Genomic DNA, 54,696 nt, shown 5'->3' on the forward strand with positions numbered 1-54,696 from the left:
GCGGTCGAAGCCCAGCGACACCCCTCCACCGGCCGGCTGCGGGTGTCCGCCCTGGCCGGGCGGCGGCCCGTAGCCCGGCTGCCCGTACCCGGGCTGACCGGGAGGCGGGGCGCCCCATCCCGGCTGCTGCCCGTAGCCGGGCTGCTGGGGCTGGCCGTAGCCGGGCTGCTGGGGCTGGCCGTAGCCGGGCGGCTGCCCGTAGCCGGGCTGTTGCGGCTGACCGTAGCCCGACGGCTGCCCGTAGCCCGGCTGCTGGGGCTGGCCGTAGCCCGACGGCTGCTGGCCGTAGCCCGACTGCTGGGGCTGGCCGTAGCCCGACGGCTGCTGGCCGTAGCCCGGCTGCTGGCCGTAGCCGGGCTGTTGGGGCCGGCCGTGGCCGGACTGGCCGGGCGGCCCGGCCTGCTCCGGCTGCTCGCCGTACCGCGGGTGCCCGGACCCGCCCGGCGGCTGCGGCGGCTGACTGGTCATCGCGGGGCACTCCTCGGTGGTGGCGTGATCACTGCGCGCATCCTGGGCAGCGGCCGGAGGGCAGGGCAACCGCGGCGCGCCTGCTCTCCCCCGTCCGTGACGGTATCGAGTTCCGGGAACGCCGCTGCCCGGCGACCTCGACGAGGTCACCGGGCAGCGGTGGCAGATCGACCCTCCCAGCAGGAGGAAGGGCCCGTCTCAGGCGCCCACGAGCTCGCGCATGAGGCGGGCGGTCTCCGACGGGGTCTTCCCCACGCGGACACCGGCGGCCTCGAGGGCCTCCTGCTTCGCCTGGGCGGTGCCGGCCGAACCCGAGACGATCGCCCCGGCGTGGCCCATGGTCTTGCCCTCGGGGGCGGTGAACCCGGCGACGTAGCCGACCACCGGCTTGGTGACGTTGGCCTCGATGAAGTCGGCGGCGCGCTCCTCGGCGTCCCCGCCGATCTCGCCGATCATCACGATGGCCTCGGTCTCCGGGTCGTCCTGGAAGGCCTGGAGGCAGTCGATGTGGGTCGTGCCGATGACCGGGTCGCCGCCGATGCCGACGCAGGTGGAGAACCCGATGTCGCGCAGCTCGTACATCATCTGGTAGGTCAGCGTCCCGGACTTGCTGACCAGCCCGATCCGGCCCTGCTTGGTGATGTTGGCCGGGATGATGCCGGCGTTGGACCGCCCGGGGCTGATCAGGCCCGGGCAGTTCGGGCCGATGATCCGGGTGGCCCCGCCCTGCGCGTGCGCCCAGAAGCTGGTCGAGTCGTGCACCGGGATGCCCTCGGTGATGACGACGGCGAGCCCGATCTGGGCGTCGACGGCCTCGATGACGGCGTTCTTCGCACCGGCCGGCGGGACGAAGATGACGCTGACGTCGGCGCCGGTCTCCTTCATCGCCTCGGCGACCGAGCCGAACACCGGCACGCTCGCGCCGTCGAAGTCGACGCTCTGGCCGGCCTTCTTCGGGTTGACGCCGCCGACGATGGCCGTGCCCGAGGCGAGCATGCGCTGGGTGTGCTTGCGCCCCTCGGAGCCGGTCATGCCCTGGACGATGACCTTGCTGTTCTCGTTGAGGAAGATCGACATCTCTCTGGTGTCCTGTCCGGTCTCGGTGGTTCAGGCGGCGGCGAGCTCGGCGGCCCGGCGCGCGGCGCCGTCCATCGTGTCCACCAGGGTGACCAGGGGGTGGTTGGCCTCGGCGAGGATCCGCCGGCCCTCCTCGACGTTGTTGCCGTCGAGCCGGACGACCAGCGGCTTGGTCGCCTCGTCGCCGAGGAGCTGCAGCGCGTGCACGATGCCGTTGGCGACGGCGTCGCAGGCAGTGATGCCGCCGAAGACGTTGACGAACACGCTCTTCACGGCCGGGTCGGACAGGATGATGTGCAGCCCGTTGGCCATCACCTCGGCCGAGGCGCCGCCACCGATGTCGAGGAAGTTGGCCGGGCGGACGCCGCCGAACTCCTCACCGGCGTAGGCGACGACGTCGAGCGTGCTCATGACGAGCCCGGCGCCGTTGCCGATGATCCCGACCTCGCCGTCGAGCTTGACGTAGTTGAGGTCCTTCTCCTTGGCCGCGGCCTCCAGCGGGTCCGCCGCGGCGGTGTCCTCGAGGGCGGCGTGGCCCTCGTGCCGGAAGCGGGCGTTCTCGTCGAGGGTGACCTTGGCGTCCAGCGCGAGGACGGTGCCGTCCGGCGCCTTGGCCAGCGGGTTGACCTCGACCAGCGTCGCGTCCTCCGCGCTGAAGGTCTCCCACAGCTGGACGGCGATGGCGATGACCTGGTCGCGGACCTCGGCGGGGAACCCGGCCGCGTCGACGATCTCCGCCGCCTTGGCGGTGTCCACGCCGACCGTGGCGTCGACGGGGATGCGGGCCAGCGCCTCGGGGCGCTCGACGGCGAGCTGCTCGATGTCCATGCCGCCCTCGACGCTGGCCATGGCCAGGAAGGTGCGGTTGGAGCGGTCGAGCAGGTAGGAGAAGTAGTACTCCTCGGCGATGTCGCTGGCCTGGGCGACCATCACGCGGTGGGTGATGTGGCCCTTGATGTCGAGGCCGAGGATGTCCTGGGCGCGGGCGCGCGCCTCGTCGGCGTCGCCGGCCAGCTTGACGCCGCCGGCCTTGCCACGGCCACCGGTCTTCACCTGCGCCTTGACGACGACGGTCGTCCCGATCTCGCGGGCGATCGCCTCCGCCTGCTCCGGGGTCTCGGCGACGCCGCCGGGCAGCACGGGCACACCATGGGAGGCCAGCAGGTCACGGGCCTGGTACTCGAAGAGATCCACGAACAGGCACCGTAACCCTCGCCGGGCGCCGTCGTTCCACCGGCACCACGGGCCATGACGGGCATCACAGCCCCCCGCCACCGGTGTTCCGCAGGCCGGAAGGCGAGCCGTGACCGACGACTCAGCGGGCGGCGGACGCCGGCCGGCGGACCCGCCAGGCCAGCACGGTGAGGACCCCGTAGGCCAGGCCGGCCACGAGCAGCCCGGCGCCGGGCAGCGTCCACACCAGCTCGTCGGAGACGGCGGCGTCGCGCAGGCCGGTCAGCCCCAGCGACAGGACGACGACCCCGATCGCCAGCAACCCGCCGACGGCGGCCAGCCGCGGCCGCAGCGACGGCGCCACCACCGAGCAGAGGACGACGGCGCCCGCGAGCAGCAAGCCGCCCAGCAGGGCCAGGCCGGGGCGTTCGAGCAGCCCCTGCGCCCCCGCCTGCTCCACGACCTCCTGGAGCCCGGTCGTCGGATCGGTGATCAGCCGGTCGGGGACGTCGGCGGCCGGCAGCACCAGGCAGAGCACCGTCCCCACGCCGAGCAGCACCGCGGCACCGGCCAGCGCCGGACGGGCCGGGTCGAGCGACCCGCCGTCCTCCATGACCGTCCGCCCCCACGACGCCGCCGCCAGGGCGCCGGCCAGCACGGTGAGCCCCAGGGCGAGGGCTCCCAGCACCCAGCCGGCACCGATCTCCACCGTGCTGGTGAGCACCCGCCGGCCCACGAGGACCTCCAGGCCCGGGCGCACGGTCGAGGCGCTGGCGCGGTACAGCTCGATGAGCAGCAGGCCGAGCGAGAGCGCTCCGGACACGGCCGCGTAGGCCAGCCCGAAGCGCGGCACCCGGCCGGCCGCGAGGACGGCGCCGACGGCGACGGTGACTCCGGGCGCGAGCAGACCGGCCAGGACGCTGCCCGCACCGAGGGCCTGGGTCAGCTCCTGGCCGCCCACCACGAGGTAGGTCGGGACGAGCGCGGCCACCCCCGCCAGGCCCGCCAGGACGAGGAGCACCCCGGCCAGGCGCGCGCCTCCCGGGGTCGGCCCGAGCACCAGCCCGTCGGCCCGGCCGGGAGCCTTGGCGGGGCCCACCGCCGGCGGACGGACGGGGGTCCCGCGGGCCCCCGCCGGGCGCGGGCGGGCGGGGCCGCCTCCGGCGGTGTCCCGCCTCCGCGTGGAGCCATCCCGGGTGGCCACGGTTCCCCCTTCGTCCGGTTGGTCACGAACCGGCCTCGATCGGTGCCCGGGCGGCGACGCTCGTGTGACGGGCGCCACACCAAGGCATTACCGTCGCGTGAACAGGGCACCCGAGAGGTGCTCCCGCCGCCAGGCGGGTCCGTCGATCCCGGGCACTCCCGGAGACAGCAACGGGGAGGACCGGCGATGTACCCGACCAGCGACCCGGGCTCGGGCCCAGAGTCGCACACCGACGGTCCGGTACCCGGAGCGCCACGGGGCGGGCTGCGGACGCTGGTCACCCGCGCGGCGCTGACCGGGGGCATCACCGAGCTCGCCCTCGTCGGCGCGCACCTGCTCATGTACCCGCTGGGCACCCGGACCGACCGGCTGCGGCCCGATCCGCGCTGCCGGCCCGGGGAGCAGCCGCCCGCCGTCCGGGCGCTGTTCGCCGCCGACCCGCTGGCCGCGCGCATCCCGGTCGTCCTCGTGCACGGCCTGGTCGACAACCAGTCGGTGTTCGCGGTGATGCGCCGCAGCCTCCGCCGCCGCGGCTTCGCCCACGTCTGCTCGTGGAACTACAGCCCGCTGCTGACCGACGTCGCGCGGGGCGCGACCGCGCTCGGGGAGCACCTCGAGCGTATCTGCGAGCAGACCGGGCACGAGCGGGTGCACGTCGTCGGGCACAGCCTCGGCGGGCTCATCGCCCGCTACCACGTGCAGCGGCAGGGCGGGGACCAGCGGGTCGAGTCGCTGGTGACCCTCGGGACGCCGCACCAGGGCACGGTGCTGGCCCACCTCTGCCCCACCCCGCTGGTCCGCCAGCTGCGACCCGGCTCCCCGGTGCTGCGCGAGCTCGCCCAGCCGGCGCCGGGTGTCCGGACGCCGGTGACCGCGGTCTACAGCGACCTCGACCAGGTCGTGCTGCCCACCACCGCCGGCCGCTGTGACCACCCCGACCTCCGGGCGCGCAACGTGCTCGTCCGCGGCGTCGGCCACATGTCGCTGCCCTTCCACCGCACCGTCCTGGACGAGGTCGCGGTCACCCTGGCCGGTCACCGGCGGGCCGAGCCGTCGCCGGCCGCGCCGGCCGCCGTCGCCTGAGGAAGCCCCCTCCTCCCCGCCCCTCGTGAGCTCGGGGCGGGCCTCCGGTGCGCCCGGGACCACCGGTGACGCGAGTCCCATCTGTCCCACCCGTTGCAGACAAAGCGACACGCGGTGCGGGTGACCGGCCGCGACCTGACTCATCGTTACCGTCCGATCACGGCGCCGGTACCGACCGGCGGGCGTCGCAGTCCCGGACGCCTCCGCCGCCGTCGCTCCCCCGACGGTCCGCCCGCGAGGGCACCGCCGGGATGGGCCGCTTCCCAAGGAGGTGCTCCGTGACTCGCCCGTCCGTACTGCTCGAGCGACCGGGGGCCGACCGTGAGCCGGCCGCTCCCGCGATCCCCTCGCCGCGCGCCGCCACCGACGGCGTGGTCATCGCCGCCGCCCCGCGCGCCGACGGCGCCGCACCCGAGGCCGACGCCGCGGAGACGCCCGCGCTCCGGCGCCGCCTCCCCCGCCCGCCCGGTCGGCGCGGCCCGCTGTGGCTGGCCGCCCTCGTGGCCGGCGCGCTCATCGCCGGCGTCCCGACGGTCCTGGGCGGCGGCCCGGCCGAGATCACCGTCAGCGCCGCCGAGTACGGCCTCGGGGTCGCCTCCGACATCGGCCTGACCGGTGACATGGAGGACGCCGGTGTGCGCCGCGGCATCACCGAGGCCGAGGCCCAGGCCCGTCTCGGCGAGCTGGCCGCGTCCCGCGCCGCCCGGACGCCGAAGACCGCGCGCCCCGTCGACGGCGCCCGTCTCACCACCTGCTTCTGCATGCGCTGGGGGTCCATGCACTACGGCATCGACCTGGCCGCCCCGCTGGGCACGCCGATCGTCGCCGCGACCGACGGCGTGGTGATCCGGGCCGGCCGCGCGTCCGGCTACGGCAACGCGGTCTACATCCAGGACGCCGACGGCAACGTGCACGTCTACGGGCACATGCGCTACTTCTCCGTCGAGGCCGGCGACCTCGTGCACGCCGGTGACCCGATCGCCAAGGTGGGCAACGAGGGCCAGTCGACCGGGCCGCACCTGCACTACGAGGTCCACCGTGGCGGCATGGACGGCCGGCCGATCGACCCCGAGGACTTCCTGGCCGAGCGCGGCGTATCCGTGCCGTGACGGCACGACCCTCCTGAGCTCCACCCGCACCGGTTGCGGGCGTTACTCGGGCACTGCGGGTCCTGCAGCGCCCGCACTACCCGGGCACCACCCGCAGTGGTGGTGCCTGCTCGGAGCTACAGCTTGACGAGGGGCGCGTAGCGCAGGACGAGCCGCTTGGTGCCGCCCGAGCCGAAGTCCACGGTGGCCTGCGCCTTGTCGCCGGCGCCGGTCACCTCGACGACGGTGCCCAGCCCGAACGCGTCGTGGCTGACCCGGTCGCCCACCTCCACGGCGATCACCGCGCGGTTGCCTGCGCCGCCACGCAGCCCGCCGGTGGACAGCCCGGTGGCCGCCACCCGCTGCTGCGCGGACCGGAAGCCGGTGCTCGGCGCGGGGGCCGGCTCCTTGCCCGCCCACTGCACGGTGTCGGCCGGCAGCTCGTCCAGGAAGCGCGACGGCGGGTTGTAGGCCGGCTGCCCCCAGCTGGTGCGGACGGTGGCGCGGGAGATGAACAGCCGCTGCCGGGCCCGGGTGATGCCGACGTAGGCCAGGCGGCGCTCCTCCTCGAGCTCCCGCGGGTCGCCCAGCGCCCGCAGGTGGGGGAAGACGCCGTCCTCCATGCCGGTGAGGAAGACGACCGGGAACTCCAGGCCCTTGGCGGTGTGCAGGGTCATCATCGTGACCACGCCGGCGTCGTCCCCGGCGACCGGGATCTGGTCGGCGTCGGCGACCAGCGACACCTGCTCGAGGAAGTCGGTGACCGAGCCGCCGGGGTTGGCCGCCTCGAACTCGGCGGCCACCGAGATGAGCTCGTTGAGGTTGTCGACCCGGCCCTCGTCCTGGGGGTCGGTGCTGGCCTGGAGCTCGGCGAGGTAGCCGGTGCGGTCGAGGATGCTCTCCAGCAGCGCGGCCGGCCCCGAGCCCGTCTCGACCAGGTTCTCGAACTCCTCGAGCAGCGCCACGAACTCCTGGATGGCCTTGAGCGACCGGGCGGCCAGGGTGGTGACCTCGGAGCACCGGCGCAGCGCGTTGGCGAAGGCGATCCGCTCCCGGTCGGCGAAGCCCTCGATGCAGGACTCCGCCTTCTCGCCGATCCCCCGCTTGGGCACGTTGATCACCCGGCGCAGGCTGACCACGTCGGCCGGGTTGGCGACCACCTTGAGGTAGGCCAGCGCGTCACGGACCTCCTTGCGCTCGTAGAAGCGCACCCCGCCGACCACCTTGTAGGGCATGCCGACGCGGATGAACACCTCCTCGAAGACACGGGAGGCGTTGTTGGTCCGGTAGAAGACGGCGATGTCCTTGGGCTTGGCCGTGCCCTCGTCGACCAGCGCGTCGATCTGCTCGGCGACCCAGGCGGCCTCGTCGTGCTCGTTCTCGGCGACGTAGCCCTCGATCAGCTCGCCGTCGCCGGCGTCGGTCCACAGGCTCTTGGCGCGGCGGCCGGTGTTCTTGGCGATGACCTGGTTGGCCGCCTTGAGGATGCGCTGGGTGGAGCGGTAGTTCTGCTCGAGCAGGATCGTCGTGGCCTGCGGGTAGTCCCGCTCGAACTCGTCGATGTTGCGGATGGTGGCGCCGCGGAAGGCGTAGATCGACTGGTCGGCGTCACCGACCACGCACAGCTCGGCGGGCGGCACCGGGCCACCCTCCGGCCCCACCAGCTCGCGGACCAGCACGTACTGCGCGTGGTTGGTGTCCTGGTACTCGTCGACCAGCACGTGGCGGAAGCGGCGGCGGTAGTGCTCGGCGACGTCCGGGAAGGCCTGCAGCAGGTTGACCGTCGTCATGATCAGGTCGTCGAAGTCCATGGCGTGCGCCTCGCGCAGCCGCCGCTGGTAGAGCGTGTAGGCCTCGGCGAGCACCTTCTCCGGCGCCGTTCCCGGGACGAAGGACTCCTCGTCGATCAGCTCGTTCTTCAGGTTCGACACCTGCGCGGCGAGGCTGCGGCCGGGGTAGCGCTTGGCGTCGAGGTCCAGGTCGCGGGCGACCATCGTCATCAGCCGGACGGAGTCGCCCTGGTCGTAGATCGTGAACGAGGACTTCATGCCGAGCTTGCCGGCCTCGGCGCGCAGGATCCGCACGCACATCGAGTGGAACGTCGACACCCACATCGCCCGCGCGCGCGGGCCGACGAGGTGGGCCACCCGCTCCTTCATCTCGCCGGCGGCCTTGTTGGTGAACGTGATCGCCAGGACCTCGCCGGGCTGGACGCCGCGGGCGCCGAGCAGGTAGGCGACGCGGTGCGTGAGCACCCGCGTCTTGCCGGATCCGGCACCGGCGACGATGAGCAGCGGCCCACCCTCGTGGACGACGGCCTGACGCTGGGGCCCGTTGAGGCCGGCGAGCATCCGGTCCAGCTCCCGCCCGACCGAGCCGGAGGCGGAGCGCTGGAGGGCGGCGGTACCGGGGAGGGCCTGCTGGACGCTGCTCATGACCACACCACTGTAGTTCGGACGGGTGACCTCCCCGGGGCCGCGGACCACCCGCCCCACCCGACCCGCCCGATGGACCCGGTGGCGAGCGGGGCCGCGGCTGTGGCACACTCTGCGCCGTGCTCGCCGCCCTCAGCTTTTACTACGGCCACCGGGATCCGGTGTCCGTCACCGCTGGCTGAGCACACGCCGCAACAGACGCCCCGGGCCCGAGGAGCCCGGGGCGTTTCTCGTTCTCGGGGTCCGACGGCCTCCCGCCCGCCCCGGAGGAACTCCCGATGACCGCCACGATCCCCACCGCTCCCGCCGCCGACGAGCGCATCGCCGAGCTGCGCGAGGAGATCGACACCTGCGACGCCGAGATCATCCGGCTGGTGCAGCGCCGGCTGGCCGTGTCCCAGCAGATCGGTGAGCTGCGCCAGTCCACCGGAGGCACCCGCCTGTCCCTGTCCCGCGAGCAGCAGGTGCTGTCCCGCTTCCAGGCCGAGCTCGGCCGGGACGGCGCGACGCTCGGGATGATGCTGCTCCGCCAGGGCCGCGGCCGCCTCTGAGGAAGGACCCCGTCCTCCCCACCCCGCGCAGGCTCAGGGCGGGACCCGGGACGGGGCCGTTCCAGTCCGTCACCAGGCGCGTTCAGCTCCGGCGCTGGTCGGGCGGCGGGAAGTCCGCGTGGCGGTGCACCAGCCACCACGTGCCGTCGACCCGCTGGTACACGTGCGTGACCCGGATCGTCATCGGCCGGGGCTCACCCCCGTCGACGCGGACCACCCCGTGCTCGGAGCCGACCGTGCAGGCCAGGTCCCCCGAGACCCGGACGACGTCCTGCTCGGGCCGCAGCGCCCCGTCGCTGAACCGGCTCCCCACCCACTGGAAGGTCCGCGTGACGGCGTCGTGGCCCTTCTCGATCGGCCCCCACGCCCCGAACAGGGTCACGTCGTCGGTGTCAGCCCACAGGGCCGCGTAGGGCCCGGGGTCGCCGGAGCCCATCGCCGCCAGCGCGTCGGCCGTCCGCTGCAGGGCCTGCGCGAGGTCTGCGTCCACGTCCGCTCCTCCCCCGGCGGACCCGTCGCCCACGGGCCGCCGTGCCGAACCCGGACCGCCAGGATGCTCCGGACCGCAGCCGCCGGGAAGGCCCGCCGCAGCGGTCGGCCGACGAGCGCTCCGGCCACCGTCCTCCGGCCCGATGTCACGCCCCGCGGCGCCGCGTCGTCTCTGTGGACACCACCGCCCGGAGGAGAGACGCCATGGCCCGCATCCCGCTCGACCCGCCCCGCACCCGCCTGTACCGCCTCACCGAGTGGTACGCCCGGCGGACCTACGGCGTCGTGCCCGACCCGTTCGCCGCCATGGCCCACAACCCGCGGGTCCTGGTCACCGACGCCGGCTTCGAGACCTCGCTCGCCCGGTGGAACCGGCTCGACCGCACGCTCAAGGCCCTCGCGTCCATGGCCTCGGCCGTCTCGATCGGCTGCTCCTGGTGCGTGGACTTCGGCTCCTGGATCAGCACCAACGAGGGCGTCGACCCGGCCAAGCTCCGCGACGTCCCGCGCTGGCGCGACAGCGACGTCTACACCGACCTGGAGCGGCGGGTCATGGCCTACGCCGAGGCGGTGACGGCGACCCCGCCCACCGTGACCGACGAGATGGTCGACGAGCTGCGGCGCTCGCTGGACGACGCGGAACTGGTCGAGCTCACGATGATGGTGGCCGTGGAGAACGTCCGGTCGCGGTTCAACAGCGCCCTCGGCCTGACCAGCCAGGGCTTCCGCGACCGCTGCGAGGTGCCCGCATGAGCGATCCGCTGGCCGCCTTCGACCGGCACCGTCGGCTGCTGTTCACCGTCGCCTACCAGATGCTCGGCAGCGTCGCCGACGCCGAGGACGTCGTGCAGGACGCGTGGCTGCGCTGGTCGGCGGCCGACCGGACCGACGTCGCCGAGCCGCGGGCCTACCTGGTGCGGATCGCCTCCCGGCTGGCGCTGGACCGGCTGGACGCCGCCCGCACCCGGCGGGAGACCTACGTCGGGCCCTGGCTGCCCGAGCCCCTCCTGACCGGGTCCACGCCGGTGGCCGGGGCCGCTCCCCCGCCGGACCCCGACGACGCCGCGGTGCTCGGCGAGCAGGTGTCGCTCGCGGTCCTCGTCGTCCTGGAGACCCTGTCACCGGCCGAGCGGGCGGTCTTCGTCCTGCGCGAGGTGTTCGGGCTGCCCGCCGGGGAGGTGGCCGCGGTCCTGGGCCGCAGCGAGGCCGCGATCCGGCAGATGGCGCACCGGGCGCGGGAGCACGTGCAGGCCCGGCAGCCGCGCTTCGACGCCGACCGCACCGCCCAGCGCGAGGTCACCGAGCGCTTCCTCGCCGCCTGCGCGGGCGGGGACGTCGAGGCGCTGCTGGCCGCGCTCGCGCCCGACGTCGTCCTCGTGACCGACGGCGGGGGCCGGGCCAAGGCGGCGCTGCGGCCGATCGTGGGTGCCCAGAAGGTCGTGCGCTTCCTCCTGGCGACGGCGTCCGAGGGGCTGGCCACCGCCGACCTGCGGATCGAGGTGGCCGACGTGAACGGCGCGCCCGGCGTCGCGGCCTGGGTGGCCGGCGAGCCGTTCCTGACGATGTCGCTGGTCCTGGCCGGCGGCCGGGTCACCCAGGTGCTGGTCGTCCGCAACCCGGACAAGCTGCGCGGGCTGGCCGCCGCGGTGCCGTCCCGAGGCGCACCGCAGCCCCGTCCTCCCCGGTGAGCAGGGCGGGGTCCTTCTCCTAGGCTCCGGCGGGTGACCCCGCCGCTGCCCCGGAAGCCCGCCGAGCACGTCGAGCGCGCCCTGTGCGTGCTCGCCCACCCCGACGACGTCGACTTCGGCAGTGCCGGCACCGTCGCCACCTGGACCTCCGCCGGCACCGAGGTCACCTACCTGATCGTCACCGACGGCGACGCCGGCGGCTTCGACGAGACCCCGCGCGAGCAGATGGGCCCGCTGCGGCGCGCCGAGCAGCAGGCCGCCGCCGCGGCCTGCGGGGTCGAGGACGTCCGCTTCCTCGGCTACCCGGACGGCCGGCTGGAGCTGACCCTCGACCTCCGCCGCGACATCAGCCGGGTGATCCGGCAGGTCCGGCCGCAGCGGGTGCTGACCAGCTCCCCCGAGCGGTTCTGGGACCGGATCGGCGCCAGCCACCCCGACCACATGACCGTCGGCGAGTCGACGCTGCGGGCGGTCTACCCCGACGCCCGCAACCCGTTCGCCTTCCCCCAGCTGGCCGCCGAGGGGCTCGAGGCGTGGACGGTCGAGGAGGTGTGGCTGACCGCCAGCCCTCGCAGCGACCACGTCGTGGACGTCACCGACGTGGTCGAGCTGAAGTTCGCCGCGCTGAAGAGCCACGTGTCGCAGGTGGCGCACGTGGCCGACCTGGAGCAGTTCGTCACCGGCTGGATGCGGGAGAACGGCCGCCGGCTGGGCCTGCCCGACGGCCGGCTCGGCGAGGCCTTCCACATCGTGCACACGGCATGACGCAGCGCGCTCGCCGCGCACCCCGCAACCCGCCTGGAACGCACGACTCCGGGCCGTAACGCGCCGTCGGTTCCACTCGACCCGTCCAGCCACCCTCCGGACGGGAGACCCCATGACGCTGACCACACCCGAGGCCGGCCGGCCCGACCCCGCCACCGCCGCGGAGGTCGTCGAGCGCGGCATCGGCCGGCGCGCGTTCGTCCAGGCCGCGCTGGCCGCCGGCGCCGTGCTGGGGACCGGCCTCGCCGGCGCGTCCCCCGCCGCCGCGACGCCCCGCACCCGCCTGCCCGGCGAGGTCCTGCAGCCCGGCCAGGGCCCGATCGACGGCGAGGCGTACCTCTCCTCCCTGCCGGAGGAGGTGCTCTGGGGGTACCTGCCCCGGGTCGGCGACGCCCCCGTGGCCCGGCTCCGCTCGGGCGGCACGATCACCGTCGACACGGTGAGCCACGAGGGCATCCTCGAGGACCAGGGCCGCGACCCCGTGGCCTGGTTCGGCGGCCACGGCGTCCCCCGCGAGCACGTCCTGGACGACGCGGTGGCGATCGCGGCCGGCTACGACCGGCACCCGCGCAGCTTCGACGCCGACGGGCCGCACGTCGTGACCGGACCGGTCTCCGTCGAGGGCGCGCAGCCGGGTGACGTGCTGAAGATCGAGCCGCTCACCGCGCTGCCCCGGGTGCCCTACGGCGTGGTCTCCAGCCGGCACGGCAAGGGCGCGCTGGCCCGCCAGCTGGCCACCCCGGAGGGCGGGATCACCGAGGCCGAGGTCATGCCGCCGGTCGGGACCGACGGGCGCGCCACCGGGGACCCCACCCGCTACGGCAACGTCTCGGTGTTCACGCCGCTGGAGCGGGCCCGGGGCGGGGAGACCCGCGCCACCATGCCCGTCGGCACCGCGGGACGCCGGGTCTCCTGGCCGGTCGACTGCTTCGCCGGCCTCATGGCGGTGGCCACCGTGGCCGACGCGCCGGTCCCGAACGACCCGCTGGTCAACTCCATCCCGCCCACCGTCGGCGGCGGCAACATCGACATCCGCCGGCTGAACGTCGGCTCGGCGTTCTACGTGCCGGTCGTCGGTGAGGGTGCGCTGTTCTCGGTGGGCGACCCGCACATGTCCATGGGGCACGGCGAGGTGGCGCTGACCGCGCTGGAGGGGTCCCTGCGGCTGACCTTCCGGCTCACCGTCTGCAAGCCCGGCTCGGGCGATGCGCCGTCCGTGGCCTTCCGGTACCCGTTCGGCGAGTCACCGGACGCCTGGCTCCCGATCGGGCTCTCCGACCCCGACGGCTCCCGCGGCGGGCAGTTCGTCGACCTGGACGTCGCCGCCCGGCGGGCCGTGGTCAACGCCCTGGACTTCCTGGAGCACGACCTCGGCATGGAGCGGACGGTGGCCTACGCCTACCTGTCGGCCGCCGCGGACTTCGAGGTCTCCCAGGTGGTCGACCGCACCGTCGGCGTCCACGGGGTCATCTACAAGAGCCACTTCGCCTGAGCGCCCCGGGGGCAGGGACGGCATCCCCTGCCCCCGGGGGCGGGGTCAGAGCAGGCGGTTGGTCGCTGCCCAGCGGGTGAGCTCGTTGCGGTTGGACAGCTGCAGCTTGCGCAGCACGTTGGAGGCGTGCGACTCCACCGTCTTCACCGAGATGAACAGCCGCGACCCGATCTCCCGGTAGGTGTAGCCGCGGGCCAGCAACTGCATGACCTCGCGCTCGCGGGCGCTCAGCAGGTCCAGCCCGGGGTCGGTCGCCGGGTCCTCGGGCTCGGCCGGGGCCGACGCCGGCGTCGCCGCGAACGCGTCCAGCACGAACCCCGCCAGCCGCGGGCTGAACACGACGTCGCCCTCGGCGACCCGGTGGACGGCGTCGAGCAGGTCCGGCCCCGAGATCGTCTTGGTGACGTAGCCGCGGGCGCCGGCGCGGATGACGGCGATGACGTCCTCGGCGGCGTCGGACACCGACAGCGCCAGCCAGCGCACCGACGGCACCTCGGCCCGCAGCGCCTCCAGCACCGCCCGGCCGCCCCCGCCGGGGAGGTGGACGTCGAGCAGGACGACGTCCGGGCCGGTCGCCCGGATGCCCTCGATCGCGGTGGGGACGTCGGCGGCCTCGCCGACGATCGTCACGGCGTCCCCGAGCTCGGTGCGGACGCCGGACCGCACCATGGCGTGGTCGTCGACGAGGAAGACCCGCGTCCCGGTCACGCGGCCTCCCTCGGCAGGAACAGCTCCACCTCGGTCCCCTCCCCCGGCGCCGACCGGACGCTCGCCGATCCCCCCACCCGGTCCAGCCGGCCGGTCACCGAGTCGCGCAGCCCGCGCCGGTCGGCCGGCACGGACGACGGGTCGAACCCGGCGCCGCGGTCGCGCACGAAGACCGCGATCCGCGACGGGGTGACCTCGGTGTAGAGGTCGGCCGAGGTCGCGCCCGAGTGCTTGGCCGCGTTGACCAGCGCCTCGCGGGTGGCCGCGCCGAGGGCGGCGAGCGCCTCGTCGACCGGGGCGTCGCCGACGACGACGGACTCCACGGTGAGCGCGTGGTCGGCCTCCACCTCGGCGACCATCCCCTCGACCAGCGCGGCCCAGGTGCCCTCGGTGGCCTTCTCCGGCTCGTACAGCCAGGTGCGCAGCTCCCGCTCCTGGCTGCGGGCCAGCCGGGCGACGACCTTGGGGTCCTCGCTGTGCCGCTGGATGAGGGCCAGGGTCTGCAGCACCGAGTCGTGCAGGTGCGCCGCGACCGCGGCCCGCTCCTCCGACCGGACGCGGGCGGTGCGCTCGGCCTCCCGCGAGGCGAGCAGCCGCCGCCACACCGGCGCGGTGGCGAGCGTGATGCCGACGAGGATGACCAGAGTCGCGGTGAAGCCGTTGCGGGCGTTGGCCAGCTGGCCGGTCGTGGCCAGCAGCAGGATCACCCCGACCACGCCGAGCGCGATGCCGCCCACCAGGACCCACGGCACGCCCGGCTGGGCCAGCGAGCGGTCGGTGTCCAGCTGCCGCCAGATGACCGCCAGCCCCGTGCCGGCCAGCAGCAGCGGCATCACCAGGTCGCTGTTGCCCCAGGTGGCCATGTTGGTGACCAGCACCAGCGCGCCGAGCCCGAGCAGGGTCAGGCCGAGCGCCTGCCGGCGGCTGGGCTGCTCGCCGGGCTCGGCGGTCTCCGGTACGGCGTCGACGGCGGCGACCGGCATGAAGAACCAGAGGATCCCGTAGGCGATGACACCGACCCCAGTCACGGCCAGGACCACGAACGCGATCCGGACGACCAGCGGGTCCATCCGCAGGTGGACCGCCGTCCCCGCGGCGACGCCGGACAGCAGCCGCCCCGAACGCGGACGCGCCAGGGGCGGACGCTGCGGCACGAGGGCAGTCGTCGTCACGCTGACGATCGTCGCACCGGACGGCCACGTCCCACACCGGTGATCACCCTGGAGTAGCGGACCAGGGTCGAGTGGGGGCCTTCCCTGATGCCTGCGGGCCCGTTCGCGTCGCAGGCTCTGTGGCATGACCTCCGTACCGCCTCCCCCGGCACCCCCCGTGCCCCCGCCCACCGGCTGGCCGCCGCCCGCCGAGTACCCGTCGACCCCGCCGGCCCGGCCGCAACTGCGGCGCAGCCGCACCGACAAGGTCGCCGGCGGTGTCGCCGGCGGCCTGGCCGAGTACAGCGGCATCGACCCGCTGCTGTGGCGGGTCGGCTTCGTCGCCCTGGCCCTGGCCGGCCCCGGCATCCCGATCTACCTGCTGCTGTGGCTGTTCATGTCGGCCGCCCCGGGGGACGGCGCGGCCGGATCCCGCGGCGAGCGGGTCAAGGCGCCGGCCGGCCCGCGCTCCCCGGTGCCGGGCATCACCCTCGCCGGGCTGCTCATCGTCGTCGGCACGATGGTGCTGATCAGCCGCTTCACCGACTGGTCGCTGGCGCCGCGGTTCATCCTCGGGTCCGGCCTGCTGGTCGTCGGCCTGGGCCTGGTGGCCGCGGCGTTCTCGACCGGACGGCGCGCCAAGGGCGGGCTGATCGCCCTGGGGGTCCTGCTGTCGATGGCGCTCATCGCCGTGGCCGCCGAGCCGTGGCGCTCCGTCCACGGCGGCATCGGTGACCGCACGTTCCACCCGATGACCGCGGCCGACGTCCGGCCGGTCTACGACGCCGGCGTCGGGGACGTGACCCTGGACCTCTCCGACATCGACATGAGCGCCCTCGACGAGCCGATCACCACCCGGCTGGACGCCGGCATCGGCAACGTGGAGATCCTCGTGCCGCGGGACGCCGACGTCCGCATCGAGGCCGACAGCGGCATCGGCAACATCGAGGTGTTCGGCGAGGAGGGCGCCGGCGACGGCCTCTACCGCGGCAGCGGCGCCGGTGACGACGAGCCCGAGATCGTCCTGAACATCGACGCCGGTATCGGCGACGTGGAGGTGTCCCGTGCCTGACTACAGCGAGTTCCCCACCACCCCGACCGCCTGGCAGGAGCACGCCTTCGGTGACATCACGCCGACGGCGCTCGAGGCCCCCGCACCCCCGCCGCCGCCCCAGCGCCGGGGCGTCGACCTCACCGCGCTCGTCCCGGGCCTGGCCTTCGTCATCCTGGCCATCGTGGTGATGGCCGGGGCGGTGGTCCCCTTCGGGCTCGTCGCCGAGGGCGGCCTGCTCTGGCTGGTGCTCATCGGAGCCGGCGTGCTGCTGCTGGTGAGCGAACTGCGGAAGGCCCGTCGCCGGCGGGGCTGACCCGAGGAGGGGCGGGACGGGCGGAGGGCCCGGGGAGCGCATCGCTCCCCGGGCCCTCCGCCGTGGTCAGCCGGTCGACCGGGCGCAGAAGGCCAGCGCGCGCCGCCACAGCTCCTCGGTCGCGGCGGCGTCGTGCTCGGCGGGCAGGCTCGGGTCGGTGAACAGGTGCCCGGCGACCGGGTGCTCGACGAACTCGACGGGGCTGCCGCTGCGCCGCACGTCGGCCAGGAACCCGTCCACCCACTCCGGGGAGCGGTGCGGGTCCCGCTCGCCGTAGTGCAGCTGCACCGGCACCCCGGCCGGCCACGCATCGGCTCCGAGCACCGCCACCGGCAGCGCCCCGGAGAACAGCAGCGCCCCGGCGCACCGCCGCTGGGTGGCCACGTACTCGGCCATCCCCGCGCCGTTGGAGAACCCGGCGGCGACGAACCCGTCGGGGAGGTCGCGGACGGCGTCGAGCGCGCTCGCCATCAGCGCCGGGAAGCCGACCTCGTCGACGTGGGCCCCGGCGGCCGCGTAGTCGTCGAAGACGCGCCCGCCGTACTGGTCGACGACGAGCACGTCGTGCCCGGCGGCCCGCAGCCGGCCGGCGGCGTCGGTGATGCCCGGGCGGACGCCGAGGGCGGAGTGGAAGAGCGCGATCGAGGCCATGACCGCAGCCTGGCGCACGCCTGGTGACACCGTCCTGTCACCGACTCCTGCCAGGATCGGCCGCGTGAACCGCACCGACCGGCTGCACGCCCTCGCCGAGGAGCTGCGCCGGGCCGGGCCCCGGGGCCGGACGGCGGCGCGGCTGGCCGGGTGGCTGGAGGTCTCACCCCGGACGGTCAAGCGGGACGTCGCCGCGCTGCAGCAGGCCGGGGTGCCGATCTGGGCGACCGCCGGCCCGGGTGGCGGCTACGTCCTCGACGCCTCGGCGACCCTGCCGCCGGTGAACCTCACCCCCGCGCAGGCGGTCGCGGTCGCCGTCGCCCTGGCCGGTGCGGCGGACGCGCCGTTCGCCGCCGACGGGCGCATGGCGCTGGAGAAGGTGCTGGACGCGCTGGGCCCCGCGGCGCGCGCCGAGACCGAGCGACTGGCCGGCCGCGTCTGGGTGCGCGGCCCCGCGCCGCGGTCGGCCGCGGCCGCCGTCGTCGAGGACGCGCTGGCGCGGCGCCGGGTCGTGGTGCTCACCTACCGCGACGCCGCGGGGACGCCGTCCCGCCGCCGGGTCGAGCCCCTGGCGGTGGCCCGCACCGAGGGGCACTGGTACCTCATGGCCTGGTGCCGGGAGCGGGACGCGCCCCGCTGGTTCCGCTGGGACCGGATCGCCGCCGCCGACCTCACCCCCGAGCCGGTGCCCGACCGGGACCTCGCCGCCTTCGGCACCCCGCCCCCCGACGCCGCCCCCGTCCGGGCGGGTGCTCACAGGGCGCGGTAGTACCGCACGAGCGGCAGCCCGGTGAAACCGCGCCCCTCGTACAGCGCCCGCGCGGGAGCGTGCCCGGGGTCTCCACCGGTCCCGATGACCACCAGCGGGACGCCGCGCGCGGACGCGTGCGCCACGGCGTGGTCGAGGAGCCCGCCGGCGATGCCGGCCCGCTGGTGGCGCGGGTCGACGGCGATCATGTCGACCTCGCCGACCGGGGTGGCGCCCTCCTCGGTCCACCGGACGGCGACGAACCCGACCGGCCGGCCGGCCACGTCGGCGACCCACACGTCGGTGTCGTCGGCCCGGCACACCTCCGCGACCGCCGCGGCCTGCGTGGCGCGCCAGTCCGGATAGACCAACGCGAAGGCCCGGGAGCCCATGACCGCCGCGAAGCTCTCGAACACCGGGGCCCACGCCTCGACGGCGAAGGTGACGACCGGGTCGACGTCGTCCTCGGTCAGCGGCCGGATCGCGACGTCCACGGAGCGATCAGACCACGCGGCTCCGCGCAGGTGCGAGCGGATCGGCGGCCGGACGGCCCCGTCGCCGGGACCCGCCCCGAGCCTCAGCGACAGCGGTGGGGCAGGTGAGGGGATGGAACGGCCCCCTGCAGGGTCCCGCCGCGGCCCCGTCCAGAGGCTCGGCGCGAGCTTGCGAGCGGTGAGGAGGACGGGGTCCTTCCAGGGTGGGGTGCAGAGGTCCTTCTACTCCCACTCGATGGTGCCCGGCGGCTTGCTCGTCACGTCGAGGACGACCCGGTTGACCTCGGGCACCTCGTTGGTGATCCGGGTGGAGATGCGGGCCAGGACGTCGTAGGGCAGCCGGGTCCAGTCGGCGGTCATGGCGTCCTCGCTGGACACCGGGCGCAGCACGATCGGGTGCCCGTAGGTCCGCCCGTCGCCCTGCACGCCCACCGATCGGACGTCGGCCAGCAGCACCACCGGGCACTGCCAGATCTCCCGGTCCAGGTGCGCCGCGGTCAGCTCGGCGCGGGCGATGGCGTCGGCCTTCCGCAGCACGTCCAGCCGCTCCTGGGTGACCTCACCGACGATGCGGATCCCCAGGCCGGGGCCGGGGAACGGCTGCCGCCACACCAGCGAGTCGGGCAGGCCCAGCTGCGCCCCCACCTCGCGCACCTCGTCCTTGAACAGCGTGCGCAGGGGTTCGACGAGGGTGAAGGTGAGGTCCTCGGGCAGCCCCCCGACGTTGTGGTGGCTCTTGATGTTGGCCGTGCCCGTGCCGCCGCCGGACTCGACGACGTCCGGGTAGAGCGTGCCCTGCACGAGGAAGTCCACGCTCTCGCCGTGGGCCTGGGCGTCGGCGACGACGTCGAGCGCGGCCTGCTCGAAGACCCGGATGAACTCGCGCCCGATGATCTTCCGCTTCTGCTCGGGGTCGCTGACCCCGGCGAGCGCGGCGAGGAACTGCTCCCGCGCGTCGACCACCCGCAGGTCGGCGCCGGTGACGGCGACGAAGTCCCGCTCGATCTGCTCGGTCTCCCCCTCCCGCATCAGGCCGTGGTCGACGTAGACGCAGGTCAGCCGGTCACCGATGGCGCGCTGCACGAGCGCTGCGGCGACGGCGGAGTCGACCCCGCCCGACAGCCCGCACAGCGCGCGCCGGTCGCCGATCCGGGCGCGGATCCGCTCGACCTGCTCCTCGACGACGTTGGCCATCGTCCAGGTCGGCTCCAGGCCGGCGATGTCGAACAGGAAGTGCTCGAGCACGGTCTGGCCGTGGGCGGTGTGCCGGACCTCGGGGTGGAACTGGACGCCGGCGAGCTTGCGGTCGACGTCCTCGAAGGCCGCGACCGGCGCCCCGGTGGACGTCGCGGTGACCGTGAAGCCGGGCGGGGCGGCGCTGACGGCGTCCCCGTGGCTCATCCACACCGACTGCTCGACCGGCAGCTCCCCGAACAGCCGCGCCTGGGTGGTGACGGTCAGCGGCGTCCCGCCGTACTCGCGGTCGCCGGTGTGCGCGACGGTGCCGCCCAGGCTCTGCGCCATGGCCTGGAAGCCGTAGCAGATGCCGAAGGCGGGCACCCCGGACTCGAACAGCGTGGCGTCGACCTGCGGGGCACCGGGCGCGTAGACGCTGGACGGCCCGCCGGAGAGCACGATCGCGGCCGGCTTGCGGCCGACGATCTCCTCGGCCGGGACGTCGCAGGGCACGATCTCGGAGTACACCCCCGCCTCCCGGATCCGCCGGGCGATGAGCTGGGCGTACTGGGCGCCGAAGTCGACGACGAGGACGGTCGGGAAGTCCATCAGTCGTCCTGGCGGGCCGGGGTGTAGCCGCCGATCACGAGGTCCACCCGCTGGAACTCCTTGAGGTCGCGGTAGCCGGTCTTGGCCATCGTGCGGGCCAGCGCGCCGAACAGGTTGGTGCGGCCGTCGGCGGTCTCCGCCGGCCCGAGCAGCACCTGCTGCAGCGACCCGGTGGGCGGCACCGCCGGCGACGCGCCACCGCGGGGCAGCCGCGGGTGGGCGGCGACCGAGTCCCACCAGATGCCGCCGCCGGGCGCCTCCGCCGCCGTCCGCAGCGGCTCACCCACCTGGACGGCGTCGGCGCCGCAGGCCAGGGCGCGGGCGATGGCGCCGCTGGTCTCGATCCGGCCGTTGGCGATGACGTGCACGTAGCGGCCGCCGGTCTCGTCCAGGTAGTCGCGGCGGGCGGCCGCCGCGTCGACGATGGCGCTGGCCAGGGGCACCCGCACGCCCATGACGGTGTCGCCGGTGGAGAAGCTGTCGGCGCCCACGCCGACGATCACGCCGGCCGCGCCGGTCCGCATCAGGTGCAGCGCGGTCTGGTAGTTGGCCGCGCCGCCCACGATCACCGGGACGTCGAGGTCGGCGATGAACTCCTTGAGGTTGAGCGCGTCCCCCTGGCTGGTCACGTGCTCGGCGGAGACGATCGTGCCCTGGATGACCAGCAGGTCGACCCCGGCCGCCAGCACCGTGGGCGCCAACTGCACGGTGTGCTGCGGCGAGACGCGCACCGCCGTCGTCACGCCCGCGTCGCGCATCTCCTTGATCCGCGCGGTGATCAGGTCCGGCTTGACCGGCTCGCAGTACACCTCCTGCAGCATCGCCACCGGCGGGGCGCCGTCGCCGGCCGCCTCGCGCAGCCGCCCGTAGACCCGGGCGGGGTCGTCGTAGCGGGTCCACAGCCCCTCGGCGTTCAGTACGCCCAGGCCGCCGGCCTGGCCCACCGCGATCGCCGTCGCCGGGCTCACCACGGCGTCCGACGGGCTGGTGACCAGCGGGATGTCGAACCGGAAGGCGTCGATCTGCCAGGCGGTCGAGACGTCGTCGACGTCCCGCGTGCGCCGCGACGGCACGATGGAGACCTCGTCCAGGTCGTAGCCGCGGCGGGCGAAGCGGTTGAGCCCGATCTCGACGGTGTCGCGCGTGGGCATGCTCAGCGCCCCCGGTAGTTCGGAGCCTCGACGGTCATCTGGATGTCGTGGGGGTGGCTCTCCACCAGCCCGGCCGAGGTGATGCGGGTCAGCTGCCCGCGCTCCTGCAGCTCCTCCACGGTCCCGGCGCCCGCGTAGCCCATCGAGGCGCGCAGCCCGCCGACCAGCTGGTGGGCCACGCCGGAGAGCGGGCCCCGGTAGGGCACCTGACCCTCGATGCCCTCGGGCACGAGCTTGTCGTCGGAGAGGACGTCGTCGGCGAAGTAGCGGTCGCGGCTGAACGACTGGTTGCCGCGCTTCTGCATCGCACCCAGCGACCCCATGCCGCGGTAGGTCTTGAACTGCTTGCCGTTGACGAACACCAGCTCGCCGGGCGCCTCCTCGACGCCGGCGAACAGCCCGCCGATCATCACCGTGGAGGCGCCGGCGACCAGGGCCTTGGCGATGTCGCCGGAGTGCTGCAGCCCGCCGTCGGCGATGACCGGCACGCCGGCCGGCCGGGCGGCCAGCGCGGCCTCGTAGACGGCGGTGACCTGCGGGACGCCGACGCCGGCGACCACCCGGGTGGTGCAGATGGAGCCCGGCCCGACGCCGACCTTCACCGCGTCGACGCCGGCGTCCACGAGCGCCTGCGCCCCGGCCCGGGTGGCGACGTTCCCGCCCACCACCTGCACGCCGAAGTCGGCCTTGACCCGCGCGACCATCTCCAGCACCGCCCGCTGGTGGCCGTGCGCGGTGTCGACCACCAGCACGTCGACCCCGGCCTCGACCAGCAGCCCGGCGCGCTTGTAGGCGTCCTCGCCCACGCCCAGGGCCGCGCCGACCATGAGGCGGCCGTCGGCGTCCTTGGTGGCGTTCGGGTACTGGTCGCGCTTGACGAAGTCCTTGACGGTGATCAGCCCGCGCAGCCGGCCGGCGTCGTCGACCAGCGGCAGCTTCTCGATCTTGTGGCGGCGCAGCAGGGCCAGCGCGGTGTCGGGGTCCACGCCCACGGGGGCGGTCACCAGCGGCATCGGCGTCATCACGTCGCGGACGAGCACCGACTGGTCGGTCTCGAACCGCATGTCGCGGTTGGTCACGATGCCGACCAGGACGCCGTCGGCGTCGACGACCGGCGCGCCGGAGATGCGGTAGCGGGCCGACAGCGCGTCGACCTCGGCGAGGGTGTTGTCCGGCGAGCAGGTCACCGGGTTGGTCACCATGCCGGCCTCGGACCGCTTCACGAGGTCGGCCTGGCCGGCCTGCTCCTCGGCGGCGAGGTTGCGGTGCAGGATGCCGATGCCGCCGACGCGGGCCATCGCGATCGCCATGCGCGCCTCGGTCACGGTGTCCATCGCGCTGGAGACCAGCGGGACGGCGAGCCGGACGTCCCTGGTCAGCTGGCTGCTGGTGTCCACCTCGGCCGGGACGACGTCGGACGCACCGGGGATGAGCAGGACGTCGTCGTAGGTGAGACCGAGCGGGGCGAACTTCGCCGGCAGCTCGGGGACGTACTGGTCGGGCTGCATGGATGCCGCCACCCCTCCGGATCGGCCGGCACCCTCCTGGGCGCGCGGGGAGCCTCCCCGATCGTAGGCGGCGACCCACGGCACTCGATGTGATCCCCGTCAGGCCACTACCGTGGGGGCCGCGGGTGAGCGTGCGCGCCCGCACCGAGGCGCAACAACCCGGTGTACGCACACCGACGAGCGCCAGCGAGGAGGAAGCGTGAACCCGTTCGACGACACGGCCGGCCCCGACTTCGGGCCTGCCGACCAGCCGGGACCTCCCCCGCTGACGATGGAGGAACGGGCCGGCGTCCTGGACGACCTCGCGGAGCTGGAGGTCTTCCGCACGCTGCTCGAGCCGACCGGCATCAAGGGCATCGTCGTGGACTGCCCCGACTGCGAGGAGGAGCACCACGTCGACTGGGCCCTGATGCAGGCCAACCTCCGCCAACTGCTGGAGGAGGGCCAGACCGGTCGGCACGAGCCGCCCTTCGACCCGGATCCCGACGACTACGTCAGCTGGGACTACGCCAGCGGCTACGCCGACGGCGTGGCCGCGATGGCCGAGCGGGAGGAGCCCGGCGGCTCCGGCCGCGGCGGCCGGCACGCCCGCGAGGACTGACGAAGGACCCCCTGCCCCCCACCGCTCGCAGGCTCGCGGCGGGACCCTGCAGGGGGCCCAACACGACGAGAGCCCCCGGTGACCTCACCGGGGGCTCTCGTCGTGGTGCTCGTGGATCAGGTCATCATGCCCCGGCGGAAGCCGGTGGCCACCGCCTCGGCCCGGTCCTTGGCCCCCAGCTTGCGGAACAGCCGGCGGGCGTGGGTCTTGATCGTGTCCTCCGAGAGGTAGAGCTCCCGGCCGATCTGGGCGTTGCTCTTGCCCTGGCTCATCCCGGTCAGCACCTGCATCTCGCGCATCGAGAGGCTCACCTGGGCGGCCTCGCGCACCGTGGAGCGGACCGTCGTCGGTGCGCCGCCGGCCAGCGGCGTCGCGCTGTTCCAGGCCGCGGCGGCACCGGAGGACGACCCGTGGGACGCGCCGACCGTGGCCAGGGGCACCGGCTGGTGCGGCACCGCGGGCAGCGGGCCGCGGCCGTCGACCCGCAGGCCGACCCGCGACAGGCCCAGGCCCATCTCCAGTGCGCTGGCGTCCCAGCGCAGGTAGCCGCGGGCGCCGACGGAGACCGCCGCGCGGACGGTCTCCGCGTCGTCGGGCGCACCGAGCACCAGCACGGGCAGCCGCGGGTGGGCCCGCAGCGCCTGGGTGGCGACGGTGAGACCGGAGTCCATGGCCCGCTGGGTCCCGATGAGGAGGACGTCGGGCATCCGGGTCGCCAGCCGGGACATGAGGGCCGCGGCGTCGCCGACGACCTCCACCCGGCCGACGAACGGCAGCGCCACCAGCCGGCCCGCGATGTCGTCGCGCACCCGTCGCCGCTCGTCGTAGACCCACACTGTCGTCGTCCCGTGACCCGGGCCGCGCATCCTGTCGTCGATCACGCCTGCTCCTCGCTCTCCCGGCCGCCACGTGCCGACCGGGTTCGACCGCCCGGATCCCCCGGCCGGGTGTCGCTCGGGCGGGAGGTCCCCGCTCGGGGTCCGCTCGCCGTCGCCGTGGTGCGCCGGGCCTCTGGCGGGTGTCCCACGCCGGAGTTCGGCACGCCCTGCAGTCACCTTGATCGACTCCAGGGAGCGGGGACAGCCGCTCTCACCCAGCGGGGGGAGACGAGAGCCGAGAAAATGCGGGGTCACGGTGTGTTTGACCCGTGGAGGCCTCGGGCACCGGCCCCATGCAGCCGGACCGCCCCCTCCGGCTCGCACCGAGCCGAGGAGGACGAATGGCCGACATCCGCCGCCTGCCCACCCCCGTTGCCGAGGTCTGGGACTGGCAGCTGCACGGAGCCTGCCGTGGCGAGAGCACGGCGCTGTTCTTCCACCCTGACGGTGAGCGCGGCCCCGCCCGGGCCCGCCGACAGACCGCCGCCAAGGCCGTCTGCGGCCGCTGCCCCGTCATCGACGCCTGCCTCAAGCACGCGCTCTCGGTTCGCGAGCCCTACGGGGTGTGGGGCGGCATGAGCGAGGAGGAGCGGGCCCGGCTGATCGCCGCGGAGCCCGTCGCCGTCGCCGCGGGGGTCTGACGGAGGCCACAGACACGACGAGGGCCGGTCCAGCAGTTGCTGGACCGGCCCTCGTCGTCTGTGCGGGGCGCCCTCAGGTGTTGATCATCGGCACGTGGTCGTGGGACGCGCCGGAGCGGCCCGCCACGTGCCGATGATCAACTCACCGGGGTCTGGGCTCAGTGGCTGTGCCCGTGGCCGTGCGAGTGGCCGTGCGTGTGGTGCCCGGCCCCGGCGTGGTCGTGCTCCTTCTCGGGAGCCTCGACGACGGCGGAGTCGGTGGTCAGCACCATCGCGGCGATCGAGACGGCGTTGCCCAGCGCGGCCTTGGTGACCTTGACCGGGTCGATGACGCCCTGGGCGGCCAGGTCGCCGAACTCGCCGGTCGCGGCGTTGAAGCCGGTGCCCGGGCCGGCCTCGCGCACCTTGGCGACGACGACCCGGCCCTCGAAGCCGGCGTTCTCGGCGATCCGCACCAGCGGGGCGTCGAGGGCGGTGCGGACGGCGCGGGCGCCGGTCAGCTCGTCGCCGGACAGGCCGAGGGCGTCGATCGCCGCGGCCGCGTGGACCAGCGCGGAGCCACCACCGGGGACGACGCCCTCCTCCACCGCGGCGCGGGTGGCGGCGATGGCGTCCTCGATCCGGTGCTTCTTCTCCTTCATCTCGACCTCGGTGGCCGCGCCGACGCGCACGACGCCGATGCCGCCGGCGAGCTTGGCCAGCCGCTCCTGCAGCTTCTCGCGGTCCCAGTCGGACTCGGTCGCCTCGATCTCGCGCCGGATCTGCGCGACCCGGTCGGAGATGGCCTCCCGGGTGCCGCCGCCGTCGACGATCGTGGTGTTGTCCTTGTCGACGGTGATCCGCCGCGCGGTGCCGAGCACCTCGAGGCCGACCTGGTCGAGCTTCAGGCCGACGTCCTCGCTGACCACCTGGCCGCCGGTGACGACGGCGAGGTCGGTCATGAACGCCTTGCGCCGGTCACCGAAGTAGGGCGACTTCACCGCGACGGCCTTGATGGTCTTGCGGATCGAGTTGACGACGAGCGTGGACAGCGCCTCGCCCTCGACGTCCTCGGCGACGATGAGCAGCGGCCGGGCGCCGGTGGACAGCACCTTCTCCAGCAGCGGGAGCAGGTCGGCCAGCACGCCGATCTTGCCGCTGACCAGCAGCACGAGGGCGTCCTCGAGGACGGCCTCCATCGCCTCCTGGTCGGTGACGAAGTACGGCGACAGGTAGCCCTTGTCGAACTGCAGGCCCTCGGTGACGTCGAGCTCGGTGGAGAGGGTGTTGCTCTCCTCGACGGTGATGACGCCGTCCTTGCCGACCTTCTCCATCGCCTCGCCGATCAGCTGCCCGACCTCGGCGTCCTGCGCGGAGATCGTGGCGACGCCGGCGATGGCCTCCTGGTCGGAGACCGGGATGGCGACCTCGTCGAGGGCCTTCGAGACCGCCTCCGCGGCCGCGCGCATGCCGACGCCGAGAGCCGTCGGGCTGGCGCCCGCGGCGACGTTGCGCATGCCCTCGTGCACGAGCGCCTGGGCCAGCACGGTCGCGGTCGTGGTGCCGTCACCGGCGACGTCGTTGGTCTTGGTCGCGACGTTCTTGGCCAGCTGGGCGCCGAGGTTCTCGTACGGGTCGTCGAGCTCGACCTCGCGGGCGATGGTCACGCCGTCGTTGGTGATCGTCGGCGCGCCGAACTTCTTGTCGAGGACGACGTTGCGCCCGCGCGGGCCGAGGGTCACCTTGACCGCGTCGGCGAGCTTGTCCACACCGCGCTCGAGCGCACGGCGGGCGTCCTCGTTGAACTTGATGATCTTGGCCATGGGGCCCTTCCGATCGGGGTGCGGGGGAAGACGACGACCGCCCCGGGACCCGGTGTTCGGGTCGCCGGGGCGGTCAGGTGACGTGCTGGAGCGGCCCCGTCGCAGGGGCCCGCCGCGAACTCGCGAGCGGTGGGGGGCGACGGGGTCCTTACTTCTCCACGACGGCGAGCAGGTCGCGGGCGGAGAGCACGAGGTACTCCTCGCCGGCGTACTTGACCTCGGTGCCGCCGTACTTGGAGTAGATGACCACGTCGCCGACCTTGACGTCGAGCGGGACGCGGTTGCCGTTGTCGTCGACGCGACCGGGGCCCACGGCGACGACCGTGCCCTCCTGCGGCTTCTCCTTGGCGGTGTCCGGGATGACCAGGCCGGAGGCGGTGGTGGTCTCGGCCTCGTTGGCCTGGACCACGACGCGGTCCTCGAGCGGCTTGATGGTGACCTTGGTAGCGGTCGTCACGTCGGTGACGCCCCCTTCGGGATCGGACGGCTGGGTCGGTGGTGCTGAGCTGTGCCACGGGACCCGGCCTGCCGTCGCGGGGGTCAGGCGCCTGCCCGTGTCGATTGGCACTCTACCCACGAGAGTGCCAGCACTCAACCGGGGTCCCCCGGTGGGGAGCCCCCGCGTGCGTCACCCTGTTCCCGTGCCCGCCGACGCCCTCGACCAGCTGCGCTGGCTGCGCACCCCCGAGGGCGCCGCGGCCACCGCGCGGGCCGCCGCCCTGCTCGAGGGCGGCGCCGACCTGCTCCCCGGGCTGGGCCGGCTGCGCGCGGAGGTCGGGCCCGACCACGCCGGCCCCGCCTGGGAGCTCGCCCGGCTGCGGGCCCGGGCCCGACCGGTCTTCGGGCCGGAGGCCGACCTCCTGTTCCTCACGGCGGACACCCTCGAGCAGGCCGGCCGCCCTGCGCTGGCCGCCCGGCGGGCGCGGCGGCTGCTGGCCGACGGGTCCGACTCGTCGGTCGACCTCGGCTGCGCGTCGGGCACCGACACGGTCGCCCTGGCCCGGGCCGGGGCCAGCGTGCTCGCGGTCGACGTCGACCCGCTGGCCCGGGAGCTGACCGCCGCCAACGCCGAGGCCCTGGGGGTGGCCGACCGGGTGTGGGTGGTCGCGGGGGACGCGGTCGAGCTGGTCGCGGCCGCCGCCGGCGGGGAGGTGGCCGGGTGCGCCGCCGCCGTCCTCGACCCCGCGCGCCGGGCCGGCGGGCGGCGGCTGCTCGACCCCGACCGGTGGTCGCCCCCGTGGACGACGGTGTCCGCGCTGCTCGACCGGGCCCCGCGGGCCGTGGTCAAGGTGGCGCCCGGCCTCGACCACGACCGGGTGCCGGCCGGCGTGGAGGCGGAGTGGGTCTCCTCCGGGGGCTCGATCGTCGAGGCGCTGCTGTGGGGGCGGGCGGTGTCCACGGTCTGGCGCCGGGCCACGCTGGTGCGCGGGGACGAGGTGCTGGAGCTGACCGCGCACGCCGATCCCGGCCCGGCGCCGGTCGGCCCGGTGGGCGGCTGGCTGCACGAGCCCGACCCCGCCGTCATCCGGTCGGGGCTGGTGTCGATGGTCGCGGCGGATCTGGGCGCCACGCTGGTCGACCCGACGATCGCCTACCTCACCTCCGACGCGGCCGCCGACTCCCCGTGGGTCACCTCGTACCGGGTGGACGAGGTCCTGCCGTTCGGCCTGAAGCGGCTCAAGGCGCTGCTCCGGGCCCGCGGGGTCGGCCGGGTGGTGGTGAAGAAGCGCGGCTCGCCGATCGAGCCGGAGCAGCTGGCGCGGCAGCTGCGCGGGCCGGGCGCGGGCTCGGCGACCGTCGTCGTCACCCGGGTCGCCGGCGCCCCGACCGCCCTCGTGTGCGGAGTCGCTGGGTGACGGATCCCGTCACCCAGCCACTCCGCTACCGGGTGACGTCCTCGATGGGCAGCGAGCTGTCGGCGCCGACGTCCGGGGCGGACGGCGCCACCCCGGCCCGGACCAGCCGCGAGCCGAGCGCCGCCACCATCGCCCCGTTGTCGGTGCACAGCCGCGGGCTCGGCACCCGCAGCACGATGCCCGCCGCTGCGCACCGTTCCTCGGCCAGCGCGCGCAGCCGGGAGTTGGCCGCGACCCCGCCGCCCAGCACGAGGTGGTCGACGCCGGAGTCCCGGCAGGCCCGCACGGCCTTCCGGGTGAGCACGTCGGCCACCGCCTCCTGGAACGACGCCGCGACGTCGGCCACCGGCACCGGCTCCCCCGCCCGCTGCCGCGCCTCCACCCAGCGCGCGACGGCCGTCTTCAGCCCGGAGAACGAGAAGTCGTAGGGGGCGTCGCGGGGGCCGGTGAGCCCGCGCGGGAAGTCGATGGCGGCCCGGTCTCCCTCCCGCGCGGCGCGGTCGATCGGCGGGCCGCCGGGGAACGGCAGGCCGAGCACGCGGGCCACCTTGTCGAAGGCCTCCCCCGCCGCGTCGTCGATGGTGCGGCCCAGCGACTGCACCTCTTGGGCCAGGTCGGGCACCAGCAGCAGCGAGCTGTGCCCGCCGGAGACCAGCAGCGCCATCGACGGCTCGGCCAGCTCGCCGTGCTGCAGCTCGTCGACGGCGACGTGCGCGGCCAGGTGGTTGACCCCGTACAGCGGCTTGTCCAGGGCCAGCGCGTACGCCTTGGCCGCCGCCAGCCCGACCAGCAGCGCACCGGTCAGGCCGGGGCCGGCGGTCACCGCGACCGCGTCCACGTCGCTCGCCTGCACGCCGGCCTCGGCCAGCGCCCGGTGCACGGTCGGCACCATCGCCTCGAGGTGCGCCCGCGAGGCGATCTCCGGGACGACGCCGCCGAAGCGCTCGTGCTCGGCCATCGACGTGGCCAGGGCGTCGGACAGCAGCGTCCGCCCCCGCACCAGCCCGACGCCGGTCTCGTCGCAGGAGGTCTCGAACCCCAGGACCAGCGGCTCAGCCATGCACCTTCTCCCTCCTCATGACGACGGCGTCCGCGCCGCTGGGCTGGTAGTAGCCGCGGCGCCGGCCGATCTCGGTGAACCCGCGCCGCCGGTAGAGCCCCTGCGCGACCTCGTTGTCCGCGCGGACCTCCAGCAGCACCACGGGGCTGCGCCGCCGGTCGGCCTCGGCCAGCAGCGCGTCGAGCAGCGCGGCGCCGATGCCCTCGCCCTGGCGGTCGGTCGCGACGCCGATCGTGGCCACGTGCGCCTCGTCGTCGTAGGCGATGAGGCCGGCGTACCCGACCAGGCGGTCGTCGTCCTCGGCCACCAGGTAGTGCCGGGTGTCGGTGCGGGCGAGCTCGTCGCGGTACATGGCCGCCGTCCAGGTGTCCGGGGCGAAGAGCTCCTCCTCGAGCACGAGCACCGCGCGCAGGTCGGCCAGCCGCATCGGCCGCAGCCGGGCCGTCATGCGGTGGTCGCCGGCTTGAACGACGTGGGCGGGACGGCGTCCGGGCGGCGCAGGTACAGCGGCACGAGGGCGGCCCCGGCCGACGGGTGGGCCAGCTGGGGTCCCGCGGCGCGCAGCAGCCCCGCCGTCGTCACCTCGGCCGGGGTGACCGCGGCGCCCAGCCGCTCGGCGAAGCGCGCGTCCCCCACGAGGGGACCGGGAGCGGACAGCTCCTCCGGCCGCACCACCCCGGGGCCCTCGGTCCGCGCGCCGTCGGCCGCGTAGGTCGCCCAGTAGACCTCCTTGCGCCGGGCGTCGGTGACCACGGTCCGGGCGCCGGAGCCGATGGCGTCGAGCGAGCAGACACCGAGCGCCGGCAGGCCGCGGGCGTCGGCGAGGGCGGCCGCGGTGACCACGCCGACCCGCAGCCCGGTGAACGGGCCCGGGCCCAGCCCGGTGACCACGGCGTCGACGTCGGCCAGGGACACCGCGGCGGCGGCCAGCACGTCCCTGACCGCGACGGTCAGCAGCTCGGCGTGCCGGTTGCCTGAGGGCACCGCCCGCTCGGCGAGCAGCTCGGCCGGACCGCCCGGGGACCAGCGGGCCACCCCGGCGACCAGTGTCGGGGTGGCGGTGTCGAGGGCGAGGACGAGCACGACCGACCAGCGTAGTCAGCGGTGCCGACGGCGCCGCCGCGCGCACGGGGCACTGGCGCCCGACCGGCTCCCCGTGGTCGGCTGCGGACCCCTGACCTCGACGGACGGAGACTCCGTGACCGCGACCCTGCTGCTCGTCCACGGCGCCTGGCACGGCTCCTGGTGCTGGGGACCCCTGCGGGAGGCGCTCGGCGACGTCCCGGTGGTCACCGTCGACCTGCCCAGCGTGGGCACCGACCCGGGGGCGCTGGGCGGCCTGTACGAGGACGCGGAGGCCGTGCAGGCAGCGGTGGCCGGCGTCGACGGCCCGGTCGTCGTCCTCGGCCACTCCTACGGGGGCGCGGTCGTCACCCAGGCGGTCACGGCCGACAGCGGCGTCGCCCACCTGGTCTACCTGTGCGCCTTCCAGCTCGACGAGGGCGAGTCGCTGCTCGGCACCGTCGGCGGGGCGGCACCGCCCTGGTGGGACGTGCAGGAGGCACACATCGGGGTCCGCACCCCGGAGGACGTCTTCTACAACGGGGTGCCGGCCGACCTCACCACGCAGTCGGTCGAGCGCATCGGCCTCCAGTCGCTGACGTCGGTGCAGCAGCCGCTGACCAACGCCGCCTGGAGAGCCGTGCCCAGCACCTACGTGGTCTGCGAGCAGGACCAGGCCATCCCGCCGTTCGCGCAGGAGGCCATGGCGCAGCGGGCCGGGAAGGTGCTGCGGCTGCCGGCCGGCCACTCCCCGTTCCTCTCGCACCCGGCGGAGCTGGCCGGACTGCTGCGGCCGATCCTCGACCGGGCGGGCTGACCGGCGCGGAGTTCGGGGCCGGGGCGGCCGGTCAGGCGTCCAGCCGCTGCTCCCAGCCCGGGCCGTGCGGCACGAGCAGCGCCGTCCGGACGTCGTCGTCGCGGCGGTCCAGCCGGACCTCCAGGTGCCCGTCGGTCAGCTGCTCGACCAGCCCCTGCCCCCACTCGACGACGGTCACCGACTCCTCGGTGGAGGCGTCGAGGTCCAGGTCGTCGACGTCGGCGACCGAGCCGAGCCGGTAGGCGTCGACGTGCACCAGGGGAAGCCGGCCGCCGCGGTGCACGCGGGCGATGACGAACGTCGGCGAGGTCACCGGCTCCCGGACGCCGAGCGCGGCGCCGATCCCCTGGGTGAGCGCGGTCTTGCCGGCGCCCAGCGGGCCGACCAGCACGACGAGGTCGCCGGCGCGCAGCAGCCCCGCCAGCGCGACGCCCAGCGCCCGGGTGTCCTCGGGGGCGGGCAGGACGTGCTCGCGCCTCACGACAGGGTCCCGGCGACCGCGGTGAGGTCGGCCAGCAGGCCGGCGCGCGGCGCGCCCTCCGGGCCGAAGCGGATCGCCGCCGACGGGTGGTAGGTGGCCCACACGGCGCGGCCCCCGACGTCGTGGGCCCGCCCGCGGACCTGGGCCAGCACGGTGCGGGGGCCGAGGAACCACTTGGCCGACGAGAGCCCCAGGGCCACCACGACCGGCGGGTCGAGCAGCTCCAGCTGCCGGCGCAGCCAGCCGCTGCAGCGGGCGACCTCGGGGGCCTTCGGCGTCCGGTTGGCCGGCGGCCGGCACTTCACCACGTTGAGGACGGCGGCCTGGCCCCGGTCCAGCCCCGCCTGCGCCAGCAGCTCGTCGAGGAGCGCGCCGGACCTCCCGACGAACGGCCGGCCGGTCGCGTCCTCCTGGGCGCCCGGCGCCTCGCCCACCAGCACGAACCGCGGCCGCCCGCCGGCCGGGACGTCGCCGACGACGACGTGCTGGCGGGTCGCGGCCAGCTCGGGGCAGGCGACGCACGGGCGGGCGGCCGCGGCCAGGGCCGGCCAGTCGGGCGCGGCGGCGGCGACGCGCGCGACCTCCTCGGCAGCGGCGTCGTACCGGGGCGGTCGGGGGGCCACGCCGAGCACCCTACGAGCCCGCGCCGGGAGCCCCTCCCCGGGCGGCCGGGAGCGGGCAGGATGCGGTCCGTGTCCGATCCGTCCCCGCACCGGCACCACGGCATCGACTACCTCGAGCTCACCGTCACCGACCTCGACCGCGCCAAGCGGTTCTACGGCGAGGCGTTCGGCTGGCAGTTCACCGACCACGGGCCGGGGTACGCCGGCATCCGGGACGCCCCGGAGGAGTCCGCACCGGAGGTCGGGGGCCTGCGGCTGCACCGCGAGGTGCGGCCCGGTGGTCCCCTGGTGCTGCTCTTCTCCAGCGACCTGGACGGGTCCGTGGCGGCGGTGACGCGCGCCGGTGGCGCCGTCGTGAACGGGCCGTACGCGTTCCCCGGCGGCCGCCGGTTCCACTTCACCGACCCGAGTGGCAACGAGCTGGGGGTCTGGTCCGAGCAGTGAGGCGACCTACGAGCCGGAGACCGCCGGGGTGGCGGCGAGCACGCGACGCAGCAGCCGGCTGAGGGCCTCGGTCACCACGTCGGGCTCCTCCAGCAGCACCATGTGCCCGGCGTCGGGGACGACGACGTACTCGCTGTCGGGCAGCAGCTCCACGAGGGCGTCGCTGTGCGCGCTGGGGATCAGCGTGTCGCTGGCGCCGGTGAGCACCAGGGTCGGGACCGCGCGCAGCGGCTCCAGGGACCCGGTCTCGTCCAGGCCGGCGAGCGCGGGGTAGAACTCCGCGATCACCTCGACCGGCGTCCCGGCGATCATCGCGTCCACGTAGCGGCCCAGCGCCGGGTCGACGTCGGCCGAGGCGAACGACAGCGACCAGGTGACGTGCGAGATCAGGTCGGCGGCCAGCCGGCGGGTGCGCTCGGCGAACGCCGGACGGCGGCGCATCGTGAACGCCGCGACCGGGAGCAGCGCCGCGCGCACCCGGGTGAGCAGCTCGGGCATGCCGAAGTCGAGGTCGGCGAGGTTGCCGCTGGACGTGCTCAGGAGCGCGACGCCGACCACCTTGGTGCCGAACAGCTCCGGCCGCAGCGCCGCCAGCGCCATGATCGTCATGCCGCCCATCGAGTGGCCGACCAGCACGACCGGCCCGCGCGGGACCCGGCTCTCGATCACCCGGTCCAGGTCGCGGCCCAGCTGCTCCATGGTCGAGTGCTCGCCCGGCCCGCGGCCGGAGGCGCCGTGGCCCCGCTGGTCGTAGAAGACCAGCCGGGCCTCCGGGCGCGAGCCGTTGGCGGTCGCCAGCTCGGCGCCCAGCGCCCGGCGCTGGAAGGTCCACGACGCCATCGACAGCGTGTAGCCGTGCACGAAGACGACGGTCAGCGGGGCGTCGGCCGGGCCGACCTCCTCCACGTCGAGCAGCACCCCGTCGTCGGCGAGCACCAGCGCCGTCCGGTCGGCGGCGCGGGACTCGGCACCCAGCGGGTCGTCGGAGCGCAGCTCGGCGTCCGAGGCCCCGGCCGGCAGCCCGGCCGCCGACCCCACCCGCTCGGCACCCACCCGGCGCGCCGCAGCCCGGCTGACCGCGACGCCGACCGCGGTGCCGGCGGCGGCCAGGCCGAGGACCGCGCCGATGATCCCGGCCCGGTGGTGCGGGTGCGGGTGCGCGCCCCGCCTGGCCGGCGTGCGGGAGCCCATCAGACCGCGCCTGCCGACCCGACGTGCCGGCGGACGAACCGGCCCCCGACGCGGGCCACCAGCTCGTAGTGGATGGTGTCGAGCGCGTCGGCCCACTGCTGCGCGGTCGGTTCGCCGTCCGTGCCCGGGCCCCAGAGGACCACCCGGTCCCCGGCCGCGACCGGCGCGTCCCCGACGTCGAGCACGAACTGGTCCATGCAGACCCGTCCGGCGATGCTGCGCTGGGCGCCGGCGGCCAGCACCGGCGCGCGGTTGCCGGCCGCCCGCGGAACGCCGTCGGCGTACCCGACGGGGACGACGGCCAGCGTCGTCTCCTGCCGCGGCGAGTAGGTGTGCCCGTAGGAGACCCCGACGCCGGCCGGCACCCGCTTGGTGAGCACCACCCGCGCCTGCACGGTCATCGCCGGCCGCAGCCCGTGGGCGGCGGGGTCGCCGCCGAGCGGGTCGAGCCCGTAGATCGCCACCCCGGGCCGGACCATGTCGAACCAGGTGTGCGGCAGCGCCACCGTGGCCGCGGAGTTGGCCAGGTGCCGGCGGGCGTCGGTCAGCCCGGCGTCGCGGGCCACCGCCACCGCCTGCTCGAAGACGCCGACCTGCAGGCCGATCGTGGGGTGGGTGGGGGCGTCGGCGTAGGCCAGGTGGCTCCACAGCCCGACGACCTCGACCTCTTCCTCGGCCTGCGCGCGCGCCGCGGCGGCGACGAGGTCCGGCCACTGCTCCGGCGTCGCGCCACCGCGGGACAGCCCGGAGTCCACCTTGAGGTGCAGGCGCGCGGTGCGGCCGGTGGCCCGGGCGGCGTCCACCACCTCGGCCAGGCCCCACGTGGCGTTGACCGACACCTCGACGTCGGCGGTCAGCGCCGCGGCCATGTCCTCGCCCGGGCCGTTGAGCCAGGCCAGCAGCGGCGCGGTGACCCCGGCGGCGCGCAGCGCCAGCGCTTCCTCCAGGACCGCCACCCCGAGCGCGTCGGCGCCGCCGGCCAGCGCCGCGCGCGCGGCGGGCACCAGCCCGTGCCCGTAGCCGTCGGCCTTGACCACGGCCATCAGCGGGCGGCCGACCCGGTCGCGCAGGGCGGCGGTGTTGGCGGCGATGGCGTCGAGGTCGACGACCACCTCCGCGCGGGCTGTCTCGGTCACGGCTCCGAGTCTCCCAGGCCCGCCGCCGGCGCCCGCCGCAGCCGGGCGAGCGTCGCCGGCAGCCGGCGCACCAGGTCGCCGGCGATCAGCGGACCGCCCTCGGCGGCCAGCTGCCCGGTCCGCCCGTGCACGTGGGCGGCCACCGCGGCCGCCTCCCCCGCGGGCAGCCCGGCGGCCAGCAGGGCGCCGCCGATGCCGGCGAGCACGTCGCCGGTGCCCGCGGTCGCCAGCCACGGGGTGCCGGTGCCGTTGACGTACGCGGTGCCGTCGGGGCCGGCGACCACGGTCGCGTCCCCCTTGAGCAGGACGACGGCGCCGAGGTCGGCGGCCAGCCGGCGGGCCGCGCCGATCCGGTCGTCCCCGACCTCGCTCCCGAAGCGGGCGAACTCCCGGTCGTGCGGGGTGAGCACGGTGGGGGCCCGGCGGTCGCGCACGAGCTCCGGCTGCGCGGCGGCCAGGGTCAGCGCGTCGGCGTCCACGAGCACGGGCAGGTCGGTGGCCAGGACCTCGGCCAGCACGCCGCGGGCGTCGTCGTCGGTGCCCATGCCCGGGCCCACCACCCAGGCCTGCACCCGCCCGGCGTCGCGTGGCCGGCCCGTGGTGACGATCGCCTCCGGCCAGGCGGCCCGCACGCCGTCGGCGGCCGTCCCGGCGTAGCGCACCAGCCCCGGCCGGGTGCGCAGCGCGGCCCCCGTGCACAGGACGGCGGCCCCCGGGTAGGTCGAGGACCCGGCGACGACGCCGACGACGCCCTGCGTGTACTTGTCGTCGCCGGCGTGCGGCGCGCGGATGCGGCCGGCGGCGTCGGCGTCGGTCAGCCGCCGCACCGTCGCGGCCGGCAGGTGGTCGCCGAGCCCGATGTCGACCAGGTGGACGGTGCCGGCGTACCCGCGGCCCTCCCCCACCACCAGCCCGGCCTTGACCGCGCCGAAGGTGACCGTGTGCTGGGCGGGGAACGCCGCACCGGGGACGGCGCCGGTGCTCGCGTCGACCCCGCTGGGCACGTCGACGGCGACCATCAGACCGGGGCCGGTCGCCGCCCGCTCGACCAGCGCCGCGGCCGCCGGACGCAGTCCCCCGGCGCCGCCGATGCCCACGATCCCGTCCAGGACGAGGTCGGCCCGCGCCAGGCCGGTCCTGCCGTCGGGGGCTGCGACCCGGCCGCCGGCGCTGCGCAGGGCGGCCAGCCCGGCGGGGTGCGCGCGGTCGGCGTCGAGGAGGACGGCGGTCACCCGGGCTCCGCGGCGGGCCAGGTGCGCGCCCGCGAACAGGGCGTCGCCCCCGTTGTTGCCCGCACCCACCAGCGCGGTGACCCGCACCCCGTGCGCCCGGCCGAGCAGCCGCAGGCACACGGTCGCCAGGCCGGTCGCGGCCCGCTGCATGAGCGCGCCCTCGCGGGTCGCGGCCAGGAGCGGCGCCTCGGCGTCCCGCACCTCGGCCGCGGTGAACAGCGGGATCACGCGTCCTTCCCGCCCGGGAGGCCCTCGGCGACGACGACGGCGGAGGCGATCCCGCCGTCGTGGCTCAGCGAGAGGTGCCAGCTGGTGACGCCCAGCTGCGCCGCGCGCCCGGCGACGGTGCCGCGGACCTCGAGGTGCGGGCGGCCGCGGTCGCCCACCATCACCTCGGCGTCGTGCCACTGCAGGTCCCCCGGCGCCCCGAGGGCCTTGGCGAGGGCCTCCTTGGCGGCGAAGCGGGCCGCCAGGGACTCACCGCTGCGGGGCGCACCCGCGGGCGTGCGCTGCTCGGCGGCGGTGAACAGCCGGTCGCGCAGACCCGGGGTGCGGGTCAGCGACTCGGCGAAGCGGTCCACCGGGACCACGTCGATGCCCACGCCGATGATCACCGGGCCAGTGTGCCGTGCGTCGAGCGGAGTCGCTCAGGCGCGGTTTCCGCTCCCGAGCGACTCCGCTCACTCCACGGTGACGCTCTTGGCCAGGTTGCGGGGCTGGTCGACGTCGTAGCCCCGGGTGTCGGCGATCTCGCACGCCAGCACCTGCAGCGGCACGGTGGTCACGACCGGCGCCATGAGCGTCGGCGTCCGGGGCACCCGGATCACGTGGTCGGCGTAGGGGACGACGTCCTCGTCGCCCTCCTCGGCGATCACGATGGTGCGCGCCCCGCGGGCCCGGACCTCCTGGATGTTGGAGACCACCTTGCCGTGCACCGACTCCCGTGCCCGCGGCGACGGGACGACGACGACCACCGGCGTGCCCTCGTCGATGAGCGCGATCGGCCCGTGCTTGAGCTCGCCCGCGGCGAAGCCCTCGGCGTGGATGTAGGCCAGCTCCTTGAGCTTGAGCGCACCCTCGAGGGCCACCGGGTAGGCGACGTGGCGGCCCAGGAACAGGATGGTGCCGGCGCCGGCCAGCGACCGGCCGAGCTCGCGCACCGGCTCCATCTGCAGCAGCACCTGGGCGACCGCGTCGGGCAGCCGGCGCAGCTCCTCGACGATGGTGGCGACCTCGTCGTCGTACTTGATGCCGCGCACCTGGGCCAGGAACAGCCCGACCAGGTAACAGGCGACGATCTGCGCCAGGAAGCTCTTGGTCGACGCGACCGCGATCTCCGGGCCCGCGTGGGTGTACAGGACGGCGTCGGACTCCCGCGGGATCGTGGAGCCGTTGACGTTGCAGATCGCCAGGACGCGCGCCTTCTGGTCCTTGGCGTGCCGCAGCGCCATCAGGGTGTCCATCGTCTCGCCGGACTGGCTGATGACGACGACCAGCGTCGAGCGGTCCAGCACCGGGTCGCGGTAGCGGAACTCGCTGGCCACCTCGACCTCGACCGGGATGCGGGTCCAGTGCTCGATGGCGTACTTGGCGATGAGCCCGGCGTGGAAGGAGGTGCCGCACGAGACGACGAAGATCTTGTCGATGTCGCGCAGGTCCTGGTCGGACAGGCGGACCTCGTCGAGCACCAGGCCGCCGTCGTCGCCGATCCGGCCCAGCAGGGTGTCGGCGACCGCCTGGGGCTGCTCGGCGATCTCCTTGAGCATGAACCAGTCGTGGCCGCCCTTCTCGGCGGCCGCGGCGTCCCAGTCGACGGTGTAGGCCAGCGGCTCGACGACGGTGCCGGAGAAGTCGGTGACCGTCAGGCCGCGGGTGCGGTCGATCTCGACGACCTGGTCCTGGCCCAGCTCGCGGGCCTCGCGGGTGTGCGCGATGAAGGCGCTGACGTCGGAGCCGAGGAAGTACTCGCCGTCGCCGACGCCGACCACCAGCGGGCTGTTCCGCCGGGAGGCGACGAGGGTGTCGGGCTCGTCGGCGTGCGAGGCGACGAGGGTGAAGGCCCCCTCCAGGCGGCGGCTGACCACGCGCATCGCCTCGGCCAGCCGGCCCGCACCCTCGGGCGTCTCGTCGTAGGTCCGCGCCAGCAGGTGCGCGGCGACCTCGGTGTCGGTCTCGGAGGAGAACTCGATGCCGGTGGCCTCGCACTCGGCGCGCAGCGCGGCGAAGTTCTCGATGATCCCGTTGTGGACCACCGCCACCCGGCCGTCGGCCGACAGGTGCGGGTGCGCGTTGCGGTCGGTGGGACCGCCGTGCGTGGCCCACCGGGTGTGCCCCAGCCCGATCGTCGACTCGGGCAGCGCGTGCTCGGTGAGCAGCTTCTCCAGGTTGGCCAGCTTCCCGGCCTTCTTGGCCGTGGCCATGGCCCCGTCAACGAGGACGGCCACCCCCGCCGAGTCGTACCCCCGGTACTCCAGCCGGCGCAGACCGTCCAGGACGACGTCCAGGGCGTTCTGCGGGCCGACGTATCCCACGATGCCGCACATTGGCCCGAGGGTACCGGCGGCGGAGGGTTGCTCCGTCCCCTGATCGAGCGAGAGCCTCGTCTCTGTGCGCCGAGAGGCACCCGGCGACGCCGGGCGCCGCGGGGCTCAGTTGCCGGCGGCGACGACGGCGGCCAGGCGCGCCGCGATGCTGTCGGCCTGCTCCTGCGTGGGCGCCTCGACCATCACCCGGACCAGCTGCTCGGTGCCCGAGGGGCGCAGCAGCACGCGGCCGTCGTCGCCGAGCTCGGCCTCGACGGCGTTCACGGCCTCGGCCACCGCGTCGCTCTCGGCCACGGCGAGCCGGTCGCGGACGGGCACGTTGACCAGGGTCTGCGGCAGCCGCTGCACGACCGAGGCGAGGTCGGCCAGCGAGGAGCCGGTCGCCGCCATGCGCGAGAGCAAGGCCAGCCCGGTGAGCAGCCCGTCCCCGGTGGTGGCGTGGTCCAGGAAGACCAGGTGTCCGCTCTGCTCCCCGCCGAGGCTGAGCTCCCGGTCGCGCAGCGCCTCGAGCACGTAGCGGTCGCCGACCGCGGTGGTGTGCACCGCGATCCCGGCGTCGCGCATGGCGTGGTGGAAGCCGAGGTTGCTCATCACGGTGGCGACGACGGTCTCGCCGGCCAGCGCACCGCGCTCGTGCAGCGCGAGCGCGCACACGGCGAGGATCGCGTCGCCGTCCACGGTCTCGCCGTCGGCGGTCACCGCCAGGCACCGGTCGGCGTCGCCGTCGTGGGCGATGCCCAGGTCGGCGTCGAACCGGCGGACGGCGTCGGTCAGCGGCCCGAGGTGGGTGGAGCCGATGCCGTCGTTGATGTTCCAGCCGTCCGGCTCGCCGCCGATGACGTGCACGGTCGCGCCGGCGCGGCGGTAGACCTCGGGCGCGACGGTCGCCGCGGCGCCGTGGGCGCAGTCGACGACGAGCGTCAGGCCGGCCAGGGGCTGGGCCACCGTGGACAGCAGGTGCTCGGTGTAGGTCTGCCCGGCGTCGGGCAGGTCGCGGACCCGGCCGATCGCGGCGCCCGTGGGGCGGTGCCCCGCCGTCCCGTCGGCCACGTCCTGCTCGATGGCGGCCTCGACGGCGTCGGGCAGCTTGTGCCCGCCGCGGCTGAACAGCTTGATGCCGTTGTCGGGCATCGGGTTGTGACTGGCGGAGATCATCACGCCGAGGTCGGCGCCGGTGGACGCGGTCAGGTGCGCGATCGCCGGGGTGGGCAGCACCCCGGCGCGCAGCACCTCCGCCCCGGCACTGGCGAGGCCCGCCACGACGGCTGCCTCGAGCATCTCCCCACTGGCGCGGGGGTCACGGCCAACGACCGCGACGGGACGCGAGGTCCCGTCGCGGTCGGCGAGCACGCCGGCGGCAGCACGTGCCACCGAGAGGGCCAACTCCGGCGTGAGGTCGGCGTTGGCCCGACCCCGGACGCCGTCGGTCCCGAAGAGGCGACCCACGGGCGTACCGGTCAGCGCTTCGAGTACTGAGGCGCCTTGCGGGCCTTCTTCAGCCCGTACTTCTTGCGCTCGGTGACGCGCGGGTCACGGGTGAGGAAGCCGGCCTTCTTCAGCGCCGGACGGTCGTCGGGCTCCACCTCGATGAGCGCGCGGGCGATCGCCAGGCGCAGGGCGCCCGCCTGACCGCTGACGCCGCCACCGTGCAGGATGCCGACGACGTCGTACTGCTCGCCCTTCTCGAGGATGACGAACGGCTCACGGATGAGCTGCTGGTGCACCTTGTTCGGGAAGTAGTCCTCGATGGTGCGGCCGTTGAGCCGGAACTGGCCGGTGCCCGGCAGCAGCCGCACCCGGACGATGGCCTCCTTGCGTCGGCCGACGGTCTGGATCGGACGCCCCTCGGCGTCGGTCACGCTGAGAGCGGTCGTCACTGGGCCACCTGCTTGATCTCGTAGGTCTGGGGCTGCTGCGCGGCGTGCGGGTGCTCGGGCCCGGCGTAGACCTTGAGCTTCTTGAGCATCTGCCGGCCGAGGGTGTTGTGCGGCAGCATCCCCTTGATCGCGCGCTCGACGACGCGGTCGGGGTGGGTGCGCAGCTGGTCGCCCACGTTGATGGTCTTGAGGCCACCCGGGTAACCGGAGTGCCGGTAGGCCACCTTGTCGTCGCGCTTGGAGCCGGTCAGGGCCACCTTGCCGGCGTTCACGATGACGACGAAGTCGCCGACGTCGACGTGCGGGGCGTACTGGGGCTTGTGCTTGCCGCGGAGCAGGATCGCGGTCTGGCTGGCGAGTCGACCGAGCACCACGTCAGTGGCGTCGATGACGTGCCAGGCCCGGCTGACCTCGCCGGGCTTGGGGGTGTACGTGCGCACGGCGCTCGTGTCCTCCGTCGTCGTCGGATCGGCTGGTGGGATCGCCTCACCGAACACGGGAGACGGTGCAGCGCGCGCGGGCACCAGCCGGCTCCGCGCGCCAGCCGACCACGATACCAGCCGCCGTCCCGACCCCTCCGGCCGCGAGGTGACCTGCGGGAACGGCCCCTCAGCCCTCCAGCGCGACCGGGCGCAGCCGCCCGGTCGCCACGTCGTAGACGCTGCCGCTGATCTCGCGGGAGACGAGGTAGGGGCAGTCGCGCAGCAGCCGCATCGACTCGCGGACGTCGTCCTCGACGTCGGTGAACGCCCGCGCCGCCCACGGCGGACGCCGCCCCGTCGCCTGCTCGACGAGGTCGGCGAACGAGGTGTCGTCGGTCGCCTGCAGGCCGCAGTTCGTGTGGTGCACCAGCACGATCTCGCGGGTGCCGAGCAGGTGCTGCGAGATGGTCAGGGAGCGGACGGTGTCCTCGGTGACCACCCCGCCGGCGTTGCGGATCACGTGTGCGTCGCCGACGGCCAGCCCGAGCAGCGGGAACAGCGGCATCCGCGAGTCCATGCACGCCACGACCGCGACCTGCCGCGCCGGGCGCACCGGCAGCTCACCGGGGAACTGCCGCGCCCACGCCTCGTTGGCCACCAGCATCTGCTCGAACTCAGCCACGCCCGTCCCCTCACCCGACGACTGCGGCGACCCTAGCGGGCTCCCCGGGGGTGGCGGTCGCGGCGATCGGTCAGGATGTGCCCCGTGCGCACGGTCGAGGAACACCAGGCGGTCGTGGCCGCCCTCCTGTCCGCCCTCGGCGAGGAGGAGGTGCCGCTGGCCACCGCGCACAACCGGGTCCTCGCCCGGGACGTGTCCGCGCAGGTCGCCCTCCCCGGCTTCGACAACTCCGCGATGGACGGCTACGCCGCGCGCTGGGCCGAGGTGGCCACGACCCCGGTGCGGCTGCCGGTGGCCGACGACATCCCCGCGGGGCGCACGGACGTCGTCCCGCTGCGGCCCGGCACCGTGCAGCGGATCATGACCGGCGCGCCGCTGCCCGAGGGCGCCGACGTCGTCGTGCCGGTCGAGCTCACCGACGGCCGCACCGACGTCGTCGAGATCCGGGACGCCCCGGCCGCCGGCACCCACCTGCGGCACGCCGGCGAGGACATCGCCGCCGGGACCGTCGCGCTGACCGCCGGCACGCCGCTGGGCGCCGCGCAGCTGGGCCTGGCCGCCGCCGTCGGCCTGCGCACGCTGCCGGTGCGGCGCCGGCCCCGGGTGCTGGTGCTGTCCACCGGCAGCGAGCTGGTCGATCCCGGTGCCCCGTTGCTGCCCGGCCAGATCTACGAGTCGAACTCCGTGCTGCTGGTCGCCGCCGTGGAGGACGCCGGCGGCACGGCCCGGCGGCTGCACTTCGTGCCCGACGACGTCGACCAGTTCCTCACCACCGTGCGGGCGGAGCTCTCCGGAGCCGACCTGCTCATCACCAGCGGCGGGGTCAGCGCGGGGGCGTACGAGGTGGTCAAGGACGCCTTCCGCGGCCTCGGCACGGTCGAGTTCACCAAGGTCGCGATGCAGCCCGGCGGCCCGCAGGGGGCCGGCACCGTGGACGGCGTCCCCGTGGTCACGCTGCCCGGCAACCCGGTGAGCGCGTTCGTCTCCTTCGAGGTGTTCGTGCGCCCGGCCCTGCGGCGCGCGCTCGGCCACGCCGCTCCCGGCCGGCTGCGCGCCCCCGCGACGCTGGCCGCCCCGCTGCGCTCCCCCGCGGGCCGGCGCCAGTTCCTGCGCGGCCGCTACGACGGCGGGCAGGTGTCCCAGGTCGGGGGCCCCGGGTCGCACCTGGTGGCGCACCTGGCCCGCGCCAACTGTCTCGTCGTGGTCCCCGAGGACGTGACCGAACTGCCCGCCGGCGCCGCGGTGGACGTCGTGCTGATCGAAGGAGCGCTGCAGTGAGTGACCGCCTGACCCACGTCGACGAGACCGGTGCCGCGCGCATGGTCGACGTCTCCGCCAAGCCGGTGACGGCCCGGGAGGCGACCGCCGCCGGGCGGGTGCTGGTCAGCCCCGAGGTGGTGGCGCTGCTGCGCGGGCAGGGCGTGCCCAAGGGCGACGCCGTCGCCGTCGCTCGGATCGCCGGCATCGCGGGGGCCAAGCGGACGCCGGACCTGGTGCCCCTGTGCCACCCCATCGCCCTGCACGGGGTCACCGTGGACGTCACCGTCGCCGACGACGCCGTGGAGATCACCGCCACCGCCCGGACCGCCGACCGCACCGGGGTGGAGATGGAGGCGCTCACCTCGGTCGCCGTCGCCGGGCTCACCGTGATCGACATGGTCAAGGCGGTGGACCCGCGGGCGACGATCACCGACGTCCGGCTGCTGGCCAAGTCCGGCGGCAAGAGCGGGGAGTGGCGCCGGTGAGCTCGCCGCTGCCGGCCGGCGCGCGCGCCGTCGTCGTCACCGCGTCCAACCGGGCGTCGGCCGGCGTCTACCCCGACCGCAGCGGGGAGGCGCTGGCCGAGGGCCTGCGCGCGCTCGGCTTCACCGTCGAGGGGCCGCACGTGCGCCCGGACGACGAGGCCGAGCTGGCGGCCGTGCTCCGCGCGGCGGTCGCCTCGGGCGCCGACGTCGTCCTCACCACGGGCGGCACCGGCCTCTCCCCCACCGACGTCACGCCCGAGGCCACCCGCGCCGTGCTCGAGCGGGAGGCGCCCGGGCTCGCGGAGGCGGTCCGGCGGTACGGCGAGCCGGCGGTGCCGACGTCGGTCCTCTCCCGCGGCATCGCCGGGACCGCCGGGCGGACGCTCATCGTCAACCTGCCCGGCTCGACCGGCGGCGTCCGCGACGGGCTGGCCGTGCTCGGCCCGCTCCTCCCGCACGTGGTCAGCCAGCTCCGCGGCGGCGACCACTGAGGAAGCGGAGTCGCTCGGGAACGGTTTCCGTCACCGAGCGACTCCGCTCACTCGGGCAGGACCAGGCGCTCGGGGCAGGTGTAGACGTTGCAGCCGTCGCCGCGGAGGAAGCCGACCAGGGTGACGCCGACGTCGGCGGCGAGCTCCACCGCCAGCGAGGACGGCGCCGACACCGCGGCCAGCACCGGGACGCCGGCCATCGCCGCCTTCTGCGTGAGCTCGAAGCTGGCCCGCCCGCTGACCATGAGCACGTGCCCGGCCAGCGGCAGCCGGCCGGCGCGGACGGCGTCGCCCACCGCCTTGTCCACCGCGTTGTGCCGGCCGACGTCCTCCCGCAGCGCGACCAGCTCGCCCTCCGCGGTGAACAGCCCCGCCGCGTGCAGGCCGCCGGTCTTGTCGAAGACCTGCTGGGCCGCGCGCAGCCGGTCCGGCAGCGCCAGCAGCGTCTCCAGCGGCAGCCGGAGGCCGTCTCCGGCGACGTCGTACCGGGTGCGGGTGCGGATCGCGTCGATGCTCGCCTTGCCGCAGACCCCGCACGAGCTCGACGTGTAGAAGTTGCGGTCCAGGGCCGTGTCCGGCGGCTCCACGCCGGGGGCGAGGTCGACGTCCACGACGTTGTAGGTGTTGCGGCCGTCGGGGTCGACGGAGTCGCAGTACCGCAGCCCCAGCACGTCGTCCGCGCCGGCGATCACGCCCTCGGTGAGCAGGAAGCCGTGCACCAGGTCGAAGTCGTGCCCGGGGGTGCGCATCGTCACCGCCAGCGGCGTCCCGGCCAGCCGGATCTCCAGCGGCTCCTCGGCCGCCACGGTGTCCGGGCGGGTGCTGCGCACCGAACCGCGGATCCGCAGCACCGGCGTCCGGCTCGTGACTCGTCCCACGAACGGCGACGGTACCCACGCCGGGCCCCTACGGTCGCGGTGTGCCCGAGCTGCCGCCCTTCTCCGCCGTGATCCTGGCCGGCGGGCGCGCGGCCCGCATGGGCGGTCAGGCCAAGCCGCAGCTGGAGGTGGGAGGCCGCACGATCCTCGCCGCGGTCCTGGCCGCGGTCGCCGACGCCGACCCGCGCATCGTCGTCGGCCCGCCCCAGCCGGTGCCGCCGGGCGTCGTGGTCGTCCGCGAGGAGCCCCCGCGCGGCGGCCCGGTGGCGGCGGTGCGGGCCGGCCTGGAGCACGTGCCCACGGAGGTGGTCGCGGTGCTCGCCGGCGACCTGCCGTTCGTGACCCCCCGGCTCGTGGGGCAGCTGCGCGAGCGGCTCACCGGGGACGGCGTGCTCGTCGTGGACGACACCGGCCAGGACCAGCTGCTGCTCGGCGTCTGGCGGACGACGGCCCTGCGCGCCGCGGTCGCCGGCGCCCGCGGGCCCACGTCGGTGCGCAAGGTGCTCGCGCCGCTGGCCGTGCGCCGGCTGCACCCGGACGTCGCCCCGGGACAGCCGCCGCCCTGGACCGACTGCGACACCCCGGCCGACCTGGCGCGGGCGCGGGCCGCCGCTGCGACCCGATCCGTGCCCCGGCGGGTGCCGCGCCGCCCGCCGGGGTAGCGCCGGACCATGCGCGTCGTCGTCGCCGGAGCCCACGGCCAGGTCGCTCGCCGCCTCGGCCGGCTGCTGTCGGCCCGCGGCGACTCCGCCGTCGGCATCGTCCGCGACCCTGGCCACCAGGCGGACCTCCGGGCGGACGGCGTGCAGCCGGTCGTCCTGGACCTCGAGCGGGCCGGCGTGGACGACGTCGCCGCGGTGGTCGAGGGCGCCGACGCGGTGGTGTTCGCCGCGGGCGCCGGGCCGGGCAGCGGAGCCGCGCGCAAGCACACGGTGGACCGCGGTGCGGCCGTGCTGCTCGCCGACGCCGCCCAGCGGGCGGGGGTGCGGCGCTACCTGCTGGTGTCCTCGATGGGCGTCGAGCAGGCCCGTCAGGGGACGCCGCGGGACATGGACCCGGTGTTCGCCGCCTACCTGGAGGCCAAGCTGGCCGCCGAGGACGACATCCTGTCCCGGCCCGCCCTGGATCCGGTGGTCCTGCGACCGGGTCGGCTGACCGACGACCCGGGCACCGGGCGGGTGACGCTCGGGCGCGGCATCGAGTTCGGGGACGTGCCACGCGACGACGTGGCCGCCGTCCTCCTGGCGTTCCTGGACAGCCCGCTGAACGGCACCGTGGTGGAGCTGGTCGGTGGGTCCACGCCGATCGCCGAGACGGTCGCCGCGGTCCCCTGAGGCCTACTCCCGGCGGGCGCGGGTGACCCGGGCGCGGGCGGCCAGCTCGGCGTCGGGCGGGTAGTCGACGCCGACGAGGGCCAGGCCCCCCGCCGGGGCGACCGGCACCTCGTCGGCCCGGCGGGTGCGAGGCAGCAGGCCGGCCGGCCACTCCGGCGGCCGCCGTCCCTCCCCCACGGCCAGCAGCGCGCCGACCAGGCTGCGCACCATCGAGTGGCAGAACGCGTCCGCCGACGCCCGCACCTCGACGAGGTCCCCCTCGCGGGCGACGGCCAGCGCCAGCAGCGTCCGGACGGTCGTCGCGCCCTCGCGGCGGCGGCAGAAGGCGGCGAAGTCGTGCTCGCCCAGCAGCAGACCCGCGGCCAGGTGCATGGCGTCGACGTCCAGGCGGCGCGGCCAGCCCACGGTGTCCAGCCGGCGCAGCGGCGGCGGGCCGGCCTCGGCGTCGGTCAGGCGGTAGACGTAGTGGCGGCGCAGCGCCCCGAAACGGGCGTCGAAGTCCGCCGGCGCCTCGTCGACGGCGGTCACCGCGATGTCCGGTGGCAGCACCCCGCGCAGCCGGCGGACGAGTGTGCCGCGCTGGCGCTCCCACGCCTCCCGCGGGACGTCGAGGTGGGCCACCTGACCGATGGCGTGCACGCCGGCGTCCGTGCGGCCGGCGACGGTCAGCCCGGCCGGGGCGCGCAGCACCGTGGCCAGCGCCGCCTCCAGGTCCCCCTGGACCGTCCGGTGCGCGGGCTGGCGGGCCCACCCGTGCAGCGCGGTGCCGTCGTAGGCGATCCGGAGGCGGAGACGGACGAGCCCGCTCCCGGGATCGGGAGCGGGCTCGTCAGGGTCGTGCAGGGCGTTCAGCGACCGCTCACTGGGGGTCGGGCGCCGAGTCCCCACCCTGGTACAGGGTGCTGGACGTCGCGGCGTCGGAGAGCTCGGCGGCCTCGACCTCGGCGGCGGCCGCACGGGCCACCTCCGGGGACAGCGCCGGGTCCACCACGATCGCCGCGTTCTCGCGGAACGGCTCCGGGGTGACGTCGGAGTCGTCCTGGCGCTCGCCGTCCGGGGTGAAGACGTCGGTCACCACCTGCTGGGCCTCGGGGTCGACGTCGCCGGCCACGACGGCCGGGGAGGTGTCCCCACCCGGTCCGGTCGTCTCGCCCTCGACGGTCGCGCCCTGGTCGCCGCCGCTGGCCGGGACCCCGACGGCGCCGGCGTTGCCGCCCTCGCCCGAGTTCTCCCGGTCGGTCACCGCGCGCCGCCGGTGTCCTCGGCGTCGCCCGGGGTCTCCGCGTCGGCGGCCACGGTGTCGGTGGCGTCCGCCTCGGCAGCGACCTCGGCGTCGGCCGGGGTCTCGTCAGCGGCCGCCGTGTCGTCGGCGGTCTCGTCGGCGTCGCTGACCTCGAGCGCGTCGGCCGTGACCTCGCCGGAGGCGGCGGCCGCGCCGGCGCCCGCGGCGAACCGGGTGCCCCGGGCCTGCTCGGCCTCGCCGACGGCCTGCTGCGCCACGGTCAGCGCCTCGACCAGCTCGATGACGGCCATGGGGGCGTTGTCGCCCTTGCGGGGCCCGACCTTGGTGATGCGGGTGTAGCCACCGGGCCGGTTCTCGTAGCGGGGGCCGATGTCGGCGAACAGCTGGTGGACGACGTCCTTGTCCCGGATGACGGTCATGACCTGACGGCGCGCGTGCAGGTCACCGCGCTTCGCGAACGTCACCAGCTTCTCGGCGAAGGGACGCAGCCGCTTCGCCTTGGCCTCGGTGGTGGTGATCCGCCCGTGCTCGAACAGCGAGGTGGCCAGGTTGGCCAGCATCAGCCGCTCGTGCGAGGGGGATCCGCCGAGACGGGGGCCCTTGGTGGGGGTGGGCATGTCGGTCCTTCCTCAGGCGGCCGGGCGGTCGGTGCCGGGCTGCGTCATCCGTGGTGCTGTCGTCGCTTCAGTGTGGCCGTCCGGTGGGCGGTGCCGGACGGCGGGTCGCCCCGCCGTCCGGCCCGGACGACCGTGCAGCTCAGAGCTGCTCGGTCTCCTGGTAGGACCCGTTGCTGTACTCGATGTCCCCGTACTCGGCCGTGCCCTGGTACGCGTCGGTCTCGTAGCCCTCGTCGTAGCTCTCGACGGAGGTGGGGATGAACCCGGGCGGGCTGTCCTTGAGCGCCAGGCCCATGGCCGCCAGCTTCATCTTGACCTCGTCGATCGACTTGGCCCCGAAGTTGCGGATGTCGAGCAGGTCGGCCTCCGAGCGGGTGACGAGCTCCCCGACGGTGTGCACGCCCTCGCGCTTGAGGCAGTTGTAGGACCGGACGGTGAGGTCCATGTCCTCGATCGGCATCGAGAAGTTCGCGATGTCGGCGGCCTCGGCCGGGCTGGGCCCGACCTCGATGCCCTCGGCGTCGATGTTCAGCTCACGGAGCAGGCCGAACAGCTCGACCAGCGTGGAGCCGGCGCTGGCGATCGCGTCGCGCGGGGCGATCGACGGCTTGGTCTCGACGTCGACGACCAGCCGGTCGAAGTCGGTGCGCTGCTCGACGCGGGTCGCCTCGACGCCGTAGGTGACCTTGAGGACCGGCGAGTAGATGGAGTCGACGGGGATCCGGCCGATCTCCTGGCCCGGCTGCTTGTTCTGCGGGGCCGGGACGTAGCCGCGGCCGCGCTCGACGACCAGCTCGATCTCCAGCCGGCCCTTGCCGTTGAGCGTGGCGATGTGCAGCTCGGGGTTGTGCACCTCGACACCGGCCGGGGGCGCGATGTCGGCGGCGGTGACCTCACCCGGGCCCTGCTTGCGCAGGTACATGGTCACCGGCTCGTCGGAGTCGGAGCTGACGACCAGGCCCTTGAGGTTGAGGATGATCTCGGTGACGTCCTCCTTGACCCCGGGCACGGTGGTGAACTCGTGCAGGGTGCCCTCGATCCGGATGCTGGTGACAGCCGCACCGGGGATCGAGGACAGGAGCGTGCGCCGGAGGGAGTTGCCGAGGGTGTAGCCGAAGCCGGGCTCGAGCGGCTCGATCACGAACCGCGAGCGCTGCTCGGAGATGGTCTCCTCGGTCAGCGTGGGGCGCTGTGCGATGAGCATGGTGGTTCTCCTTCGTGTCCTCCGGCGACCGCCATATGACGCCGTGAGGGGGGTGGTGCAGGCCCCGGTGGACATCGGTCCGCCCACCGGGGCCGTTGGCCCCGTCCGGAGGCTCGTCCCGAGCGTGCGAGGGACGAGGAGGACGGGGTCCTTCGACTTACTTGGAGTAGAGCTCCACGATCAGCTGCTCCTGGACCGGGGTGTCGATCACCTGGCGGGCCGGGATGTTGTGGACCAGCACGCGCAGCTGGCTGCTGATGACCTCCAGCCACGGCGGCACGGGGCGCTCGCCGGCGCGGGCCTGGGCGATCTCGAAGGGCAGCATCTGCCGCGACTTCTCGGCGACCTCGACGATGTCGTTGGCGGTCACCCGGTACGACGGGATGTCGACCTTGCGGCCGTTGACCCGGATGTGGCCGTGGCGCACCAGCTGGCGGGCCATGTCCCGGGACTCGGCGAAGCCGGCCCGGTAGACGACGTTGTCCAGGCGCGACTCGAGGATCTGCAGCAGGACCTCACCGGTCTTGCCCGACTTCTTGTTCGCCTCTTCGTAGTAGCCGCGGAACTGCTTCTCCAGCACGCCGTAGATGCGGCGGGCCTTCTGCTTCTCGCGCAGCTGCAGCAGGTACTCGCTGTCCTTGCTGCGGCCCCGGCCGTGCTCGCCCGGCGGGTAGGGCCGGATCTCGATCGGGCACTTCGGGGACTCGCACTTGCTGCCCTTGAGGAACAGCTTCATCTTCTCGCGCCGGCACATGCGGCAGTCGGCTCCGGTGTAACGGGCCACGTCTGTTTACCTTCGCTCTCGTCGGTGGCCGGTCAGACCCGGCGGCGCTTCTTGGGGCGGCAGCCGTTGTGCGGCTGCGGGGTCACGTCCTGGATCTGGCCGACCTCGAGGCCGGTGGCCTGGAGGGACCGGATGGCGGTCTCCCGGCCGGAACCGGGGCCCTTCACGAAGACGTCGACCTTGCGCATGCCGTGCTCCTGCGCCTTGCGCGCGGCGTTCTCCGCGGCCATCTGCGCGGCGAACGGCGTGGACTTGCGCGAGCCCTTGAAGCCGACGTGGCCGGCGGACGCCCAGCTGATCACGTTCCCGTTGGGGTCGGTGATCGAGACGATCGTGTTGTTGAACGTGCTCTTGATGTGAGCGGCGCCGTGGGCGACGTTCTTCTTCTCCTTGCGGCGGACCTTCTTGGCACCAGCCGCAGTGCGAGCCCTGGGAGGCATGTGTCTGTGTTGTCCTTCTCTTCGTGGCCTAGAGAGGTGTAGCCGGCCCCGGCGCAGGGGCCCGGACCGAGCGGAGCGAGGGCTGGGGGGCGCCGGGGTCCTTCTACTACTTCTTGCCGGCCTTCTTCTTGCCGGCGATGGTCTTGCGCGGGCCCTTGCTCGAGCGCGCATTGGTGCGGGTGCGCTGACCGTGGACGGGCAGCCCACGGCGGTGACGCAGGCCCTGGTAGCAGCCGATCTCCACCTTGCGGCGGATGTCGGCGGCCACCTCGCGGCGCAGGTCGCCCTCGACGCGGAAGTGCTCGTCGATGTAGTCGCGGAGCTTCAGCAGGTCCTCGTCGCTGAGGTCCCGGGCGCGCAGGTCGGGGCTGACGCCCGTCGCGGCCAGGGTCTCCTTGGCGTGGGACTTCCCGATGCCGTAGATGTAGGTGAGCGCGATCTCCATCCGCTTCTCGCGGGGCAGGTCGACGCCGGCCAGTCGTGCCATGTCCAGGTACTCCCTCAGCCCTGCCGCTGCTTGTGGCGGGCGTTGTCGCAGATGACCATGACCCGGCCGTGCCGGCGGATCACCTTGCACTTGTCGCAGATCTTCTTCACCGACGGCTGGACCTTCACCGGTGCCGCCCCTCATTCCTCAGATCGTGTGCCGAGCACGCCGGCCGGGTCGGCCGGGCGCGCAGCGGCGGTTACTTGTACCGGTAGACGATGCGGCCGCGGGTCAGGTCGTAGGGCGAGAGCTCCACGACCACGCGGTCCTCGGGCAGGATGCGGATGTAGTGCTGCCGCATCTTGCCGCTGATGTGGGCGAGCACCCGGTGCCCGTTCTGCAGCTCGACCCGGAACATCGCATTGGGCAGCGGCTCGACGACGCGACCCTCGACCTCGATGGCCCCGTCCTTCTTCGCCATGCCCTACACGGTCTCCTTGACTCGATGGTGCTGGTGTCCTCCCGCGGCCATGCCGGTACCCGGCGGACGCGTTCGGCTTGTCTGCAGATCAGGTGGTGCAGGCGCTCTCGCGAGGGCGTCCTGCGTCATGCGGCCACAGCACGACGACAGGACGGCGTGAACGCCGTCGGCAACTGTACCCCGCCCCGGCGCGCCTCTCCAACCCGGACTCCTGTGATCCCGGATGGTGGAGAGCTCGCCCCGTGCGACGGTTCAGCCCCGTCGCAGGGTCCCCGCGGGCGCGAAGCGGGCGCTGGGGGGCGACGGGGTCCTCTCTCAGCTGCGGGGGGTGATCCCGAAGGGGGCCAGCCCCGCGACGCCGCCGTCCTCGGCCGTGAGGACCCAGGGGCCTTCCGGGGTGATGGCGACGGTGTGCTCGAAGTGGGCCGCGCGCGACCCGTCCTTGGTCACCACGGTCCAGCCGTCCTCGAGCTCGACGGTGGCCGGGTCCCCCACGGTCACCATGGGCTCGATCGCGAGGGCCAGGCCGGGCACCAGCTTCGGGCCTCGGCCCGCCCGGCCGTAGTTGAGCACGTGCGGGTCCTGGTGCATCTCGGTGCCGATGCCGTGCCCGCCGTAGTGGTCGACGATCCCGTAGGGGTGCGACTCGGCGGTGATCGACTCCTCGACCGCGTGACTGATGTCGGTGAGCCGGCCGCCGGCGACGGCGCGGGCCAGCCCGGCCCACATGGAGCGCTCGGTGACGTCGATGAGGGCAGCGTCGGCCGCGGAGGGCTCCCCCACGGTCACCGTGACGGCGGAGTCGCCGTGCCAGCCGGCGAGGATCGCGCCGCAGTCGATGGAGATGTTGTCGCCCAGGGCCAGCGCCCGCTTGGGGTCGGGGATGCCGTGCACGACCTCGTCGTTGATCGACGCGCAGATGCTCCCGGTGAACCCGTGGTACCCGAGGAAGGACGGCACCGCGCCGGCGGTGCGGATGTGGTCCTCGGCGATCGCGTCGAGCTCACCGGTGGTCACGCCGGGGCGGACGGCGGCCCGCACCGCGGCGATGGCGCTGGCCACCACGAGCCCCGCGCCGCGCATGAGCTCGATCTCCTGCGCCGTCTTGATCTGGATCATGCGTCCACTCCACTTCCCCAGCAGCGGGATGCGGCCGAGGATCCCGGCGGCCATCGTCTGCGCCGCCGTCCCTCAGCCCGCGTCCGGCCCGTCGGACCGGCCCGCCGCGGACTGCTCCAGCGCGGCGATCGCGCGCTGGGTGACCTCGTCGACGGCGCCGATCGCGTCGATGCGGGACAGGAGCCCCGCGGAGTCGTAGAACCCCGACAGCGGCGCCGTCTGTTCCCGGTACACCTGCAGCCGGTGCCGCACGGTCTCCGGCTTGTCGTCCTCGCGCTGCACCCACTCGCCGTCGACGAGCATGCGTCGGCCGGAGAGCCGGCGCACCAGCTCGTCCTCGTCGACCACGAGCTCCAGCACGCAGTCCAGCCGGTGGCCCAGCTCGCCCAGGGAGTCGCGCAGCTGCTCGGCCTGCGCGATGGTGCGCGGGAAGCCGTCCAGCAGGAAGCCGCCCTTGGCGTCGGTCTCGGCCAGGCGGTCGCGGACCATGGCGACGGTGATCTCGTCGGGGACCAGGTCGCCGGCGTCCATGTAGGTCTTGGCCTTCATGCCGAGCTCGGTCTGCCCGCTCACGTTCGCGCGGAAGATGTCGCCGGTGGAGATGGCCGGGACGCCGAGCTGGCCGGCGATGATCTGCGCCTGGGTGCCCTTGCCCGCCCCGGGCGGGCCGAGCAGCACGACGCGCACTACTTCAGGAACCCTTCGTAGTTGCGCTGGTTGAGTTGCGTCTCGATCTGCTTCACCGTCTCCAACCCCACTCCCACCATGATCAGCACCGCGGTCCCGCCGAACGGGAAGTTCTGGTTCTGCCCCTGCTGCGTCAGTGACAGGAACAGGTTGGGCAACACTGCCACCAGGCCCAGGTAGATCGACCCGGGCAGGGTGATCCGGGACAGCACGTACTGCAGGTACTCCGCGGTCGGCCGGCCGGGACGGATGCCGGGGATGAAGCCGCCGTAGCGCTTCATGTCCTCGGCCCGCTCCTCGGGGTTGAAGGTGATCGACACGTAGAAGTACGTGAAGAAGACGATCAGCCCGAAGTAGACGGCGATGTGGACGGGGCTGCTCTGGTCGATGACGTAGTTCTCGAAGAACCGCCGGACCGGACCGGTCTCGTTCCCCTGGAGCTGGGTGATCAGCTGCGGGAGATAGAGCAGCGACGAGGCGAAGATGACCGGGATGACGCCGGCCTGGTTGACCTTCAGCGGCAGGTAGGTCGAGGTGCCGCCGTACATGCGCCGGCCGACCATGCGCTTGGCGTACTGCACCGGGATCCGCCGCTGCGCCTGCTCGACGTAGACGACCGACGTGATGATGACGATGGCCAGCAGGCAGACGAGGGTGAAGACGAAGCCGCCGCGGGTCTGCAGGATCGCGCCGCCCTCGGAGGGGATGCGGGCCGCGATCGAGGTGAAGATCAGCACGGACATGCCGTTGCCGATCCCCTTCTCCGTGAGCAGCTCGCCGAGCCACATGACCATGGCGGTGCCGGCGGTCATGGTCACGACC

The 54,696-nt window shown here is 74.8% G+C and carries 62 protein-coding genes and 1 pseudogene (2 of these 63 running past the window's edge); 20 read left to right on the plus strand and 43 right to left on the minus strand.

Annotation, left to right across the window (positions count from 1 at the left end; all coding sequences use genetic code 11):
- The 4 genes from PGN05_RS07920 to PGN05_RS07935 form a co-directional block, all read right to left on the minus strand.
- Positions 1-468, minus strand: partial view of a hypothetical protein gene (locus tag PGN05_RS07920; protein WP_419751998.1) — the beginning only. It extends 747 nt beyond the left edge of the window; the window shows 468 of its 1,215 coding nt (coding positions 1-468); it begins with the start codon at positions 466-468; its stop codon lies off the left edge, out of view.
- Positions 469-666: 198 nt separating this feature from the next.
- Positions 667-1,545 (minus strand): succinate--CoA ligase subunit alpha, encoded by an 879-nt coding sequence (sucD, locus tag PGN05_RS07925; protein WP_419751999.1) that lies wholly within the window; start codon positions 1,543-1,545, stop codon positions 667-669.
- Between the two features lie 30 nt (positions 1,546-1,575).
- Positions 1,576-2,739, minus strand: a complete 1,164-nt coding sequence (gene sucC / locus PGN05_RS07930; protein WP_419752000.1) for an ADP-forming succinate--CoA ligase subunit beta — start codon at positions 2,737-2,739, stop codon at positions 1,576-1,578.
- Between the two features lie 121 nt (positions 2,740-2,860).
- Entirely contained in the window at positions 2,861-3,817 is a 957-nt protein-coding gene (locus tag PGN05_RS07935; protein WP_419752001.1) for a hypothetical protein, read from the minus strand.
- Positions 3,818-4,108: 291 nt separating this feature from the next.
- Between PGN05_RS07935 and PGN05_RS07940 the strand changes: the two genes are divergently transcribed.
- Both PGN05_RS07940 and PGN05_RS07945 read left to right on the plus strand, forming a co-directional pair.
- A complete protein-coding gene (locus tag PGN05_RS07940; protein ID WP_419752002.1) occupies positions 4,109-5,005 on the plus strand; it encodes an esterase/lipase family protein in 897 nt (298 codons plus the stop codon).
- Positions 5,006-5,283: 278 nt separating this feature from the next.
- On the plus strand, positions 5,284-6,114 hold the full coding sequence (locus tag PGN05_RS07945; RefSeq protein WP_419752003.1) for a M23 family metallopeptidase: 831 nt from the start codon (positions 5,284-5,286) through the stop codon (positions 6,112-6,114).
- 116 nt (positions 6,115-6,230) lie between these two features.
- Here the strand turns inward: PGN05_RS07945 and pcrA are convergent, their stop codons facing one another.
- Complete coding sequence (gene pcrA, locus PGN05_RS07950; protein ID WP_419752004.1) at positions 6,231-8,528, minus strand: DNA helicase PcrA; 2,298 nt, start codon at positions 8,526-8,528, stop codon at positions 6,231-6,233.
- 278 nt (positions 8,529-8,806) lie between these two features.
- On the opposite strand from pcrA, the gene PGN05_RS07955 reads away from it, so the two are divergent.
- A complete protein-coding gene (locus PGN05_RS07955; protein ID WP_419752005.1) occupies positions 8,807-9,079 on the plus strand; it encodes a chorismate mutase in 273 nt (90 codons plus the stop codon).
- An 82-nt stretch (positions 9,080-9,161) separates the two neighbouring features.
- On the opposite strand, the gene PGN05_RS07960 is transcribed toward PGN05_RS07955, so the two are convergent.
- On the minus strand, positions 9,162-9,569 hold the full coding sequence (locus tag PGN05_RS07960; RefSeq protein ID WP_419752006.1) for a YybH family protein: 408 nt from the start codon (positions 9,567-9,569) through the stop codon (positions 9,162-9,164).
- A 203-nt stretch (positions 9,570-9,772) separates the two neighbouring features.
- Between PGN05_RS07960 and PGN05_RS07965 the strand changes: the two genes are divergently transcribed.
- The 4 genes from PGN05_RS07965 (at position 9,773) to PGN05_RS07980 (ending at position 13,513) form a co-directional block, all read left to right on the plus strand.
- Positions 9,773-10,321, plus strand: coding sequence for a carboxymuconolactone decarboxylase family protein (locus PGN05_RS07965; RefSeq protein ID WP_419752007.1), 549 nt, complete (start codon positions 9,773-9,775; stop codon positions 10,319-10,321).
- Positions 10,318-11,256 (plus strand): RNA polymerase sigma factor SigJ, encoded by a 939-nt coding sequence (sigJ, locus tag PGN05_RS07970; protein ID WP_419752008.1) that lies wholly within the window; start codon positions 10,318-10,320, stop codon positions 11,254-11,256. Before PGN05_RS07965 ends, sigJ begins: the two co-directional genes overlap by 4 nt.
- 33 nt (positions 11,257-11,289) lie before the next feature.
- Positions 11,290-12,021, plus strand: a complete 732-nt coding sequence (locus tag PGN05_RS07975; RefSeq protein WP_419752009.1) for a PIG-L deacetylase family protein — start codon at positions 11,290-11,292, stop codon at positions 12,019-12,021.
- A 112-nt stretch (positions 12,022-12,133) separates the two neighbouring features.
- Entirely contained in the window at positions 12,134-13,513 is a 1,380-nt protein-coding gene (locus PGN05_RS07980) for an acetamidase/formamidase family protein (protein WP_419752010.1), read from the plus strand.
- A gap of 45 nt (positions 13,514-13,558) precedes the next feature.
- Here the strand turns inward: PGN05_RS07980 and PGN05_RS07985 are convergent, their stop codons facing one another.
- A complete protein-coding gene (locus PGN05_RS07985; RefSeq protein WP_419752011.1) occupies positions 13,559-14,221 on the minus strand; it encodes a response regulator in 663 nt (220 codons plus the stop codon).
- A complete protein-coding gene (locus tag PGN05_RS07990; protein WP_419752012.1) occupies positions 14,218-15,393 on the minus strand; it encodes a PspC domain-containing protein in 1,176 nt (391 codons plus the stop codon). The genes PGN05_RS07985 and PGN05_RS07990 overlap by 4 nt, the downstream gene beginning before the upstream one ends.
- A 124-nt stretch (positions 15,394-15,517) precedes the next feature.
- On the opposite strand from PGN05_RS07990, the gene PGN05_RS07995 reads away from it, so the two are divergent.
- Both PGN05_RS07995 and PGN05_RS08000 read left to right on the plus strand, forming a co-directional pair.
- Entirely contained in the window at positions 15,518-16,444 is a 927-nt protein-coding gene (locus tag PGN05_RS07995; protein WP_419752013.1) for a PspC domain-containing protein, read from the plus strand.
- Positions 16,437-16,739 (plus strand): hypothetical protein, encoded by a 303-nt coding sequence (locus PGN05_RS08000; RefSeq protein ID WP_419752014.1) that lies wholly within the window; start codon positions 16,437-16,439, stop codon positions 16,737-16,739. Before PGN05_RS07995 ends, PGN05_RS08000 begins: the two co-directional genes overlap by 8 nt.
- A 66-nt stretch (positions 16,740-16,805) precedes the next feature.
- On the opposite strand, the gene PGN05_RS08005 is transcribed toward PGN05_RS08000, so the two are convergent.
- Positions 16,806-17,390 carry a dienelactone hydrolase family protein gene (locus tag PGN05_RS08005; RefSeq protein ID WP_419752015.1) on the minus strand — a complete coding sequence of 195 codons (585 nt, stop codon included), beginning with the start codon at positions 17,388-17,390 and terminating at the stop codon, positions 16,806-16,808.
- Between the two features lie 64 nt (positions 17,391-17,454).
- Here PGN05_RS08005 and PGN05_RS08010 point away from each other — a divergent pair, with 64 nt between their 5' ends.
- On the plus strand, positions 17,455-18,159 hold the full coding sequence (locus tag PGN05_RS08010; RefSeq protein ID WP_419752016.1) for a helix-turn-helix transcriptional regulator: 705 nt from the start codon (positions 17,455-17,457) through the stop codon (positions 18,157-18,159).
- On the opposite strand, the gene PGN05_RS08015 is transcribed toward PGN05_RS08010, so the two are convergent.
- The 4 genes from PGN05_RS08015 to guaB all read right to left on the minus strand — a co-directional run bounded on the left by PGN05_RS08015 (position 18,144) and on the right by guaB (position 23,076).
- Positions 18,144-18,632 (minus strand): GNAT family N-acetyltransferase, encoded by a 489-nt coding sequence (locus PGN05_RS08015; protein ID WP_419752017.1) that lies wholly within the window; start codon positions 18,630-18,632, stop codon positions 18,144-18,146. The two genes, PGN05_RS08010 and PGN05_RS08015, sit on opposite strands and share 16 nt — an antisense overlap.
- A 222-nt stretch (positions 18,633-18,854) precedes the next feature.
- Positions 18,855-20,417: a glutamine-hydrolyzing GMP synthase gene (gene guaA, locus PGN05_RS08020; protein ID WP_419752018.1), complete on the minus strand. Its 1,563-nt coding sequence runs from the start codon at positions 20,415-20,417 to the stop codon at positions 18,855-18,857.
- A complete protein-coding gene (locus PGN05_RS08025; RefSeq protein ID WP_419752019.1) occupies positions 20,417-21,568 on the minus strand; it encodes a GuaB3 family IMP dehydrogenase-related protein in 1,152 nt (383 codons plus the stop codon). Before PGN05_RS08025 ends, guaA begins: the two co-directional genes overlap by 1 nt.
- A gap of 2 nt (positions 21,569-21,570) precedes the next feature.
- Positions 21,571-23,076 (minus strand): IMP dehydrogenase, encoded by a 1,506-nt coding sequence (gene guaB, locus PGN05_RS08030; protein WP_419752020.1) that lies wholly within the window; start codon positions 23,074-23,076, stop codon positions 21,571-21,573.
- Positions 23,077-23,275: 199 nt separating this feature from the next.
- Between guaB and PGN05_RS08035 the strand changes: the two genes are divergently transcribed.
- Complete coding sequence (locus tag PGN05_RS08035; protein WP_419752021.1) at positions 23,276-23,677, plus strand: DUF5319 family protein; 402 nt, start codon at positions 23,276-23,278, stop codon at positions 23,675-23,677.
- Positions 23,678-23,793: 116 nt separating this feature from the next.
- On the opposite strand, the gene PGN05_RS08040 is transcribed toward PGN05_RS08035, so the two are convergent.
- Positions 23,794-24,558 (minus strand): DNA-binding response regulator, encoded by a 765-nt coding sequence (locus PGN05_RS08040; RefSeq protein ID WP_419752022.1) that lies wholly within the window; start codon positions 24,556-24,558, stop codon positions 23,794-23,796.
- Positions 24,559-24,896: 338 nt separating this feature from the next.
- Here PGN05_RS08040 and PGN05_RS08045 point away from each other — a divergent pair, with 338 nt between their 5' ends.
- The gene (locus PGN05_RS08045) at positions 24,897-25,196 is read left to right on the plus strand and encodes a WhiB family transcriptional regulator (protein ID WP_419752023.1); all 300 of its coding nucleotides are present in this window, start codon (positions 24,897-24,899) and stop codon (positions 25,194-25,196) included.
- A 158-nt stretch (positions 25,197-25,354) separates the two neighbouring features.
- Here PGN05_RS08045 and groL read toward each other — a convergent pair whose 3' ends face one another.
- Together groL and groES are read right to left on the minus strand one after the other, a co-directional pair.
- Positions 25,355-26,998, minus strand: coding sequence for a chaperonin GroEL (gene groL, locus PGN05_RS08050; protein ID WP_419752024.1), 1,644 nt, complete (start codon positions 26,996-26,998; stop codon positions 25,355-25,357).
- A gap of 148 nt (positions 26,999-27,146) precedes the next feature.
- Positions 27,147-27,455: a co-chaperone GroES gene (gene groES, locus PGN05_RS08055; RefSeq protein ID WP_097205740.1), complete on the minus strand. Its 309-nt coding sequence runs from the start codon at positions 27,453-27,455 to the stop codon at positions 27,147-27,149.
- Between the two features lie 184 nt (positions 27,456-27,639).
- Between groES and PGN05_RS08060 the strand changes: the two genes are divergently transcribed.
- Complete coding sequence (locus PGN05_RS08060; RefSeq protein ID WP_419752025.1) at positions 27,640-28,854, plus strand: class I SAM-dependent methyltransferase; 1,215 nt, start codon at positions 27,640-27,642, stop codon at positions 28,852-28,854.
- A gap of 25 nt (positions 28,855-28,879) precedes the next feature.
- On the opposite strand, the gene tsaD is transcribed toward PGN05_RS08060, so the two are convergent.
- From tsaD to tsaB, 3 genes are read right to left on the minus strand one after another with little or no spacing between them, the layout of a single operon-like run.
- Positions 28,880-29,914 (minus strand): tRNA (adenosine(37)-N6)-threonylcarbamoyltransferase complex transferase subunit TsaD, encoded by a 1,035-nt coding sequence (gene tsaD / locus PGN05_RS08065; protein WP_419752026.1) that lies wholly within the window; start codon positions 29,912-29,914, stop codon positions 28,880-28,882.
- On the minus strand, positions 29,907-30,362 hold the full coding sequence (gene rimI, locus PGN05_RS08070) for a ribosomal protein S18-alanine N-acetyltransferase (protein WP_419752027.1): 456 nt from the start codon (positions 30,360-30,362) through the stop codon (positions 29,907-29,909). Before rimI ends, tsaD begins: the two co-directional genes overlap by 8 nt.
- Positions 30,359-30,997 (minus strand): tRNA (adenosine(37)-N6)-threonylcarbamoyltransferase complex dimerization subunit type 1 TsaB, encoded by a 639-nt coding sequence (gene tsaB, locus PGN05_RS08075; protein ID WP_419752028.1) that lies wholly within the window; start codon positions 30,995-30,997, stop codon positions 30,359-30,361. The genes rimI and tsaB overlap by 4 nt, the downstream gene beginning before the upstream one ends.
- 115 nt (positions 30,998-31,112) lie before the next feature.
- Between tsaB and PGN05_RS08080 the strand changes: the two genes are divergently transcribed.
- A complete protein-coding gene (locus PGN05_RS08080) occupies positions 31,113-31,793 on the plus strand; it encodes an alpha/beta hydrolase (RefSeq protein ID WP_419752029.1) in 681 nt (226 codons plus the stop codon).
- 31 nt (positions 31,794-31,824) lie between these two features.
- Here the strand turns inward: PGN05_RS08080 and tsaE are convergent, their stop codons facing one another.
- A complete protein-coding gene (gene tsaE / locus PGN05_RS08085) occupies positions 31,825-32,274 on the minus strand; it encodes a tRNA (adenosine(37)-N6)-threonylcarbamoyltransferase complex ATPase subunit type 1 TsaE (RefSeq protein WP_419752030.1) in 450 nt (149 codons plus the stop codon).
- Positions 32,271-32,897 carry a uracil-DNA glycosylase gene (locus PGN05_RS08090; protein WP_419752031.1) on the minus strand — a complete coding sequence of 209 codons (627 nt, stop codon included), beginning with the start codon at positions 32,895-32,897 and terminating at the stop codon, positions 32,271-32,273. Before PGN05_RS08090 ends, tsaE begins: the two co-directional genes overlap by 4 nt.
- Before the next feature lie 69 nt (positions 32,898-32,966).
- Here PGN05_RS08090 and PGN05_RS08095 point away from each other — a divergent pair, with 69 nt between their 5' ends.
- Complete coding sequence (locus PGN05_RS08095; RefSeq protein WP_419752032.1) at positions 32,967-33,341, plus strand: VOC family protein; 375 nt, start codon at positions 32,967-32,969, stop codon at positions 33,339-33,341.
- A 6-nt stretch (positions 33,342-33,347) separates the two neighbouring features.
- On the opposite strand, the gene PGN05_RS08100 is transcribed toward PGN05_RS08095, so the two are convergent.
- The 9 genes from PGN05_RS08100 to PGN05_RS08140 all read right to left on the minus strand — a co-directional run bounded on the left by PGN05_RS08100 (position 33,348) and on the right by PGN05_RS08140 (position 42,424).
- Positions 33,348-34,532, minus strand: a complete 1,185-nt coding sequence (locus PGN05_RS08100) for an alpha/beta fold hydrolase (protein WP_419752033.1) — start codon at positions 34,530-34,532, stop codon at positions 33,348-33,350.
- Positions 34,532-35,668 carry an alanine racemase gene (alr, locus tag PGN05_RS08105; RefSeq protein WP_419752034.1) on the minus strand — a complete coding sequence of 379 codons (1,137 nt, stop codon included), beginning with the start codon at positions 35,666-35,668 and terminating at the stop codon, positions 34,532-34,534. The genes PGN05_RS08100 and alr overlap by 1 nt, the downstream gene beginning before the upstream one ends.
- Positions 35,665-37,128, minus strand: coding sequence for an NAD(P)H-hydrate dehydratase (locus tag PGN05_RS08110; RefSeq protein WP_419752035.1), 1,464 nt, complete (start codon positions 37,126-37,128; stop codon positions 35,665-35,667). Before PGN05_RS08110 ends, alr begins: the two co-directional genes overlap by 4 nt.
- The gene (locus tag PGN05_RS08115) at positions 37,125-37,514 is read right to left on the minus strand and encodes a holo-ACP synthase (protein ID WP_419752036.1); all 390 of its coding nucleotides are present in this window, start codon (positions 37,512-37,514) and stop codon (positions 37,125-37,127) included. The genes PGN05_RS08110 and PGN05_RS08115 overlap by 4 nt, the downstream gene beginning before the upstream one ends.
- A 66-nt stretch (positions 37,515-37,580) precedes the next feature.
- The gene (glmS, locus tag PGN05_RS08120; RefSeq protein ID WP_419752037.1) at positions 37,581-39,443 is read right to left on the minus strand and encodes a glutamine--fructose-6-phosphate transaminase (isomerizing); all 1,863 of its coding nucleotides are present in this window, start codon (positions 39,441-39,443) and stop codon (positions 37,581-37,583) included.
- 105 nt (positions 39,444-39,548) lie between these two features.
- On the minus strand, positions 39,549-40,889 hold the full coding sequence (gene glmM / locus PGN05_RS08125) for a phosphoglucosamine mutase (RefSeq protein ID WP_419752038.1): 1,341 nt from the start codon (positions 40,887-40,889) through the stop codon (positions 39,549-39,551).
- Positions 40,890-40,900: 11 nt separating this feature from the next.
- Positions 40,901-41,278 carry a 30S ribosomal protein S9 gene (gene rpsI, locus PGN05_RS08130; RefSeq protein WP_419752092.1) on the minus strand — a complete coding sequence of 126 codons (378 nt, stop codon included), beginning with the start codon at positions 41,276-41,278 and terminating at the stop codon, positions 40,901-40,903.
- A gap of 38 nt (positions 41,279-41,316) precedes the next feature.
- A complete protein-coding gene (rplM, locus tag PGN05_RS08135) occupies positions 41,317-41,760 on the minus strand; it encodes a 50S ribosomal protein L13 (RefSeq protein ID WP_419752039.1) in 444 nt (147 codons plus the stop codon).
- Between the two features lie 169 nt (positions 41,761-41,929).
- Positions 41,930-42,424, minus strand: a complete 495-nt coding sequence (locus PGN05_RS08140) for a beta-class carbonic anhydrase (protein ID WP_419752040.1) — start codon at positions 42,422-42,424, stop codon at positions 41,930-41,932.
- Between the two features lie 75 nt (positions 42,425-42,499).
- Here PGN05_RS08140 and glp point away from each other — a divergent pair, with 75 nt between their 5' ends.
- Genes glp through PGN05_RS08155 form a run of 3 tightly spaced genes read left to right on the plus strand, consistent with a single transcriptional unit; the run spans position 42,500 to position 44,660 of the window.
- Positions 42,500-43,702 (plus strand): gephyrin-like molybdotransferase Glp, encoded by a 1,203-nt coding sequence (glp, locus tag PGN05_RS08145; RefSeq protein ID WP_419752041.1) that lies wholly within the window; start codon positions 42,500-42,502, stop codon positions 43,700-43,702.
- Positions 43,699-44,169: a cyclic pyranopterin monophosphate synthase MoaC gene (gene moaC / locus PGN05_RS08150; RefSeq protein ID WP_419752042.1), complete on the plus strand. Its 471-nt coding sequence runs from the start codon at positions 43,699-43,701 to the stop codon at positions 44,167-44,169. Before glp ends, moaC begins: the two co-directional genes overlap by 4 nt.
- Entirely contained in the window at positions 44,166-44,660 is a 495-nt protein-coding gene (locus PGN05_RS08155; protein ID WP_419752043.1) for a MogA/MoaB family molybdenum cofactor biosynthesis protein, read from the plus strand. Before moaC ends, PGN05_RS08155 begins: the two co-directional genes overlap by 4 nt.
- Positions 44,661-44,707: 47 nt before the next feature.
- Here PGN05_RS08155 and fdhD read toward each other — a convergent pair whose 3' ends face one another.
- Entirely contained in the window at positions 44,708-45,538 is an 831-nt protein-coding gene (gene fdhD / locus PGN05_RS08160; RefSeq protein ID WP_419752044.1) for a formate dehydrogenase accessory sulfurtransferase FdhD, read from the minus strand.
- A gap of 41 nt (positions 45,539-45,579) precedes the next feature.
- On the opposite strand from fdhD, the gene mobA reads away from it, so the two are divergent.
- On the plus strand, positions 45,580-46,200 hold the full coding sequence (gene mobA, locus PGN05_RS08165) for a molybdenum cofactor guanylyltransferase (protein ID WP_419752045.1): 621 nt from the start codon (positions 45,580-45,582) through the stop codon (positions 46,198-46,200).
- Between the two features lie 9 nt (positions 46,201-46,209).
- The gene (locus PGN05_RS08170) at positions 46,210-46,872 is read left to right on the plus strand and encodes an NAD(P)-binding oxidoreductase (RefSeq protein WP_419752046.1); all 663 of its coding nucleotides are present in this window, start codon (positions 46,210-46,212) and stop codon (positions 46,870-46,872) included.
- 3 nt (positions 46,873-46,875) lie between these two features.
- Here PGN05_RS08170 and truA read toward each other — a convergent pair whose 3' ends face one another.
- From truA to secY, 12 genes and pseudogenes are all read right to left on the minus strand, one after another.
- On the minus strand, positions 46,876-47,760 hold the full coding sequence (gene truA / locus PGN05_RS08175) for a tRNA pseudouridine(38-40) synthase TruA (protein ID WP_419752047.1): 885 nt from the start codon (positions 47,758-47,760) through the stop codon (positions 46,876-46,878).
- Entirely contained in the window at positions 47,732-48,115 is a 384-nt protein-coding gene (locus tag PGN05_RS08180) for a hypothetical protein (RefSeq protein ID WP_419752048.1), read from the minus strand. Before PGN05_RS08180 ends, truA begins: the two co-directional genes overlap by 29 nt.
- 269 nt (positions 48,116-48,384) lie before the next feature.
- Positions 48,385-48,732 (minus strand): annotated as a pseudogene (gene rplQ, locus PGN05_RS08185) (50S ribosomal protein L17); the annotation flags it as partial.
- Positions 48,733-48,871: 139 nt separating this feature from the next.
- A complete protein-coding gene (locus tag PGN05_RS08190) occupies positions 48,872-49,936 on the minus strand; it encodes a DNA-directed RNA polymerase subunit alpha (protein WP_419752049.1) in 1,065 nt (354 codons plus the stop codon).
- A gap of 157 nt (positions 49,937-50,093) precedes the next feature.
- Positions 50,094-50,720 carry a 30S ribosomal protein S4 gene (gene rpsD, locus PGN05_RS08195; protein WP_419752050.1) on the minus strand — a complete coding sequence of 209 codons (627 nt, stop codon included), beginning with the start codon at positions 50,718-50,720 and terminating at the stop codon, positions 50,094-50,096.
- A 32-nt stretch (positions 50,721-50,752) separates the two neighbouring features.
- Positions 50,753-51,160, minus strand: coding sequence for a 30S ribosomal protein S11 (gene rpsK, locus PGN05_RS08200; protein ID WP_026857037.1), 408 nt, complete (start codon positions 51,158-51,160; stop codon positions 50,753-50,755).
- Positions 51,161-51,266: 106 nt separating this feature from the next.
- Positions 51,267-51,647, minus strand: a complete 381-nt coding sequence (gene rpsM / locus PGN05_RS08205; RefSeq protein WP_419752051.1) for a 30S ribosomal protein S13 — start codon at positions 51,645-51,647, stop codon at positions 51,267-51,269.
- A 14-nt stretch (positions 51,648-51,661) separates the two neighbouring features.
- Entirely contained in the window at positions 51,662-51,775 is a 114-nt protein-coding gene (gene rpmJ, locus PGN05_RS08210) for a 50S ribosomal protein L36 (protein ID WP_012950458.1), read from the minus strand.
- A 71-nt stretch (positions 51,776-51,846) separates the two neighbouring features.
- Positions 51,847-52,068, minus strand: coding sequence for a translation initiation factor IF-1 (gene infA, locus PGN05_RS08215; RefSeq protein WP_012950459.1), 222 nt, complete (start codon positions 52,066-52,068; stop codon positions 51,847-51,849).
- A 315-nt stretch (positions 52,069-52,383) separates the two neighbouring features.
- Entirely contained in the window at positions 52,384-53,187 is an 804-nt protein-coding gene (gene map / locus PGN05_RS08220) for a type I methionyl aminopeptidase (protein ID WP_419752052.1), read from the minus strand.
- A 72-nt stretch (positions 53,188-53,259) separates the two neighbouring features.
- Positions 53,260-53,874 (minus strand): adenylate kinase, encoded by a 615-nt coding sequence (locus PGN05_RS08225; RefSeq protein WP_419752053.1) that lies wholly within the window; start codon positions 53,872-53,874, stop codon positions 53,260-53,262.
- A protein-coding gene (secY, locus tag PGN05_RS08230; protein ID WP_419752054.1) for a preprotein translocase subunit SecY crosses the window boundary here: on the minus strand, positions 53,874-54,696 show its 3' portion. Its footprint extends 488 nt past the window's final position; the window shows 823 of its 1,311 coding nt (coding positions 489-1,311); its start codon lies off the right edge, out of view; it ends in the stop codon at positions 53,874-53,876. The genes PGN05_RS08225 and secY overlap by 1 nt, the downstream gene beginning before the upstream one ends.

Origin of the sequence: Geodermatophilus sp. CPCC 206100 (genome assembly GCF_048569675.1) — a bacterium.
In the GTDB taxonomy this organism is placed as follows: Bacteria; Actinomycetota; Actinomycetes; order Mycobacteriales; family Geodermatophilaceae; genus Geodermatophilus.

Excerpts from the sequence above, each read along its gene's own strand:
- sucD (WP_419751999.1), bottom strand. The coding sequence starts at position 1,545 with ATGTCGATCTTCCTCAACGAGAACAGCAAGGTCATCGTCCAGGGCATG.
- PGN05_RS07940 (WP_419752002.1), top strand. The coding sequence starts at position 4,109 with ATGTACCCGACCAGCGACCCGGGCTCGGGCCCAGAGTCGCACACCGAC.
- pcrA (WP_419752004.1), bottom strand. The coding sequence starts at position 8,528 with ATGAGCAGCGTCCAGCAGGCCCTCCCCGGTACCGCCGCCCTCCAGCGC.
- PGN05_RS07955 (WP_419752005.1), top strand. The coding sequence starts at position 8,807 with ATGACCGCCACGATCCCCACCGCTCCCGCCGCCGACGAGCGCATCGCC.
- PGN05_RS07965 (WP_419752007.1), top strand. The coding sequence starts at position 9,773 with ATGGCCCGCATCCCGCTCGACCCGCCCCGCACCCGCCTGTACCGCCTC.
- sigJ (WP_419752008.1), top strand. The coding sequence starts at position 10,318 with ATGAGCGATCCGCTGGCCGCCTTCGACCGGCACCGTCGGCTGCTGTTC.
- PGN05_RS07980 (WP_419752010.1), top strand. The coding sequence starts at position 12,134 with ATGACGCTGACCACACCCGAGGCCGGCCGGCCCGACCCCGCCACCGCC.
- PGN05_RS07995 (WP_419752013.1), top strand. The coding sequence starts at position 15,518 with ATGACCTCCGTACCGCCTCCCCCGGCACCCCCCGTGCCCCCGCCCACC.
- PGN05_RS08005 (WP_419752015.1), bottom strand. The coding sequence starts at position 17,390 with ATGGCCTCGATCGCGCTCTTCCACTCCGCCCTCGGCGTCCGCCCGGGC.
- guaA (WP_419752018.1), bottom strand. The coding sequence starts at position 20,417 with ATGGACTTCCCGACCGTCCTCGTCGTCGACTTCGGCGCCCAGTACGCC.
- PGN05_RS08025 (WP_419752019.1), bottom strand. The coding sequence starts at position 21,568 with ATGCCCACGCGCGACACCGTCGAGATCGGGCTCAACCGCTTCGCCCGC.
- guaB (WP_419752020.1), bottom strand. The coding sequence starts at position 23,076 with ATGCAGCCCGACCAGTACGTCCCCGAGCTGCCGGCGAAGTTCGCCCCG.
- PGN05_RS08045 (WP_419752023.1), top strand. The coding sequence starts at position 24,897 with ATGGCCGACATCCGCCGCCTGCCCACCCCCGTTGCCGAGGTCTGGGAC.
- groL (WP_419752024.1), bottom strand. The coding sequence starts at position 26,998 with ATGGCCAAGATCATCAAGTTCAACGAGGACGCCCGCCGTGCGCTCGAG.
- tsaD (WP_419752026.1), bottom strand. The coding sequence starts at position 29,914 with ATGGCTGAGCCGCTGGTCCTGGGGTTCGAGACCTCCTGCGACGAGACC.
- rimI (WP_419752027.1), bottom strand. The coding sequence starts at position 30,362 with ATGACGGCCCGGCTGCGGCCGATGCGGCTGGCCGACCTGCGCGCGGTG.
- PGN05_RS08100 (WP_419752033.1), bottom strand. The coding sequence starts at position 34,532 with ATGGGCTCCCGCACGCCGGCCAGGCGGGGCGCGCACCCGCACCCGCAC.
- glmS (WP_419752037.1), bottom strand. The coding sequence starts at position 39,443 with ATGTGCGGCATCGTGGGATACGTCGGCCCGCAGAACGCCCTGGACGTC.
- glp (WP_419752041.1), top strand. The coding sequence starts at position 42,500 with ATGTGCCCCGTGCGCACGGTCGAGGAACACCAGGCGGTCGTGGCCGCC.
- PGN05_RS08170 (WP_419752046.1), top strand. The coding sequence starts at position 46,210 with ATGCGCGTCGTCGTCGCCGGAGCCCACGGCCAGGTCGCTCGCCGCCTC.
- PGN05_RS08190 (WP_419752049.1), bottom strand. The coding sequence starts at position 49,936 with ATGCTCATCGCACAGCGCCCCACGCTGACCGAGGAGACCATCTCCGAG.
- rpsK (WP_026857037.1), bottom strand. The coding sequence starts at position 51,160 with ATGCCTCCCAGGGCTCGCACTGCGGCTGGTGCCAAGAAGGTCCGCCGC.
- rpsM (WP_419752051.1), bottom strand. The coding sequence starts at position 51,647 with ATGGCACGACTGGCCGGCGTCGACCTGCCCCGCGAGAAGCGGATGGAG.
- infA (WP_012950459.1), bottom strand. The coding sequence starts at position 52,068 with ATGGCGAAGAAGGACGGGGCCATCGAGGTCGAGGGTCGCGTCGTCGAG.
- map (WP_419752052.1), bottom strand. The coding sequence starts at position 53,187 with ATGATCCAGATCAAGACGGCGCAGGAGATCGAGCTCATGCGCGGCGCG.